Annotated in this window: 47 protein-coding genes and 3 pseudogenes (2 of these 50 running past the window's edge); 34 read left to right on the top strand and 16 right to left on the bottom strand. The window is 60.6% G+C overall.

Annotated elements, in window-relative coordinates; translation table 11 throughout:
- A protein-coding gene (locus LJY18_RS18670) for a PilZ domain-containing protein (RefSeq protein WP_238043372.1) crosses the window boundary here: on the bottom strand, nucleotides 1–288 show its 5' portion. 12 nt of this gene lie to the left of the window's left edge; 288 of the gene's 300 nt are visible here — the first part of the coding sequence; the start codon lies at nucleotides 286–288; the stop codon falls past the left edge of the window.
- A gap of 216 nt (nucleotides 289–504) precedes the next feature.
- Between LJY18_RS18670 and rssB the strand changes: the two genes are divergently transcribed.
- Both rssB and rssC read left to right on the top strand, forming a co-directional pair.
- Nucleotides 505–1,689 carry a two-component system response regulator RssB gene (gene rssB / locus LJY18_RS18665; RefSeq protein WP_238043371.1) on the top strand — a complete coding sequence of 395 codons (1,185 nt, stop codon included), beginning with the start codon at nucleotides 505–507 and terminating at the stop codon, nucleotides 1,687–1,689.
- A gap of 8 nt (nucleotides 1,690–1,697) precedes the next feature.
- Nucleotides 1,698–2,180, top strand: a complete 483-nt coding sequence (rssC, locus tag LJY18_RS18660) for an anti-sigma factor antagonist RssC (RefSeq protein ID WP_238043421.1) — start codon at nucleotides 1,698–1,700, stop codon at nucleotides 2,178–2,180.
- A 61-nt stretch (nucleotides 2,181–2,241) separates the two neighbouring features.
- On the opposite strand, the gene tal is transcribed toward rssC, so the two are convergent.
- On the bottom strand, nucleotides 2,242–3,168 hold the full coding sequence (gene tal / locus LJY18_RS18655; protein ID WP_238043370.1) for a transaldolase: 927 nt from the start codon (nucleotides 3,166–3,168) through the stop codon (nucleotides 2,242–2,244).
- 41 nt (nucleotides 3,169–3,209) lie between these two features.
- Nucleotides 3,210–4,220, bottom strand: coding sequence for a tRNA dihydrouridine(20/20a) synthase DusA (dusA, locus tag LJY18_RS18650; RefSeq protein ID WP_238043369.1), 1,011 nt, complete (start codon nucleotides 4,218–4,220; stop codon nucleotides 3,210–3,212).
- Nucleotides 4,221–4,320: 100 nt separating this feature from the next.
- On the opposite strand from dusA, the pseudogene LJY18_RS18645 reads away from it, so the two are divergent.
- From LJY18_RS18645 to LJY18_RS18595, 11 genes and pseudogenes are all read left to right on the top strand, one after another.
- A pseudogene (locus tag LJY18_RS18645) lies at nucleotides 4,321–4,559 on the top strand (site-specific integrase); the annotation flags it as partial.
- 355 nt (nucleotides 4,560–4,914) lie between these two features.
- Complete coding sequence (locus LJY18_RS18640) at nucleotides 4,915–6,294, top strand: L-serine ammonia-lyase (protein WP_238043368.1); 1,380 nt, start codon at nucleotides 4,915–4,917, stop codon at nucleotides 6,292–6,294.
- Between the two features lie 78 nt (nucleotides 6,295–6,372).
- On the top strand, nucleotides 6,373–7,380 hold the full coding sequence (locus LJY18_RS18635) for a GlxA family transcriptional regulator (protein WP_238043367.1): 1,008 nt from the start codon (nucleotides 6,373–6,375) through the stop codon (nucleotides 7,378–7,380).
- Nucleotides 7,381–8,153: 773 nt separating this feature from the next.
- Nucleotides 8,154–9,281, top strand: coding sequence for an extracellular solute-binding protein (locus LJY18_RS18630; RefSeq protein WP_238043366.1), 1,128 nt, complete (start codon nucleotides 8,154–8,156; stop codon nucleotides 9,279–9,281).
- 68 nt (nucleotides 9,282–9,349) lie between these two features.
- A complete protein-coding gene (locus LJY18_RS18625; RefSeq protein WP_269137880.1) occupies nucleotides 9,350–10,234 on the top strand; it encodes an ABC transporter permease in 885 nt (294 codons plus the stop codon).
- Nucleotides 10,231–11,028, top strand: coding sequence for an ABC transporter permease (locus LJY18_RS18620; RefSeq protein WP_238043363.1), 798 nt, complete (start codon nucleotides 10,231–10,233; stop codon nucleotides 11,026–11,028). Before LJY18_RS18625 ends, LJY18_RS18620 begins: the two co-directional genes overlap by 4 nt.
- Nucleotides 11,029–11,068: 40 nt before the next feature.
- A complete protein-coding gene (locus tag LJY18_RS18615; protein WP_238043361.1) occupies nucleotides 11,069–12,157 on the top strand; it encodes an ABC transporter ATP-binding protein in 1,089 nt (362 codons plus the stop codon).
- Nucleotides 12,158–12,783: 626 nt separating this feature from the next.
- A complete protein-coding gene (locus LJY18_RS18610) occupies nucleotides 12,784–13,995 on the top strand; it encodes a M24 family metallopeptidase (protein ID WP_238043359.1) in 1,212 nt (403 codons plus the stop codon).
- 327 nt (nucleotides 13,996–14,322) lie between these two features.
- Nucleotides 14,323–15,108: a creatininase gene (locus LJY18_RS18605; protein WP_238043357.1), complete on the top strand. Its 786-nt coding sequence runs from the start codon at nucleotides 14,323–14,325 to the stop codon at nucleotides 15,106–15,108.
- A 139-nt stretch (nucleotides 15,109–15,247) separates the two neighbouring features.
- A complete protein-coding gene (locus tag LJY18_RS18600) occupies nucleotides 15,248–16,834 on the top strand; it encodes a BCCT family transporter (protein WP_238043355.1) in 1,587 nt (528 codons plus the stop codon).
- Between the two features lie 214 nt (nucleotides 16,835–17,048).
- On the top strand, nucleotides 17,049–18,503 hold the full coding sequence (locus LJY18_RS18595) for a sodium:solute symporter family protein (protein ID WP_238043354.1): 1,455 nt from the start codon (nucleotides 17,049–17,051) through the stop codon (nucleotides 18,501–18,503).
- A 185-nt stretch (nucleotides 18,504–18,688) separates the two neighbouring features.
- Here the strand turns inward: LJY18_RS18595 and LJY18_RS18590 are convergent, their stop codons facing one another.
- Nucleotides 18,689–19,654: a GlxA family transcriptional regulator gene (locus tag LJY18_RS18590; RefSeq protein WP_238043419.1), complete on the bottom strand. Its 966-nt coding sequence runs from the start codon at nucleotides 19,652–19,654 to the stop codon at nucleotides 18,689–18,691.
- A 524-nt stretch (nucleotides 19,655–20,178) separates the two neighbouring features.
- On the opposite strand from LJY18_RS18590, the gene glyA reads away from it, so the two are divergent.
- From glyA to purU, 6 genes are all read left to right on the top strand, one after another.
- The gene (glyA, locus tag LJY18_RS18585) at nucleotides 20,179–21,432 is read left to right on the top strand and encodes a serine hydroxymethyltransferase (RefSeq protein WP_238043352.1); all 1,254 of its coding nucleotides are present in this window, start codon (nucleotides 20,179–20,181) and stop codon (nucleotides 21,430–21,432) included.
- A 146-nt stretch (nucleotides 21,433–21,578) separates the two neighbouring features.
- Entirely contained in the window at nucleotides 21,579–22,829 is a 1,251-nt protein-coding gene (locus tag LJY18_RS18580; RefSeq protein ID WP_238043350.1) for a sarcosine oxidase subunit beta family protein, read from the top strand.
- Nucleotides 22,830–22,844: 15 nt separating this feature from the next.
- Complete coding sequence (locus LJY18_RS18575) at nucleotides 22,845–23,174, top strand: sarcosine oxidase subunit delta (RefSeq protein ID WP_238043348.1); 330 nt, start codon at nucleotides 22,845–22,847, stop codon at nucleotides 23,172–23,174.
- A complete protein-coding gene (locus LJY18_RS18570) occupies nucleotides 23,171–26,188 on the top strand; it encodes a sarcosine oxidase subunit alpha (protein WP_238043346.1) in 3,018 nt (1,005 codons plus the stop codon). The genes LJY18_RS18575 and LJY18_RS18570 overlap by 4 nt, the downstream gene beginning before the upstream one ends.
- Nucleotides 26,189–26,274: 86 nt before the next feature.
- Entirely contained in the window at nucleotides 26,275–26,904 is a 630-nt protein-coding gene (locus LJY18_RS18565) for a sarcosine oxidase subunit gamma (protein WP_238043344.1), read from the top strand.
- A 119-nt stretch (nucleotides 26,905–27,023) separates the two neighbouring features.
- The gene (purU, locus tag LJY18_RS18560; protein ID WP_238043342.1) at nucleotides 27,024–27,881 is read left to right on the top strand and encodes a formyltetrahydrofolate deformylase; all 858 of its coding nucleotides are present in this window, start codon (nucleotides 27,024–27,026) and stop codon (nucleotides 27,879–27,881) included.
- Between the two features lie 258 nt (nucleotides 27,882–28,139).
- On the opposite strand, the gene LJY18_RS18555 is transcribed toward purU, so the two are convergent.
- The 5 genes and pseudogenes from LJY18_RS18555 to LJY18_RS18535 all read right to left on the bottom strand — a co-directional run bounded on the left by LJY18_RS18555 (nucleotide 28,140) and on the right by LJY18_RS18535 (nucleotide 32,407).
- Entirely contained in the window at nucleotides 28,140–28,430 is a 291-nt protein-coding gene (locus LJY18_RS18555) for a hypothetical protein (RefSeq protein WP_238043341.1), read from the bottom strand.
- Between the two features lie 17 nt (nucleotides 28,431–28,447).
- On the bottom strand, nucleotides 28,448–29,668 hold the full coding sequence (locus LJY18_RS18550; protein ID WP_238043340.1) for a PucR family transcriptional regulator: 1,221 nt from the start codon (nucleotides 29,666–29,668) through the stop codon (nucleotides 28,448–28,450).
- Complete coding sequence (codB, locus tag LJY18_RS18545; RefSeq protein WP_238043339.1) at nucleotides 29,665–30,933, bottom strand: cytosine permease; 1,269 nt, start codon at nucleotides 30,931–30,933, stop codon at nucleotides 29,665–29,667. The genes LJY18_RS18550 and codB overlap by 4 nt, the downstream gene beginning before the upstream one ends.
- Before the next feature lie 290 nt (nucleotides 30,934–31,223).
- Nucleotides 31,224–31,378: pseudogene (locus LJY18_RS18540) on the bottom strand (IS3 family transposase); the annotation flags it as partial.
- Between the two features lie 138 nt (nucleotides 31,379–31,516).
- Nucleotides 31,517–32,407 carry a LysR substrate-binding domain-containing protein gene (locus tag LJY18_RS18535; RefSeq protein ID WP_238043338.1) on the bottom strand — a complete coding sequence of 297 codons (891 nt, stop codon included), beginning with the start codon at nucleotides 32,405–32,407 and terminating at the stop codon, nucleotides 31,517–31,519.
- Between the two features lie 79 nt (nucleotides 32,408–32,486).
- On the opposite strand from LJY18_RS18535, the gene LJY18_RS18530 reads away from it, so the two are divergent.
- From LJY18_RS18530 to nahK, 8 genes are all read left to right on the top strand, one after another.
- A complete protein-coding gene (locus LJY18_RS18530; protein WP_238043417.1) occupies nucleotides 32,487–33,695 on the top strand; it encodes a M20 aminoacylase family protein in 1,209 nt (402 codons plus the stop codon).
- A 58-nt stretch (nucleotides 33,696–33,753) separates the two neighbouring features.
- Nucleotides 33,754–35,121, top strand: a complete 1,368-nt coding sequence (locus tag LJY18_RS18525) for an MFS transporter (protein ID WP_238043336.1) — start codon at nucleotides 33,754–33,756, stop codon at nucleotides 35,119–35,121.
- Nucleotides 35,122–35,351: 230 nt separating this feature from the next.
- A complete protein-coding gene (locus LJY18_RS18520) occupies nucleotides 35,352–36,602 on the top strand; it encodes an OprD family porin (protein WP_238043415.1) in 1,251 nt (416 codons plus the stop codon).
- 772 nt (nucleotides 36,603–37,374) lie between these two features.
- Complete coding sequence (gene pqqF / locus LJY18_RS18515) at nucleotides 37,375–39,918, top strand: pyrroloquinoline quinone biosynthesis protein PqqF (protein ID WP_238043334.1); 2,544 nt, start codon at nucleotides 37,375–37,377, stop codon at nucleotides 39,916–39,918.
- A 269-nt stretch (nucleotides 39,919–40,187) separates the two neighbouring features.
- On the top strand, nucleotides 40,188–41,369 hold the full coding sequence (locus LJY18_RS18510; RefSeq protein WP_238043332.1) for a porin: 1,182 nt from the start codon (nucleotides 40,188–40,190) through the stop codon (nucleotides 41,367–41,369).
- 232 nt (nucleotides 41,370–41,601) lie between these two features.
- Entirely contained in the window at nucleotides 41,602–41,997 is a 396-nt protein-coding gene (locus tag LJY18_RS18505) for a hypothetical protein (RefSeq protein WP_238043330.1), read from the top strand.
- A gap of 117 nt (nucleotides 41,998–42,114) precedes the next feature.
- Nucleotides 42,115–43,269, top strand: a complete 1,155-nt coding sequence (gene nosP / locus LJY18_RS18500; protein WP_238043329.1) for a nitric oxide-sensing protein NosP — start codon at nucleotides 42,115–42,117, stop codon at nucleotides 43,267–43,269.
- Nucleotides 43,208–45,853 (top strand): hybrid sensor histidine kinase/response regulator NahK/ErcS', encoded by a 2,646-nt coding sequence (gene nahK, locus LJY18_RS18495; RefSeq protein WP_238043326.1) that lies wholly within the window; start codon nucleotides 43,208–43,210, stop codon nucleotides 45,851–45,853. The genes nosP and nahK overlap by 62 nt, the downstream gene beginning before the upstream one ends.
- A gap of 213 nt (nucleotides 45,854–46,066) precedes the next feature.
- On the opposite strand, the gene LJY18_RS18490 is transcribed toward nahK, so the two are convergent.
- The 7 genes from LJY18_RS18490 to LJY18_RS18460 form a co-directional block, all read right to left on the bottom strand.
- Complete coding sequence (locus LJY18_RS18490) at nucleotides 46,067–46,468, bottom strand: cupin domain-containing protein (protein WP_238043324.1); 402 nt, start codon at nucleotides 46,466–46,468, stop codon at nucleotides 46,067–46,069.
- Between the two features lie 97 nt (nucleotides 46,469–46,565).
- The gene (locus LJY18_RS18485; protein WP_238043322.1) at nucleotides 46,566–46,970 is read right to left on the bottom strand and encodes a RidA family protein; all 405 of its coding nucleotides are present in this window, start codon (nucleotides 46,968–46,970) and stop codon (nucleotides 46,566–46,568) included.
- 499 nt (nucleotides 46,971–47,469) lie between these two features.
- On the bottom strand, nucleotides 47,470–48,135 hold the full coding sequence (locus tag LJY18_RS18480; RefSeq protein ID WP_238043321.1) for a response regulator transcription factor: 666 nt from the start codon (nucleotides 48,133–48,135) through the stop codon (nucleotides 47,470–47,472).
- Nucleotides 48,136–48,730: 595 nt separating this feature from the next.
- On the bottom strand, nucleotides 48,731–49,522 hold the full coding sequence (locus tag LJY18_RS18475) for an ABC transporter permease (protein WP_238043319.1): 792 nt from the start codon (nucleotides 49,520–49,522) through the stop codon (nucleotides 48,731–48,733).
- Between the two features lie 40 nt (nucleotides 49,523–49,562).
- Nucleotides 49,563–50,291 (bottom strand): ABC transporter ATP-binding protein, encoded by a 729-nt coding sequence (locus tag LJY18_RS18470; RefSeq protein ID WP_238043318.1) that lies wholly within the window; start codon nucleotides 50,289–50,291, stop codon nucleotides 49,563–49,565.
- Nucleotides 50,288–51,253: a YVTN family beta-propeller repeat protein gene (locus tag LJY18_RS18465; RefSeq protein WP_238043317.1), complete on the bottom strand. Its 966-nt coding sequence runs from the start codon at nucleotides 51,251–51,253 to the stop codon at nucleotides 50,288–50,290. Before LJY18_RS18465 ends, LJY18_RS18470 begins: the two co-directional genes overlap by 4 nt.
- Before the next feature lie 19 nt (nucleotides 51,254–51,272).
- The gene (locus LJY18_RS18460) at nucleotides 51,273–52,460 is read right to left on the bottom strand and encodes an ABC transporter substrate-binding protein (RefSeq protein WP_238043315.1); all 1,188 of its coding nucleotides are present in this window, start codon (nucleotides 52,458–52,460) and stop codon (nucleotides 51,273–51,275) included.
- Between the two features lie 157 nt (nucleotides 52,461–52,617).
- Between LJY18_RS18460 and LJY18_RS18455 the strand changes: the two genes are divergently transcribed.
- The 7 genes and pseudogenes from LJY18_RS18455 to LJY18_RS18430 all read left to right on the top strand — a co-directional run.
- Entirely contained in the window at nucleotides 52,618–53,061 is a 444-nt protein-coding gene (locus LJY18_RS18455; protein WP_238043313.1) for a copper-binding protein, read from the top strand.
- 387 nt (nucleotides 53,062–53,448) lie between these two features.
- Entirely contained in the window at nucleotides 53,449–53,868 is a 420-nt protein-coding gene (gene pedF / locus LJY18_RS18450; RefSeq protein ID WP_238043311.1) for a cytochrome c-550 PedF, read from the top strand.
- Between the two features lie 5 nt (nucleotides 53,869–53,873).
- Nucleotides 53,874–54,776, top strand: a complete 903-nt coding sequence (locus tag LJY18_RS18445) for a substrate-binding periplasmic protein (protein WP_238043309.1) — start codon at nucleotides 53,874–53,876, stop codon at nucleotides 54,774–54,776.
- Between the two features lie 210 nt (nucleotides 54,777–54,986).
- A complete protein-coding gene (locus tag LJY18_RS18440; protein ID WP_238043308.1) occupies nucleotides 54,987–55,304 on the top strand; it encodes an EthD family reductase in 318 nt (105 codons plus the stop codon).
- 592 nt (nucleotides 55,305–55,896) lie between these two features.
- Nucleotides 55,897–56,508 carry an MliC family protein gene (locus LJY18_RS18435; RefSeq protein WP_238043306.1) on the top strand — a complete coding sequence of 204 codons (612 nt, stop codon included), beginning with the start codon at nucleotides 55,897–55,899 and terminating at the stop codon, nucleotides 56,506–56,508.
- Nucleotides 56,509–56,954: 446 nt separating this feature from the next.
- Nucleotides 56,955–57,227: pseudogene (locus tag LJY18_RS22790) on the top strand (PAS domain-containing protein); the annotation flags it as partial.
- A gap of 144 nt (nucleotides 57,228–57,371) precedes the next feature.
- On the top strand, nucleotides 57,372–57,671 hold the 5' portion of the coding sequence (locus LJY18_RS18430) for a methyl-accepting chemotaxis protein (protein WP_442964507.1). The gene runs 843 nt beyond the window's last position; only the first 300 of its 1,143 coding nucleotides appear in the window; the start codon lies at nucleotides 57,372–57,374; its stop codon lies beyond the right edge, outside the window.

Below are 57,671 nucleotides of genomic sequence, written 5' to 3'. Positions count from 1 at the left end.
CAAAATAGCCAGGCCCAGGGTCTGGCGGCCATTGTCCAGGTCGCTGACGCGTACAACCTCGGCTTCGGCAATCAGCCCTTTGAGTTGATTATGGTCGGAGGCGATATGCACCTTGATCTTGTCGCCCAGCTTCAGCGCACACTCGGCCTCTAGTTGCATGCCGGTACTCGACAAGTCGAGGCACAGTGCGGGAATTTCCTTTCCGGCATGCTGCAGGGTCACTGGTGCTTCCAGTCGCATGCGGATGTAATCGCGTTTTTCACTGTAATCGTGATTACTTTGGCTCATGGACGCTATCCTCTTTGTTGTAGGGTTCTCCTGCTGTCCTTATAACCTTCGCCGATTTGAGCTGTAAAGTCGCGTAGTGATGACTGGCGCATGCTTGAATCGAGGTGCGTATGGGAGTACCGTCAGCGCCTTGAGACTTACCGAGTACGCGCGCTCAGGCTGATGGCCTGGTGCATACGCCTAGCCTTGCCCCGGCGCAGTTTGCCTGGATACCCAATGCACAAAACCAGTGCCACGCTGCTGATTATCGATGACGACGAAGTGGTGCGCGCGAGTCTCGCAGCCTACTTGGAAGACAGTGGCTTCGTCGTTCTGCAAGCCTCTAATGGCCTGGAAGGCTTCGACATATTCCAGCGCGAGCAGCCGGATGTGGTGATCTGCGATCTGCGCATGCCGCAGGTCGATGGCCTAGAGCTGATTCGCCGGATCAACCAACTGCAGGTAGAAACCCCGGTTATCGTCGTGTCGGGCGCCGGTGTGATGAGTGACGCGGTCGAAGCCTTGCGCCTGGGCGCCGCCGATTACCTGATCAAACCCCTGGAAGACCTCGCGGTGCTCGAACATTCGGTGCGCCGTGCGCTGGATCGTGCGCATCTGCGTCTGGAGAACCAGCGTTATCGGGAGCAACTGGAAGCCGCCAACCGCGAGCTGCAAGCCAGCCTGCATCTGTTGCAGGAGGACCAGAACGCCGGTCGGCAGGTACAGATGAACATGCTGCCGGTCACGCCCTGGAAAGCCGATGGCCTGCAATTCGCCCACCAGATCATTCCGTCGCTCTACCTCTCCGGGGATTTCGTCGACTATTTCCGCGTCGATGAACGCCGCATCGCCTTTTACCTCGCGGATGTGTCCGGACATGGCGCGTCATCGGCATTCGTCACTGTACTGCTGAAGTTCATGACCACTCGTTTGCTCTATGAGTTGCGGCGCAATGGTCGTTTCCCCGAGTTCAAGCCTTCGGAAGTCCTCGCTCATATCAATCGCGGCTTGATCAATTGCAAGCTGGGCAAGCACGTGACCATGCTCGGTGGGGTCATCGATGAGCAGCAGGGTCAACTGACTTACAGCATCGGTGGTCATCTACCGCTGCCGGTGCTGTACAGCGAAGGCGAAGCGCATTACCTGACGGGTCGTGGTTTACCGGTTGGCTTGTTCGATGAAGCCGAATACAGCGACCATGTGCTGAAGTTGCCCGAATCGTTCAGCCTGACGCTGCTGTCCGACGGTATTCTCGACCTGCTGCCAGGCGATACCCTGCAGGAAAAAGAGCTCGCGCTGCCCCGTTTGGTCAACTCGGCAGGTGGAACCCTGGATGGGTTGCGTCAAGTGTTGGGGCTGGCCAATCTGGCGGATATGCCGGATGATATTGCCTTGCTGGTGTTAAGCAGGAACCTTGCATGAATCCTGGGATAAGCCCCGGTAGAATCCAGTTCGCCGAACAAAACGGTACCTTCGTACTGAAGTTTGTAGGTGAAGTGCGCCTGACCCTTTGCTCGGCGCTGGATTCCACCATTGAAAAGATTTTTACCGCGCTGAATTTCTCCGCCATCGTCATCGACCTGACCGAGACTCGCAGCATCGACAGCACCACCCTGGGCTTGCTGGCCAAGCTGTCGATTCTCTCGCGGCAGAAGATTGGTCTGCTGCCAACCGTGGTGACCACCCACCCCGACATCACCCGGCTGTTGCAGTCGATGGGCTTCGATCAGGTGTTCAACATCGTCGATACGCCGATTCCCTGTCCGGAGTGCCTGGACGATCTGCCATCGCAGGATCAATCGGAAGAGGTGGTGCGGGCCAAGGTGCTGGAAGCTCACCGCATTTTGATGGATCTGAATGACTCCAATCGTGCCGCTTTCCACGATCTGGTCAGCGCGCTAGAGCATTACTGATAGATCACGCTGTTTTCACAGGTGCGGGGCGTTCGATGAAAATCGGCGCCCCGCATTGCATTCAGGCGATATCGGCGAGCAGCTTTTCCAGCTTTTCCTGATCGCGAGCGAATTGACGAATGCCTTCGGCAAGCTTTTCCGTGGCCATCGGATCCTCGTTCATCGCCCAGCGGAACTGGCTTTGTTCGAGGCTTTGACGCGCTTCGGCGGGCTGGCCGCTGCTCAGCTTGCGCTCGAGCGGTGACTGGTCATCGGCCAGTTGCTGCAACAGTTCCGGGCTGATGGTCAGGCGGTCGCAACCGGCCAACTGCTCGATCTGGCCAATGTTACGGAAGCTGGCGCCCATCACTACGGTCGCATAGCCGTTGGCCTTGTAGTAGTTGTAGATGCGCGTCACCGACTGCACGCCGGGATCCTCTGCACCGACGAAATCACGGCCTTCGGCCTTCTTGTACCAGTCGTAGATCCTGCCCACGAAGGGTGAGATCAGAAACACGCCGGCGTCGGCGCAGGCCTGGGCTTGGGCGAAGGAGAACAGCAGCGTGAGGTTGCACTGGATACCGGCTTTTTCCAGTTGTTCGGCGGCGCGGATACCCTCCCAGGTCGAGGCGATCTTGATCAGTACCCGCTCGCGGCCAATGCCCGCCTGGTCATACAGGTCGATCAGACGTTCGGCGCGACGCAAGGTGGCCTGAGTATCGAAGGACAGGCGCGCATCGACTTCAGTGGAAATACGCCCCGGGATGATCTTGAGGATTTCCTGGCCGACCGTCACGCCGAAGCGGTCGCAGGCCAGGCCCAGGTCACCCTGACTGGCGTTGACTGCATTTTTCAGCAGCTGAGCGTAGCGCGGCATGGCGGCGGCTTTGAGCAGCAGTGACGGGTTGGTGGTGGCGTCGACCGGTTGCATGCGGGCGATGGCATCGAGGTCGCCAGTATCGGCGACCACTGTGGTGAACTGTTTGAGTTGATCCAGCTTGGAAGTCATGGCACTGCCTTGTCGTTACTGATGGCATGACCTTACCCGAGTCAGCGCCCTTGCAGCAATTGCGCCGCCTGGTCGAACAGCGCCAGGGGCTCGGCGGTCTTGTGAATATCCACCGACAATAGCTGGCGGAAGCGCCGGGCGCCGTTGAAGCCCTGGGCCAGACCGAGCATGTGCCGGGTGATGTGGTGCATGCTGCCGCCCTCAGCCAGGTGCTCGGCGATATAGCCGCGCATCGATTGCATCGCCTCGAAGCGGCTGAGTACTGGTGCCGTCGAGCCGAATAGCTGTTGATCGACCTGTGCCAGCAGATAGGGATTGTGATACGCCTCGCGGCCAAGCATGACGCCATCGAAGGTCTGCAGGTGGGTCTGGCATTCCTCCAAGGTCTTGATGCCGCCGTTGAGGATGATCTGCAGATCCGGGAAGTCGCGTTTGACCTGCGCCGCCAGGTCGTAGCGCAGCGGCGGCACTTCGCGGTTTTCCTTGGGCGAGAGCCCGGAAAGAATGGCAATGCGCGCATGCACGGTAAAGCTCTGGCAACCGGCTTCGCGCACCTGACCGATGAAGTCGCACAGTTCGGTGTAGCTGTCGCGGCCGTCGATGCCGATACGGTGCTTGACCGTCACTGGAATGCTCACCGCATCACCCATCGCCTTGACGCACTCGGCGACCAGCGCCGGGTGGGCCATCAGGCAGGCGCCGATCATGTTGTTCTGCACCCGGTCGCTGGGGCAGCCGACATTCAGGTTGACCTCGTCGTAGCCCGCCGCTTCAGCCAACTTGGCGCAGGCCGCCAGCTCGGCCGGCACGCTACCGCCGAGCTGCAGTGCCAGCGGGTATTCCGCTACGCTGTGGCGCAGAAAACGCGCGCTATCGCCATGCAGCAGGGCGCCTGTGGTGACCATCTCGGTATACAACAGCGCATGCCGCGAGAGTTGACGCAGGAAAAAGCGGCAATGGCGATCCGTCCAATCCATCATCGGGGCAACAGAAAACCTCCTAGATACGGGGTGCACTGTTATAGCTAGGTTTTCCGGGCTTATAGCGAACATTTACTGCGCTCTCATTTACTACGGTTTTCCACGTTTTTGCTTATTTCTGCTACAGCGTTGCTGCAATGTAGCAACACAAAGCGGCCATGTAGCAAAACCTATGGACACAGTCATTACCTGCAAGCGTAAGAACGGCTCTACGGCGTATACAGTGCAGATCCGCATCGTACAAAAGGGCGCAATAGTTTATCAGGAAAGCCAAACCTTCGACCGCAAGGTGTCGGCCTAGGCATGGATCAAAAAACGCGAGTCCGACCTGTCCTCGCCGGGCGCTATCGAGAAGGCAAATCGCAAGGCGTTACGGTCAAGGAGATGATTGACCTATATTTGGCTGAGTACGTTTAGGAGCTGTATGTAGTGGCTTCTGTCTCTGGCCAGAGGGATTGGAACTCATTATTAAGGACCCCGTGATTGAGGCCCAGAAAAGGCTACGGAGATCGCCGTAGACCTCTACCCATGAGCTTGTCGTGCTCTGTTTACGCCTTCTGATGCTGTGCGTCGAGTAGGCTGCAAGGTCGTTTAAGTGGACGCCTCGGGCCGCTTTCTGGCTTTTCTCGATGGGTACCAGTTTTCAATGAGCAGTGTCTTTGAGCACTTTCAGGTCGAAGTTAGACAATTTTAGCTGGTGTCGTCGGCAGACAATTCTCCTCAGCAAGCGCCCAACTCCTGCGCTTAGTCAGATGAGGAGGCCGTAGTGGCTATCAGTGTGTTCGACTTGTTCAAGATCGGTATCGGCCCCTCCAGCTCGCATACCGTCGGCCCCATGCGCGCCGCGGCGCTGTTCACTGGCGCGCTGCGTGAGCGGCACCAGCTTGAGCGTGTGCAACGCGTGGAAGTGCGCCTGTATGGCTCGTTGTCGGCCACCGGCATCGGTCATGGCAGCGACACCGCGGTGATCATGGGCCTGATGGGTGACTGGCCGGATCAGATCGACCCGGCGCACATCGCGCCGCGCATTGAGGCCCTGCACCGCACCGGCACCTTGCAGCTGGATGGGCGCTTGTCGATTGCCTTCGACTGGCAGCGCGACATGTTGCTGCTCGAGGAAAACTTGCCCTATCACCCGAATGCCATGACCCTGACGGCCTACGCGGCCGACGGCAGCGAGCTGAGTAGCGGCACCTATTATTCGGTCGGTGGCGGTTTCGTGGTCGATGCCGAACAGGCGGCCACCGGCCAGCTGGACCAGGATCACACCCAGTTACCTTACGACTTCTCCAGCGGCGACGAGTTGATGCGCCTGTGCAAGGAGCATGGGCTGCGGGTGTCCGAATTGATGATGGCCAACGAGAAGGCCTGGCACAGCGAGGCGGAGATCCGCAGCGGTCTGATGCGCCTGTGGCAAGCCATGCGCGACTGTGTCGAGCAGGGTCTCAAGCACGAGGGCATCCTGCCCGGCGGGCTCAACGTCAAGCGCCGCGCCGCCAAGCTGCACCGCAGCCTGCAGGAAATGAGCAAGCCCAACGTGATCGGCTCGACCCTCAGTGGCATGGAATGGGTCAACCTGTTCGCCCTGGCGGTCAACGAGGAGAACGCCGCCGGCGGGCGCATGGTCACCGCGCCGACCAACGGCGCGGCCGGCATCATCCCGGCGGTGCTGCACTACTACGTGCGCTTCAGCCCGGCGATCAGCGAAGCCGATGTGGTCGATTACCTGTTGGCCGCAGCGGCGGTCGGCATTCTGTGCAAGAAGAACGCCTCGATCTCCGGCGCCGAAGTCGGTTGCCAGGGCGAGGTCGGCTCGGCCTGCGCCATGGCCGCGGCCGGTTTGGCGGAGATTCTCGGAGCCACGCCGGAGCAGCTGGAAAACGCCGCCGAGATCGGTCTGGAGCACAACCTCGGACTGACCTGCGATCCGGTTGGCGGGCTGGTTCAGGTGCCGTGCATCGAGCGCAATGCGATCGCCGCGGTGAAGGCGATCAATGCCGCACAGATGGCCTTGCGCGGCGACGGCCAGCACTTCATCTCGCTCGACCGAGTGATCCGCACCATGCGCGACACCGGCGCCGATATGCATGACAAGTACAAGGAAACCTCGCGCGGTGGCCTGGCCGTCAGTGCGATCGAGTGTTGAGTCGAGCCATTCAGTCCCGTCCTAATCGTACCAATAGATATCCCGCTGCCGGATCATTGCCGGCTAGTAGAGGTGAGCATGTCCAGTTTCGAAGCGTTGAAACAGCCAGCAGAGGTTACTTTGGAAGCGATTGGCTTCTTGCTTGCCGACAATTTCAGTTTGATTGCTCTGGCTAGTGTGTTGGAGCCTTTGCGGCGGGCCAATCAGTTTTCTGGGCGTAACCTCTATCGTTGGAAAACCCTGACTGCGGACGGTCGTCCAGTGCGTGCGAGTAACGGTATGTTGGTATCCCCGGATGGCGTCGCCAATGTCGAATTGAAATTAGATGCCTTGATTATTTGTGGCGGTGATGCGTGCGCGAGCGCTTGTAGTCCAGAACAAATTCGCCTGTTACAGAATCAGGCTGCGCGTGGCGTGCATCTGGGAGCATTGGGATCCGGCAGCTGGTTATTGGCTAATGCAGGGCTTCTGAACGGCTATGAGTGCTCGACGAACTGGGAGCTAAAGGTCGACATGGGCGAGGCTTTTCCCAAGGTATTGCTTAGTTCGCAGCAGTTTGCTCTCGATCGTGACCGCTACACCGCAGCGAGTAGCGGAGCAGGGCTGGATATGATGCTGCAACTTATTGGCCGCAGTCACGGTCCGGCTTTAGTGGGTGCAATCAGTGAGACGTTGGTTCTTGAGCAAGCCCGGAGCGGGCCGACGCCAGGGCATGCATCATTCCGGCACATGCTGGACAGTCCCCCACCGAAGTTGCAGGAAGTTATAACGCTGATGGAGGCTAATCTTCAGGAACCCATCGAACTGGATCAGCTGGCTAGCTTTATTGAGTTGTCGAGACGACAGCTTGAGCGGCTGTTTTGCCAGTACTTACGCTGCTCGCCGTCGCGCTACTACTTGAAGTTGCGCCTAATTCTGGCTCGGCAGATGCTCAAGCAGACGGCTTTGCCGATAGTTGATGTCGCCTCGGGCTGCGGTTTTGTCACCGCGTCGCATTTTTCCAAGTGCTACCACGAGCACTTTGGCGTTGCGCCGAGCCACGAGCGCCGGAGCAAGTCCCAGCGCTGTCGTCTGGCCACGCACTGATCCTGCATTCTCTCTGCAACATTTTCAGGCCCGTACATGCCAGCCGCATGTGCGGGCTTTTTTTGGTGCGCCAGGCACGGCCCTTTCTGACTTACTGTTGTGGTGAGCTGGATGACTTGGAGGTGAAAGTCCTCTAGGGCTGGCAAAAAGGACGTTCAGGCGTTTTGGGTGGCGGTTTTGTGGTCGCGTATGACCATCTTCGGGTCGGAATTGTACAAAAGTTGAGTGCCTGCATCTGTTCGAATGACTTCAGCCACCTGCCAAAACAGTGTGCCGAGTCACGATAAAACTATATGAATTCTCGCCATGCCCATGTCCAACATGTTTCGGATGCAGAGCGGCCAGAAAATCAATTCGACTTTCTCGGCCCAGGGATACGCCACTCTCCAGGTCAAGCTGTGCGCCCACGGGGCGGCAGAAACTATTGATGCGGTGATCTTTACCTCTCACCTCGATACCACCTATTGCAGCGATTTCCGTAATGCTTCTACGACTACGGCCGCGCGAACGGTGCCCCCAAGCTGTCCTGAGGAAAACACTATCCGTATGTGGGGATGATGCGTGTTGCGTTCCGTTGAGTCGATCCGACTCAGTGCATGAGGTTGCAGCTGGCCTGCACCACGGCATTCGAACTTTGGGCGGTAAATAGGGGCTGTTCAGTTTCATTTGCACGTCGCACCAGCGTCTAAGCTTCAAGTCACGGCGTGATGGAGAAAGCAAGTGGCAGAGCTAGAAGGACAGAAGCACCTGTCCATCATCGAGGAGAGACAATAATGAATAATCGCATCGATCTTTCACGACGGACATTTCTGAAAACCACCGGAATCCTGGCGGGTAGCGCCGCCCTGGCTGGCGTCTTACCCTTGAGAGGCTTTGCCGCAACTGAAAAAGAGCTGGTCATCCTGGCGTGGGCCGGGCACGCCGAGCAGGATATCGTCGGCGACTTCGAACGCCAGTTCGGGGTCACGGTAAAGGCCAAGTACTATACGGGCGGCGACAACATGCTGGGACTGATTTCACAGTCCCCCCCCGGCACCTTTGACTTAATCCTATCCGACGCCGAATACGTGCAGCAGCTCAACGCCGGCGGCTACATCGAGCGGCTCGACCCCGCCGACTACCCTTTCGACGACTTCTTCCCCGAATTTCAGAAATTTCCCGGGCACTGGCAGGACGGCGAGCTGTACTCAGTACTGATCCGTTTTGGCTTTCTTGGCATCGCCTACAACACCCAGCTGGTTCCCGAGGCCAAGGTGCATAGCTATGACGTGTTCTGGGACGAGAGCCTCAAGGGCAAGGTCGGGCATTTCGACTGGCACCTGCCGAACCTGGGGCAGATCAGCCTGCTCAATGGCAATTCGCGTCCGTACGATATCGATGATGCGCATTGGAAAGCCGTCCAGGAGAAAATCATGACTCTGCGTCCGCAGATCGGTGGTTTCTTCGATTACGGCGGAACCTTCTCCTCGCTGAAGAACGGTCAGATCCATGCGATGTGCGGCATCGGCGACTGGATTACCGGGGTGTTGCAGCGTTCCGGCGCGCCAGTTAAGACCGTGGTGCCGGAGGAGGGTGGGTTGCAGTGGACTGAGTCCTATTGCATCGCCAAGAACGCGCACAGCCCCGAGCTGGCGAAGAAGTTCATCCAGTACATCACCGCGCCGGAAGGCCAGGTCAAGACGGCGAAAATGGCCGCTTACCCTGCATTGATTCCGAGCAAGAAGGGCTGGGAGCTGCTGAGTAAGGTCGATCCCGCCGAAGCCCAGCGCCAGAACATGGTGATCGGCCAACGCAACGTCATGGATGATATCCGCGATGGCCGCATCAAGTACCGCGAACTCCCTGTTCAGCAGAGTCTGGAGGAGTGGAATGACTTCTGGTCGGAATACAAGAGTGCCTGAGCATAAGCAGCGGGGTGGTCGTAGTGGCTTCACGCAAGAGAGATGACCCGCCGCGGATCGACGCCGGCATGAGCGGCGCGAAGCCGCATGTGCCGGCCCGTGTCGACAGGAAATCCTTCCGCCTGCCTTGGTACGGCCTCTGCTTCTCAATGCCGATCCTGGTCTGGCAGCTGATTTTCTTCGTCTTTCCCCTGGCATTCCTGGTGGCGATCAGCTTCTGGATTGTGCGCAATTATCGGATGGTGCCGACGTTCGAGTGGTTGAACTGGAGTTACATGCTCAGCCGCGGATTCTTCTGGGACGCCTATCTACACACGCTGGCAATGGCTGCGGGAGCAACGGTGCTGGTGAGCCTGGTGGCCTTCCCGTGCGCCTACACGATCGCCTTCAAGTTCCGCGAATCGGTCAAACAGCTGATCGTGTTGATGCTGATCACCCCGTTTTTCACCAGCTATCTGGTGCGTACCTACTCATGGCAGGTGTTTCTGAGCGACAACGGTATCCTCAATGCCGCCATCGGCCAGCTCGGGCTGGGGCCGTTGCCGATGCTCAACTCCACGTTCGGCACCTATGTCGGCTACTTCACGCTATGCCTGCCACTGGTTGTGCTGCTGCAGCTGTTCAGTCTGATGTACATCGACCGCTCGTTGATCGAGGCGGCCCACAATCTCGGTTGCGGCCGCGTGCGCACGGTGTTCCAAGTGGTAGTACCTTCGGCGCGGATCGGTATCGTCGTCGCGGCGCTGTTCTGCTTCATCCTGACCTTCGGTGACTTCGTCAGCCCACTCTACCTGGGCGGTGGCCAGCCGCCGACCTTGAGCACGCTGATTACTGACACCACCAAGTCGGGACAGCAATGGCCACGCGCGGCGGTGATCGCAACGATGATGATTGTGACGCTGCTGATCACGGCCTTCGCTTCGATCGGCTTCGCCTACCGGAGACGCGCATGAACGAGAATCGTCTGATCAATCTGTTGCTGCGCAGTTACGTAGTGCTGGTGTTCATCTTCATCTTCACCCCGATTGCCGGCAGTTTTGTGTTTTCGTTCAACGTCGACCGTTTCCCGTCCTTGCCGTTGGGTGGTTTCAGCCTGCGCTGGTACGAGGCTATCGCCGCCGACTCCGCGGTGTGGGAGGCATTCAGAAACAGCCTGATGGTGGGCATGGTGGTGTCGCTGGTGTCAACCCTGCTGGGCTTTACGGCGGCCTATACCGATTTCCGCTATCACTTCTTCGGCAAGTCCATCTACATGGCGCTGGCGCTGCTTCCGCCGACCATTCCGGTGGTGATCATGGGGCTGGCGATGCTCGCGTTCCTGTCGCGGATCGGGCTTTCCGGCGATCTGCATTCGGTGATGATCAGCCATATCGTGATGTGCACGCCGTTCGCGATGGCGGTTATCCGCATGCGCTTGGCACAGATGGATCCGAATATTGAGGCGGCAGCGTGGAATCTCGGCGCGAGCCAATGGAATGCTATGCGCTATGTGATCATGCCATTCGCGGCGCCTAGTGTTTTCGCTGCGCTGTTGGTGACCATGGCCGTTTCCTTCGACGAGTTCGCCGTTGCCTGGTTCGTCTCGGGGCTCAACGAGACGGTGCCGGTGCGCATCCTCAACACGCTGCAAGGGCAGGTGAGCCCGACCATCAACGCGATCGGCACTATCGTCTTCATCACCACCATGACCTTGGTGATCGTTGCCCAGTTGTTACTGATGCGACGGCAGAAGCCGACGGGCACCTGACAGCCTCCCGCCATACACCCGAATCCGAAGGATTTCAGCCATGACTCAAGCGCTGGTGGTTTTTGACAACGTGGTCAAGCATTTTGGCAGTTTCCAAGCCGTCGAATGCATGAATCTCGAGATCTACAAGGGCGAGTTTGTTGCGATCATGGGCTCGAGCGGCTGCGGCAAGACGACGACGCTTCGTATGCTCGCCGGCCTAGAGAAGCCGAGCAAAGGCGAGATACGGCTTAACGGCGTGCGGATCAACGACCTCTATTCCTGGGAGCGTGAGACCCCGCTGGTCTGGCAGAATCTGGCGCTGTTCCCGTTCCTCAACGTGATCGAGAATGTCGAGTTCGGTCTGAAAATGCGCGGTATGGCTAAGGCCGAACGGCGTAAGAAGGCGTTGCATTGGCTTGAGCGGCTAGACTTGGAGGAGTTCGCCGAGCGCGACATTAGCCAGCTTTCAGGCGGCCAAAAGCAACGCGTGGCGCTGGCCCGTTCGCTGGTTACCGAGCCACCTATCCTGCTCCTCGACGAGCCGTTGAGTGCGCTGGATGCCAACTTGAGCATACGCATGCAAAGCGTGCTGACCGGGCTGCAGAAGGATCTTGGCATCACCTTCGTCTACGTTACCCACAGTCAGTCCGAAGCCTTCGCCATGGCTGATCGCGTGGTGATCATGAGCCGGGGCCGAGTCGAGCAAATTGGCTCGCCGCAGGAGGTCTTCCGCGAGCCGCACAACCGCTTCGTCGCCGAGTTCGTCGGCGGTAAGAACATCCTCACCGGAAGCGTCACGGGTTTCGACGATGCGGGCCTGGTTAATTTCAGCTCGGAGCACGGCGAGTTTCAGGCGCGGCTGCCGGACGACAAGACGGTCGCCCCTGGCGATCAGATCACTGTTTGCCTGAGCGCCGAACATGTAGACCTCTGCGCAAAGCCGAGCCGACCCAACCGACTGGCTTGTATCGTGGTGGGTGAGGAGTTCATCGGCTCTATGGTCAACATCCATCTCGAGGCCGAGGGTGGGCTCGAGCTGCAGGTGCAGAAAATGCATGCCGATTACGACCAGCTTGGCATGCGCAGTGGGCAGCAGCTCTTTGCCGAGTGGGAGGGCGAGAGTGCGCTGATCCTGCGGGGTGAATGAGCATTACAGGCTACGCAGACCAAAGTCCCTGCCAGAAACTAAGGCTCACTCCAGGAACCTTTCCTCGTGATCTCAGCACGACCTCAGGCTAAACCGAAAGGGGGGCGGGTGGCAGCTAGGTGCCGCGCGTTCCCTTTTTTAAGGCATAGGGGCTAATAGCGTGCTCATCTCTGTTTGGCGCTGGCGACGGCTTCCGTCGCGCAGTTTGTTTGGCCCAGTAGGCTTGTAACTCATCTTTTTATCGACCTAGTCGCTACCCCATCTTGAGTTGTTACATTGTGAATGAGACACGTCCACTGCATGCGCCATCATCCACGGCAGCGGCGTTGAGCCGTGTGTTGCCTTCTTATTAGTCCGCGGGATCGTTGCTATGCCTTTCCTGGCGCGTGCTTCGCACGATTTTGTTGCGCCTCGCTGGCGGCCTCGTGGGTCTTGCGTATAGGCGTGCCGTCGGCACTGGTAGCCAGATCGCCGAGGCGATCTTGCCGGCAGACTGAGGGAGCGGGAATGACCAATTACAGGTCGGAAACGTGCAAAAACTGCACGATGGCATCTGTTGCAATGCTTCCCAACGGCACTGCTAAGTGGATGTGCCGAGTCACTGAAAAACAACAAGGGTTCTCGCCATGCAAATGCCCCAGACGCTCCGGATTCAAAACGGCCAGAAAGTAAAATCTACCTTCTCTGCGCAGGAATACGCCACTCGCCAAGCCAAGCTGCGCGCCCACATGGCGGCAGAAAACATCGATGCGGCGATCTTCACCTCGTATCATAATGTCAATTATTACACTGACTTCGTGTACTGCTCGTTCGGTCGTCCCTATGCCGCGGTGGTGACCCAAGACGCGGTCGTGACCATCTCTGCCAACATCGACGGTGGTCAGCCGTGGCGCCGTACCGTGGGCACTGACAACATCGTCTACTCTGACTGGCAGCGCGATAATTTCTTCGTCGCCATCCAGCAGGCGCTGCCGAAGGCCGGCCGTATCGGCATCGAGTTCGATCACCTGAACTTGCAGAACCGCGACAAGCTGGCTGCGCGCTATCCGTCCGCCGAGCTGGTCGACGTCGCCGCTCCTTGCATGAAGATGCGCCTGGTCAAGTCCGCTGAAGAGCACACGATCATTCGTCACGGCGCACGTATTGCCGACATCGGCGGCGCTGCGGTAATTGAGGCGTTGCGTGACCAGGTACCGGAATACGAAGTCGCCTTGCACGCCACTCAGGCGATGGTCCGTGAAATCGCTCGCACCTTCCCAGAAGGCGAGCTGATGGACACCTGGACCTGGTTCCAGTCCGGGATCAACACCGACGGCGCGCACAACCCGGTGACCAGCCGCAAGGTGAACAAGGGCGACATCCTCAGCCTGAACTGCTTCCCGATGATCGCCGGCTACTACACCGCGCTGGAACGCACCCTGTTCCTCGACCATTGCTCCGACGAGCACCTGCGTCTGTGGGAAGTCAACGTCGAAGTGCACGAAGCCGGTCTCAAGCTGATCAAGCCGGGCATGCGCTGCAGCGATATCGCGCGCGAGCTGAACGAGATCTTCCTCAAACACGACCTGCTGCAGTACCGCACCTTCGGCTACGGCCACTCGTTCGGCACCCTGAGCCACTATTACGGTCGCGAGGCCGGCCTAGAACTGCGTGAAGACATCGACACAGTTCTTGAGCCAGGCATGGTGGTTTCCATCGAGCCGATGATCATGTTGCCTGAAGGTCTGCCGGGCGCAGGTGGTTACCGCGAGCACGACATTCTGATCGTCAACGAGCAGGGTTCGGAGAACATCACCAAGTTCCCGTACGGCCCGGAGCACAACATCATCCGCAAGTAATGCCAGAATGCAGCGCAGAGGGGGAAACCACCGCTGCGCTGCTGCCATTGTCTCGTACCTAGGCCATCAGGCCAGGAGGCAACAGCGTGAATACACATGGCAATTTGTTTCGGTGGATATTCGCTTCCAGTCCTTGGGGCGTATGCGCTTTGGCATGCCGGCGGTGTTGTTCGTCAATGATATCTACTTGGCATACCATCCTGCCGGAAGAGGCTATTGCACTCCTTCAGTTTCCTCCGCACCTTGGTCAGAGACCTGATCTCTTTGGAGGGCAGATGGCGCAGCAACGATCTAGCACATTGGCGGATTCGTTAGAGGACAGCAACAATGAATAAAAGTGTCTTTGTAGGCGAGCTCACATGGAAGGAGTACGAAGCCTCGATTGCCGGTGGTGAGCGGGTGTTGTTCCTGCCGGTCGGCGCGCTTGAACAGCACGGCCATCACATGTGCATGGACGTGGATGTGCTATTGCCCACGGCTGTAAGCCAGCGGGTGGCTCAGCGAATTGATGCGCTAGTGTTGCCAGCCTTGCACTATGGTTACAAGTCGCAGCAAAAATCCGGTGGGGGCAACCACTTCCCCGGTACTACAAGTCTGGACGGGGCCACACTGACCCACAGTATTCAGGACATCATTCGTGAGTTGGCACGTCATGGTGTGCGCCGCCTGGTGCTGATGAACGGGCACTACGAGAACTCGATGTTCATCGTCGAGGGTATCGATCTGGCATTGCGCGAGCTGCGCTATGCAGGCATCAACGACTTCCGGGTAGTGGTGCTTTCCTACTGGGACTTCATCAAAGATCCACAAGTGATCGCACAACTCTACCCGGACGGTTTTCTCGGCTGGGATATCGAGCATGGGGGGGTATTCGAGACCTCGCTTATGTTGGCGCTCTACCCTGAGCGAGTCGATATGGAGCGGGTTGTCGATCACCCGCCAGCAAGCTTTCCACCCTATGACGTTTTCCCCATCATTCCCGAACGCACTCCGGCTCCCGGTACCTTGTCTTCCGCTGTTGGCGCCAGCCGCGAGAAAGGCGAGTTGATTCTTCGAGTCTGCGTGGAGGGTATTGCGAGTGCTGTCGAGGAAGTGTTCAACGCTCCCTCCTAAGCACTTGACTGTGTGATGCAGTGTTTTGCCGAGTGATTCTGACAAATATAAGAATGATCGAGAGGCTAACAATATGAGTACGGAACAAAGTGCGGTGCCTGCCGCGTCAATTCTCGCAGGGGGGCCACACGATGTTTGTGTGGCTATTTCCCAGAGTACATGGCTAAAGGGCCTGAACCCGACGGTAACCCTGGGCTCGCTGCTGGTGATCGCCGGTGTGATGCTGGGTCTACTGATGTTTCAGGAGCAAGCCGCTGAGTTGTTCGACCGAGTGCGCAGTGGTATCACCTATGCGTTCAGCTGGTATTACGTGCTGATCGCCGCGCTGTTTCTATTATTCAATGGCTGGTTGGCCTTTAGTCGCTTCGGTCGCATTCGCCTGGGGCGCCAGGATGAACGACCCGAGTTCGGTTACTTTTCCTGGTTCGCCATGGTGTTTTCCGCAGGCCAGGGTATCGGCCTGATCTTCTGGAGTATCGCAGAGCCGATGTTCCATATGCAGGGCAACCCCTTCAGCGCCACCAGCATGAGCGCCGAAGCGGCGGAAAGCGCGATGCGCATCACCTTCTTCCACTGGGGCCTGCATGCCTGGTCGATCTACTGCATCGTCGCCCTGGCGTTGGCTTATGCTGCCTTTCGCAAGGGCCTTCCGCTAACTATCCGCTCTACCTTACGTCCTCTGTTTGGTCGCGCCATGGATGGCCCATGGGGGCATGCGGTGGATATTTTGGCGATCCTGGCGACCATCTTTGGCGTGGCCACTTCGCTGGGTTTGGGTGCGCAGCAGATCAATGCCGGTCTGAGTCGCCTGCTCGGCTTGGAAAGCTCTGTGCTGGTGCAGCTGGGGTTGATCGCAGTGATTACTGCGGTCGCCGTGTTCTCTGCGGTGTCCGGGGTCAATCGCGGAGTAAAGAAACTCAGCGAGCTGAATATCATTCTGACCATCGCCCTGATCCTGTTCTTCTTCATCTGGGGGCCGAGCCGCTACATCATCATGTCGCTGGTCGATGCCACGGGCGATTATCTCGCGCACGTCATCGAGATGAGTTTCTGGACGGACGCTAGCAAGCAGGACCCAGCCGCCTGGGAGGGTTGGAAATCCAGCTGGCAAGGCTGGTGGACGGTGTTCTATTGGGGCTGGTGGCTGTCGTGGGCGCCCTTTGTCGGCGTGTTTATCGCACGAGTATCCCGTGGTCGCACCATTCGTGAGTTCATTCTGGGCGTAATCCTGGTGCCCACAGTGTTGACCTTCATCTGGATCGCGGCCTTTGGTGGCACCGCCGTGAGTCATGAGTTGTTCGGCGATGCGGGCATTTCCGCGGCTGTGACCAAGGATGTCGCCAGCGCCTTCTTCGTGACGGTTGACTCCATGTCCCTCGGCGGCCTTGGCACTGTGGCGTTATGGTTGGGCACCCTGCTGGTGGCCACCTACTTCATCACCTCGGCCGATTCCGCGACCTTAGTACTCACCACCATCATGTCCCATGGCGCTATCCACCCAGCCAAGCGTCACCGGGTGTTTTGGGGTGGGATGCAGGGCGTAGTCGCTGGTGTGCTGCTGGTTGTCGGTGGTGCAGCATCCTTGGCCACCCTGCAGACGGCGGCTATTGCGAGTGCATTGCCATTTTCTTTCATCATGCTGCTGATGTGCCTGAGCTTGATCAAGGCGCTGCACGCAGAAGCTCCGGTGGAGCTGGGCGCTTTACGGTCAGAGGCACCGACTTAAGTTTGAAGTACCGCCGGCCGCCAGCTTGGGCGGCCGGCCCATCCTCAGTCACCCGTCAAAAAACTCCTACAAGAACAATTTAAGAGGCTTATTTCATGACCTCCTGGGTACTCACGCTCTTCGTTTCACTCAACCTCGCCATGCTCCTGACTGCGGCCGGAACCTATCTGTGCCGTTCCGCCAAAGAAAAAGCCGGACAGGCGGAGTAAGCGCCATGGACTTTTATGAAATCTTCAACTGGGGCCTGCTGATCCTTGCCTTCGGGGTGATGATCGGGATCGGCTTCCTTTCTTCACGCAAAGTCAAAGACAGTGATGAAGGTGGCTTTTTGCTCGCCGGGCGCAGTCTCGGCGCCTTCGTCGGGGCCAGTACCATCGTCGCCACCGGCTTCAGTGGCTGGGGCTTCATGGGTTCGCCGGCGGTGGCTTACGAGTTCGGCGCCATTGAGGTGTTGGGCAACTTCTTCTTCGCCCCGGCGATGATGATCGCGGTGCTGTTTTTCGCCAACCACATGCAGAAGCGCGCACTGACCATGGGCAGCAACACCATCCCCGAGTACATAGGTCAGATTCATGGCGGTGGTAACGGCGGGCGTCTGCTGCAGGGCGTGGCGGCGCTGATGACCATCATCCTGCTGATGGTGTTCCTGGTCAGCCAGATCAAGGCAGTCGGCATTCTCGGCGCGTCCTGGTTGAATATCGGGATGACCAGCAGCGCCTGGTTAATGATCTCGGTGATCATCCTCTACACCATGCTCGGCGGCCTGGCCGCAGTGGCCTGGACCGATACTGTGATGGTCTGCGGCATGGCATTGGCAGCGATCGTGATCATGATCCAGATGTTCACCAGCGTCGATCTGGGGCTGTGGCAGAGCAACCTCAATAGCATCGACACGAACTTGCTCAACCCGACCACCGCAGCGCCCTATGGCAACAGCAAGAGTTCGGTATTCCTAGTGCTGCCTTATGCCTTCCTGTTCGCCGCGGTGCTGCCATATATGGCGATTCGCTTCCTGGCGTTTAAACCCAAGGTGAAGATGCACAAGGTCGGTGTGTATGTGGCAATTCTTGGAGGGCTGCTCAGTCTGATCCCGATCGTCGGCCTGTACATGCGCGCCTTCGGCCCGCAATTGACCGACCCGGACAATGCCATGCCGATGTATCTGCAGACCTTTATGCATCCAGCGCTGCAAGGCCTGATCACCCTGTTCATTATCTTCGCCATGAAGTCCACCGCCAACTCGATGCTGCACACAGTGGCCTCGGCGACTTCGCATGACCTGCGACTGGCGTTGAACAAGCATGCCAAAGTGGACTCATCGCACGCGCTGACCATCAACCGCATCGCGGTAGTGGCGTTAGGTCTGTTGGGCCTGCTGATGATGATGTATGCGCCGCCGTTCATGTTGTCTTGGTTGGGCATTCTCGGCTCCGGCACTCTCCTGGCGGCGATGATCGGCCCGGTGTTCATCTCGACCTTTTGGCAGGGCAACGTGACCGGCGCCCTGGTAGCGATGTTGGTGGGGTTCTTTACCAGCGGTGGACTGCTGTTGACCACCGATATCGGCTGGGTCGAAGGGCCGCTGATTGGCTGCCTGGCGTCGTCCTTCTGCTATGTGACCGTGTCTGTGTTCACGCGCGCTCGAATGCCAACCGTTCAATGCGACTAATCAGTCTGAGTGGATAAGCAGAGCCACGGACTCGAGAGAGTCCGTGGCTCTTTGCTGTGAGAATTGCCGTCCGGTGCCAAGCAGCAAGTTCGGCAATGCAACGTGATGGTCGAGCAGGTAGCACAGCAGGATCAGTTGCTGGAGCGTTTCAGCCTGTGACCTTGATGTATGGGGCTGGCGCGCCCTCAGCTCAGGGCGCTCTGCTTGCGCTCACCGCGTGGCGAGTGACCAAAGAGCCGGCTGTAACACTTGGAGAAGTGGGCTGGCGAGGCGAAGCCGCACGACAGGGCTATGTCGCGTACCTGCGCCTCGCTACGCAGAAGCAAATCGCGAGCGCGGTTCAGGCGCAGTTCCAGATAGTACTGGCCTGGCTTGCGCTCTAGATATTTGTGAAACAGTCGCTCCAGCTGGCGTACCGACATCTCGTTGAGTTGGGCGAGTTCTTCCAGCTCCAGCGGCTCCTCCAGGTTGGCCTCCATGATCGCGACTATCTGGCTCAGCTTCGGCTGGGCGTTGCCGAGTTTCTGCCGCAAAGGCACGCGCTGTTGTTCGCGAGAGCCGCGCATGCGGTCGCAAAGCAGCAGCTCGGCTGCGTGGGTGGCGATCTCCACGCCGTCCGGTTCGCGCGCGATCAGTTGCAAAGTCATGTCCATGGAGGCGGTGCCGCCGGAGCAGGTGTAGCGGTCGCGGTCCAGCTCGAACAGCTGATTGGAGATGATGATCCCGGGGAACTTATCCTTGAGCTGCTCGATGTCTTCCCAGTGGATGGTGCAGCGGTAGCCCTTGAGCAGATCCGCGCTGGCCAGCAGGTGACTGCCGGTGCAGATACCGCCCAGTGGCACATGGTGCTCGGACAGCTTGCGTAGCCAGTTGAGCAGATTGCGGTCGTTCTTCGCCGGAATCGGGTTGGAACCGACCACGAACAACGCGTCAAGCTCGGGGGCGTCGCTGATCGAGTGATCCGGTACCACACACATGCCGTTGCTGGCGCGCACTGGCTCATGGTCCGCGGCGATCAACAGGGTTCGATAGAGGGTGCGTTTAGCAGCCAGGTTGGCCATGCGCAGTGTCTCGATCGCGCAGGCGAAGCCGATCGTGGTGAAGTTGGGGCTCAGCAGGAAACCAAAGGTTTTCACTCGCTGGGCCGGCATCGCGGCAGGCTGGTTCTCGGCCGTTGCCAACGGGGGCGATGCGTGTGCCATTTGTTTCTTCTCCTCCACTGCAGCCGCTCACGATTGCTGGCAGGCCATGGGCCGGCAGCCGGGGCAACGGTGCGATTGATTGTTGTTGGACATTCGCAGGAACACCTGCACTGGCTGCATCTTACACCCATTGCAGAGTGCTTTGATCGGGCCGGGGGGGCATTGTCGGCTGCTGTGGCGCAGGCGCAAAGCGGATGGCCTGCCTCAGCGGCAACGACCGGGTTCGTTCCGCTGATCTCCTCTTTCGTCGACAGCCGCGGCGGCTTACCAGTTTGAACACTTTCACGTCGGAAATGAGCAAACGGCACCCAGGTGCATTTCGCACAATCTGCTGCAACAGGCATTACCTATCCCGCCTCCAGCCGAAGCGCCAAGCAATGCGCCAGGTGATGGCTTCCTAACGGGAGTGTGGTTGGAGGCATGTCCTGATCAATAACAATAGGCGACTCAATATCGTCGCAGGGAGATTCGAGATGTTCAGCAAACAAGACCAAATCCAGGGCTACGACGACGAACTGCTGGCGGCGATGGACGCCGAAGAAGCCCGTCAGGAGCATCACATCGAGCTGATCGCCTCGGAAAACTACACCAGCAAGCGGGTCATGCAAGCGCAGGGCAGCGGCCTGACCAACAAGTACGCCGAAGGCTATCCGGGCAAGCGCTACTACGGCGGCTGCGAGCACGTGGATGTGGTCGAGCAACTGGCCATCGATCGCGCCAAGCAGCTGTTCGGCGCCGACTTCGCCAACGTCCAGCCGCACTCCGGCTCTTCCGCCAACAGCGCGGTATACCTAGCGCTGATCAATGCCGGCGACACCATCCTCGGCATGAGCCTGGCCCACGGCGGCCACCTGACCCACGGCTCCAAGGTCAGCTCTTCCGGCAAGCTGTACAACGCGGTGCAGTACGGCATCGACACCACCACCGGCCTGATCGATTACGACGAAGTCGAGCGCCTGGCCGTCGAGTGCCAGCCGAAGATGATCGTCGCCGGCTTCTCCGCCTACTCCAAGACCCTGGATTTCCCGCGCTTTCGCGCCATCGCCGACAAGGTCGGCGCCCTGCTGTTCGTCGACATGGCCCACGTCGCCGGCCTGGTCGCCGCCGGTCTGTACCCGAACCCGATTCCGTTCGCCGACGTGGTCACCACCACCACCCACAAGACCCTGCGCGGTCCGCGTGGCGGCCTGATCCTGGCCAAGGCCAACCCGGACATCGAGAAGAAGCTCAACGCCGCGGTGTTCCCCGGTGCCCAGGGCGGCCCGCTGATGCATGTGATCGCCGGCAAGGCAGTGTGCTTCAAGGAAGCCATGGAGCCTGGCTTCAAGGAGTATCAAGCGCAGGTGATCAAGAATGCCCAGGCGATGGCCAAGGTGTTCATCGATCGCGGTTTCGACGTGGTCTCCGGTGGCACCGACAACCACCTGTTCCTGGTCAGCCTGATCCGTCAGGGCCTGACCGGCAAAGACGCCGACGCCGCCCTCGGGCGTGCCGGCATCACCGTGAACAAGAACTCCGTACCGAATGACCCGCAGTCGCCGTTCGTCACCTCGGGCCTGCGCATCGGCACCCCGGCCATCACCACCCGCGGCTTCAAGGAGGAGCAGAGCATCGAGTTGGCCGGCTGGATCTGCGACATCCTCGATCATCTCGGCGATGCCGCTGTCGAGGCGCAGGTAGCCCGACTGGCGGCTGGGCTGTGTGCCGACTATCCGGTGTATCGCTGAGTATCCAGAAGGCTCGTAGGGTGGGGTGGGCGGCGATCCGCTTCAGCCCACCGCTGCCGGTAACGCCGGGGATGGGCCAAGGCCCTCCCTACAAGGCTGAACAGGCAATCCACGGTTAAGTTTTTACGTATCAGGAGTACCCACTGATGCAACGTTATTCCGGCTTCGGCCTGCTCAAGCACTCCTTAAGCCACCACGAAAACTGGCAGCGCATGTGGCGCACGCCGACACCCAAACCGGCCTATGACGTGATCATCGTCGGCGGCGGCGGCCACGGTCTGGCCACGGCCTACTACCTGGCCAAGGAATTCGGCGTGCGCAACGTCGCGGTCATCGAAAAAGGCTGGCTCGGTGGCGGCAACACCGCGCGCAACACCACCATCGTCCGTTCCAACTACCTGTGGGACGAGTCGGCGCATCTCTACGAGCACGCCATGAAGCTGTGGGAAGGCCTGTCCCAGGACCTCAACTACAACGTGATGTTTTCCCAGCGCGGCGTGTTCAACCTCGGTCACAGTCTGCAAGACATGCGCGACATCGAGCGACGGGTCGGTGCCAACCGCCTCAACGGTATCGATGGCGAGGTGCTGAATGCCAAGCAGGTCGAGGAACTGATCCCCTTCATGGATTGCAGCAAGAACACCCGTTACCCGGTGATGGGCGCCTCCCTGCAACGGCGCGGCGGCGTGGCCCGTCACGATGCCGTGGCCTGGGGCTATGCCCGCGCCGCCGACGCCCTGGGCGTCGACCTGATCCAGCAGACCGAAGTGACCGGCTTCCGCAAGGAAAACGGCGTGGTCATCGGCGTGGAAACCAACAAGGGCTTCATCGGCGGCAAGCGCGTTGGCGTGGTCACCGCCGGTAACTCCGGACACATGGCCAAGCTCGCCGGCTTCCGGATGCCGATCGAGTCGCACCCGCTGCAGGCGCTGGTGTCCGAGCCGATCAAGCCGATCATCGACAGCGTGATCATGTCCAACGCGGTACACGGCTATATCAGCCAGTCGGACAAGGGTGACCTGGTCATCGGTGCCGGTATCGACGGTTACGTCGGTTACGGCCAGCGCGGTTCCTACCCGACCATCGAACACACCCTGCAGGCCATCGTCGAGCTGTTCCCGGTGCTGTCGCGCGTGCGCATGAACCGGCAGTGGGGCGGCATTGTCGACACCACGCCGGACGCCTGCCCGATCATCAGCAAGACCCCGGTGAAGAACCTGTTCTTCAACTGCGGTTGGGGTACCGGCGGCTTCAAGGCCACCCCCGGCTCGGGCCATGTGTTCGCTGCCAGCCTGGCCAAAGGTGAAATGCACGAACTGGCCAAACCCTTCGCCATGGACCGTTTCTACAACGGCGCCTTGATCGACGAGCACGGCGCTGCCGGCGTCGCCCACTAACAGGAGAAATCCGACATGCTGAACATCTTCTGTCCCCATTGTGGCGAGTTACGCTCCGAAGAGGAATTCCACTCGGCCGGCCAGGCGCACATCCCGCGCCCGCTGGATCCGGCTGCCTGCACCGATGCTGAGTGGGGCGACTACCTGTTCTTCCGTGACAACCCGCGCGGTATCCACCACGAGCTGTGGATTCACGCGGCCGGTTGCCGGCAGTACTTCAACGCCACGCGCGACACCATCAGCTACGAAATTTTCGAAACCTACAAGATTGGCGAAAAGCCGAGCGTGACCGCTAAGCCAACCAGTGCGAAGCAGCCCAGCCGCGCGGCAGGAGAAAAGGCATGAGTCAGATCAATCGCCTGAGCAAGGGTGGCCGGATCAACCGCAACCAACCTTTGACCTTCACCTTCAACGGTGAGAGCTATCAGGGCTTTCATGGCGACACCCTGGCCGCCGCGTTGCTGGCCAACGGCGTCGACATCGTCGGCCGCAGCTTCAAGTACTCGCGTCCGCGCGGCATCGTCGCCGCCGGCGCCGAAGAGCCAAATGCGGTGCTGCAGATCGGCGCCAGCGAAGCGACCCAGATCCCCAACGTGCGCGCCACCCAGCAGGCCCTGTACAGCGGCCTGGTGGCCAACAGCGTGAATGGCTGGCCGAGCGTCAACACTGACCTGATGGGCATTCTCGGCAAGGTCGGCGGCGGCATGATGCCGCCGGGGTTCTATTACAAGACCTTCATGTACCCGCAGAACCTCTGGCTGACCTACGAGAAGTACATCCGTAAGGCCGCCGGCCTCGGCCGCTCGCCGAAGGAAAACGACCCGGACAGCTACGACTACCTGAACCAGCACTGCGACGTGCTGGTGGTCGGTGGCGGTGCCGCCGGTCTGGCCGCCGCATTGGCTGCCGGCCGTAGCGGTGCGCGGGTGATCCTGGCCGACGAGCAGGAAGAGTTCGGTGGTCATCTGCTCGACAGCCGCGAAAGCCTCGACGGCAAACCGGCCGCCGACTGGGTGGCCAAGGCCATCGCCGAACTGCAGAAGATGCCGGAAGTGACCCTGTTGCCGCGCTCGACCGTGCACGGGTATCACGATCACAACTTCCTCACCATCCATGAGCGCCGCACCGATCACCTCGGTGATGCCGCGCCGATGGGCGAGGTGCGTCAGCGCCTGCACCGCGTGCGCGCCAAGCGCGTGGTCCTGGCCGCCGGCGCCCACGAACGTCCGTTGGTCTATGGCAACAACGATGTACCCGGCAACATGCTGGCCGGCGCGGTGTCCACCTACGTGCGCCGTTACGGCGTGGCCCCCGGCAAGCAGTTGGTGCTGTCGACCACCAACGATTACGCCTACCGCGTAGCGCTGGACTGTCTGGAAGCCGGGATCAAGGTGGTCGCTATCGCCGATGCGCGCGCCAACCCCAAGGGTGCCTGGGTCGAGGAAGCACGGGCCAAGGGCCTGCGCGTCCTGACCAGCAGTGCGGTGATCGAAGTGCGTGGCAGCAAGCGCGTCAGCGCGGCGCGGGTGGCACGGATCGCTCCGCAAGCGCACAAGGTCATCAGCTCTGGCGACTGGTTTGAATGCGATCTGGTCGCCAGCTCCGGCGGTTACAGCCCGGTGGTGCACCTGGCCTCGCACTTGGGCGGCAAGCCGACCTGGCGTGAAGACATCCTCGGTTTTGTGCCGGGTGAAGGTTTCCAGGCGCGCGTCTGCGCCGGTGCCATGAACGGCGTGTTCGCCCTCGGCGATGTGCTGGCCGACGGCTTCGAAGCCGGCGCCAAGGCCGCCACCGAGGCGGGCTTCAAGCCAGTCGCGGGCGAACTGCCGAAAGTCTTCGGTCGTCACGAAGAGCCGGGCATCGCGCTGTTCCAGGTGCCGCACGAAAAGCCGACCGCACGGGCGCCGAAGCAATTCGTCGACCAGCAGAACGACGTCACCGCGGCCGGTATCGAACTGGCCACCCGCGAGGGCTTCGAGTCGGTCGAGCACGTCAAGCGCTACACCGCGCTGGGCTTCGGTACCGATCAGGGCAAGCTGGGCAACATCAACGGTCTGGCCATCGCCGCGCGTTCGCTGGGCATCAGCATCCCGCAGATGGGCACCACCATGTTCCGTCCGAACTACACCCCGGTGACCTTCGGCGCCGTGGCCGGCCGCAACTGCGGTGCGTTGTTCGACCCGGTGCGCTACACCGCCCTGCACAGCTGGCACCTGAAAAATGGCGCCGAGTTCGAGGACGTCGGTCAGTGGAAGCGCCCCTGGTACTTCCCCAAGGCCGGTGAGGATATGCACGCCGCCGTCGGCCGCGAGTGCAAGGCGGTACGCGACAGCGTCGGCCTGCTCGATGCCTCGACCCTGGGAAAGATCGATATCCAGGGCCCGGATGCCCGCGAGTTCCTCAACCGCGTGTACACCAACGCCTGGACCAAGCTGGACGTGGGCAAGGCCCGTTACGGCCTGATGTGCAAGGAAGACGGCATGGTCTTCGACGACGGCGTGACGGCCTGTATGGCCGATAACCACTTCATCATGACCACCACCACCGGCGGCGCCGCGCGCGTGATGCAGTGGCTGGAAATCTACCACCAGACCGAGTGGCCGGACCTCAAGGTGTACTTCACCTCGGTGACCGACCACTGGGCGACCATGACCCTGTCCGGACCCAACAGCCGCAAGCTGCTGGCCGAGGTCACCGACATCGACCTGGACAAGGACGCCTTCCCGTTCATGACCTGGAAGGAAGGCGAGGTCGGCGGCGTGCCGGCGCGGGTATTCCGCATCTCCTTTACCGGCGAGCTGTCGTACGAAGTCAACGTGCAGGCCGACTACGCCATGGGCGTGCTGGAAAAGATCGTCGAGGCAGGCAAGAAGTACAACCTGACCCCGTATGGCACCGAAACCATGCACGTGCTGCGGGCCGAGAAGGGCTTCATCATCGTCGGTCAGGAGACCGATGGTTCGGTGACCCCGGACGACCTCAACATGGGCTGGTGTGTGGGTCGCACCAAGCCGTTCTCCTGGATCGGCTGGCGTGGGATGAACCGCGAAGACTGCGTCAAGGAAAACCGCAAGCAGCTGGTTGGCCTCAAGCCGGTCAAGACCAGCGCGGTGCTGCCAGAAGGCGCGCAACTGGTGTTCGACGCCAAACAGGCGATTCCGATGAGCATGGTCGGCCACGTGACCTCCAGCTACTACAGCACCAGCATGGGCTACAGCTTTGCCCTGGCCCTGGTCAAGGGCGGCTTGAAGCGCATGGGCGAGAAGGTTTTCGCGCCGCTGGCAGATGGCACGATGATCGAGGCCGAGATCGTCAGTTCGGTGTTCTTCGACCCGAAAGGCGAGCAGCAGAACGTCTGAGACCACGACCGCTCGCCAGGCCCCAGCAGGCTGGAGCCTGGCGAGCAACGAATTAGCGCTGACGTACCTACGACAGGCGGAACAACATGAGCACAGTAAACGTTTACAAACAGCGCCCCGATGCGGCGCGCGCCGAGTCCCCGCTGTTTCACGCCGGTTTGCATGAGCTGGTGGGCAAGGGCAAGAGCACCGCGGGCGTCGTCCTGCGCGAGAGAAAACTGCTGGGTCACCTGACCCTGCGCGGCGATGGCCATGACGCGGCCTTTGCCAGCGCCGTACACAAGGCCACCGGCCTGGAACTGCCCGGCGCACTGGGCTTGGTGGTCAAGGGCGAAACCTCGCTGCAATGGATGGGCCCGGACGAGTGGCTGCTGATCGTGCCGAGCGGCGACGAGTTCACCGCCGAACAGAGCCTGCGCGAAGCGCTGGCCGGCCAGCACATCCAGGTGGTCAACGTCAGCGGTGGGCAGACCATTCTCGAGCTGACCGGGCCGAAAGCCCGCGAGCTGCTGATGAAGTCGTCGATCTATGACGTGCATCCCCGCAACTTCCCGGTCGGCAAGGCGGTCGGCACTACCTTCGCCAAGACCCAGCTGGTGATTCGCCGCACCGGCGAAGAGACCTGGGAGCTATTGGTGCGCCGTAGTTTCTCCGACTACATCTGGCTGTGGCTGCAAGACGCCAGCGCCGAATTCGGCCTGGCGATCAAGGCCTGACAGCAGTAGCAATCCTGTGGGAGGGGCAGGGCGGCGATCCGCTTTAGCCGCGACTGTTTTCGCGGCTAAAGCCCCTCCCACGGACGCCCGCACTGGCAACGATTACCGGGAGCCTGACCATGAGCCGTACCCCCGATACCTGGATCCTCACCGCCCACTGCCCGAGCGTGCTCGGCACCGTGGATGCGGTGACGCGCTTTCTGTTCGAGCAGAGCTGTTACGTCACCGAGCACCATTCGTTCGATGACCGCCTGTCTTCGCGCTTCTTCATTCGTGTCGAATTCCGCCAGCCGGAGGGCTTCGACGAGCAGGCCTTCCGCGCCGGTCTGGTCGAGCGTCTCGAACCCTTCGGCATGCACACCGAGCTGACCCCGCCGGGCTATCGAGCCAAGGTGGTGCTGATGGTGAGCAAGGCCGATCACTGTCTGAACGACCTGCTCTATCGCCAGCGCATCGGCCACCTGGCCATGGACGTGGTGGCGGTGGTGTCCAACCATCCCGATCTGGAACCGCTGGCACGCTGGCACGGGATTCCCTATCACCATTTCCCCCTCGACCCGAACGACAAGCCGGCGCAGGAGCGCAAGGTGATGCAGGTGATCGAGGACACCGGCGCCGAGCTGGTGGTACTCGCCCGCTACATGCAGGTGCTCTCGCCGGAACTGTGCCGCAAGCTGGATGGCTGGGCGATCAACATCCACCACTCGCTGCTACCCGGTTTCAAGGGCGCCAAGCCCTACCACCAGGCGTATGAGAAGGGCGTCAAGCTGGTCGGCGCCACCGCCCACTACATCAACAACGACCTCGACGAGGGGCCGATCGTCGCCCAGGGCGTGGAGTCGGTGGACCACGCCCACTACCCCGAAGACCTGGTTGCCAAGGGACGCGACATCGAATGCATGACCCTGGCCAAGGCGATTGGCTATCACCTTGAGCGGCGTGTATTTCTGAATGATCACCGAACAGTAATTTTGTAAAAAGTTAAAGTAAAAATTCGACCACAACATTACCTGCTAGTTTGTCGATCTACGGGTAAGTACCCAGGAAAATGGCGAAGGAGCTGTGCAGAGCACGCTGTTCACCTCTCTGCGACCCGGTCTGATACCGGTTCTGGTGATAGTCGGGATCATCTCAGGTGCGATGATTTCACCTGAGGCCGGCTTCTTCGCCGCGCCGCAGATTGGGGGAGTCGTCTACAAGAGCCTGAAGTAGTCCGACAAGCCGGGCTTCCTGTTTTAAGTTTCGAAAAGTACGGCGATGGCCACTAGCTTGGTGGCCCCGGCGACGTTGCTGGGGTGGGGACTTTCGCTCCAGGAAGTCCCGTACATGCTCGCCGAGTCCATTCGTAAAGTGAGCGACTCGATGAATGGGGCCGTGACCATATTCTCTGCGACATCCAGGTCACCTGGAATCAGCTGCGAGGTGTTCGGGCCTTGCTCCTCCTCGATGGCCCTTATGAGCTGTTGTTGCAGTGCGATGCGGAACAGTCCACTGCGACCACGCAGACAGGCTTTGCCGAAATTCAAGAAAAACTGCTGGGCAGTTAGCAGGAAAACAGGCGGCGGATCATCAGCGCAACTGCGATGTCGAGACGCACATTGGGATCGTTCAGGCTCCTTGTGGTGAGCGCTTCGAAGCGCTGCAGGCGGTAGCTCAGGGTATTGCGGTGCACGCCCAGACGCTGAGCGGCCAGCGCCAGGTTGCCGTTTTCGTGGGTCCACGCTTCCAGGGTCGGCACTAGCACCGGTTCGTGGCGCATGTCGTCGCGGATTGCCGCGCCGAGTACGTCGGCCACGAACTGGTCGAGCAAGTGGCGATCGCGGATCGCGCCGAGAAGGCGCAGCACGCCCAGTTCGGTGAAGCAGCACAGCCCCAGACGCTCAGGGATGGTCTGGGCCGCCAGCAGCGCCTCACGCGCCTCGCTGAGTCCTGTGGCAAAGCGCTCCGGACGGTGTTCCCCGGTACTCAGACCGAGAAACAGGCGTAGCGGTGCCAAATCCTTATTGGTTGCGTCCAGAAACCGTACCAGCCACTGTCGATTTCGGGCCGCGGCCTTGCTGTCCGCACATGGCACCAGGGCGATCCAGCACTCGCCCTGGGGCACCAAGGGCAGCTCTGCACCCAGCTCGCTCAAGGCCTGTTGAAGGCTGATCTGTAAACGCTGACGGTGGGCCTGCAGCTGTTGCTCGGCATCCGCGGCGGACTGGCCGGCGAACAGTGCCTCGCTGCCTTCCAGCTTGAACAGCATAATCTGCTGCGCTTTGGCCAGCGACAACTGCACGGCGTCGGCACGCTGGTGCAGCAAGTCGAGGGAGTGGTAGTCGCCTTCGAGCAGTTGCTCCAGTACATGCTGGCGCGAGCGACCGAGGATTTTCGCCTGCACCAGGGCCGTGCCGATGGCGTGCGTGACCATCACTATTTTCAGCGTGTAGGGCTGTTCCAGCAGCGGCAGTCCTAACCGGTTGGCTGCGGCTATCACCGAATCGGGGATGACATGGATGTAATTCCCTCCGGTGAGAATCACCAGGCCTGCGCACAGGCGCTCGTGGGCTTCCTGCACCAGTTGCAGCAGGTTAGCCTCGTCGCGCGGGTGGTTGATGCCGGTGACGAACACCAGCTCGCCGCCCAGAACCCACTCGGTGATGGATTCGTTTTCCGCCACGTATGACCAGCTAATCTGGTTATGTAACCAAGCCGATCCGGCACGGATCGTCAGGCTCTCCAAGCTGGGGAGGGCGAGCACGTCGGCGACGCTAAGGCTCATGCGCTGGGCGCCGCGATGCGCTGCGCTTGTGTCACGCGTCGGATTTCGTACAGGGCGATGTAGCCTAAGAAGGCAGCGGCAATACCGACGATTGGTGCGACCCAGGGTGAGAAGTAGGCACAAGCCACACCGATGGCGTAGGCGCTCAGCCCCAGCACGTTGAACTTCGGCAACCGGGCTTCGGCGAGCTTCGGGTAGCGGCCCTTATGGGCATGGAAAAAGTCGGCCATGATCACCCCGCCCAGCGGCGGAATCATCGAGCCCAGCAGGATCAGGAAGGGGATGAGCATCTCGTACATGCCGCCGATGGCCAGCAAGGTGCCGATTGCCGCGCCGCAGAGGGTGATTATCCTGCGACGGTCGGTGCGCACCAGATTGCAGCCAGCGGCGGCGAAGTTGTAGATGGTGTTGTCCTGGGTGGTCCAGATGTTCAGGAACAGCAGCACCACCGCGGCCATCGACAGCCCCTGCAGAACCAGCACTTCAACGACGTCCGGCTGCTGGTAGATGATCGCGCCATAGGCGCCGGTGACGATCATCAGGCCGTTGCCGATGAAGAAGCCGAACAGGCTGGAGAGCACCGCTACCCGGCCACTTTTGGCGAAGCGAGTCCAGTTGGTTGCTTGGATGGCGCCACTGACGAAGGTGCCGAAGATCATGGTGATGGCCATGTTCAGGCTCATACTTTCCTTCGGTTGCACGGCAAGCAGATTGTCCAGCCCGCCAATGTCGCGGGTGGCGATCCACAGCGAAATGCCCAGCAGGATCAGCATCGCAGGCACGGAGACGCGCGACAGGATATCCATGCCCTTGTAGCCGACATAGGCGGTCAGGCAGAAGCCGAAGCCGAACAGCACCATCAGCGGGATGGTCCAGTCTTCCGGCAGGCCGAGCAGCTTTACCAACACGATGGCTATCGTCGCGGTACCCCAGGCGTACCAGCCGATTTGGGTGAAGCCGAGCAGGACGTCGGACAGCTTGCTTCCCAGCTCCCCGAAGCAAAAACGCCCCATCAGTACGGAATTAAGGCCGCTGCGACAGGCGATGAAGCCGAGCACTGCTGCATACAGGCCCAGCAGGCAATTTCCTAGCACCGCTGCCCAGATCATGGTCTTGAAGTCGAACGCCAAGCCGATCTTGCCACCGGCGAACATGGTGGCGGTGAAGAAGGTGAAGCCAAACAGCAGGATGGAGGTAGACAACAGACCCTGGCGCGCGCTGGCTGGCACTTCGCTGAGGGGGAAGTCACTGTCTTTCTGAGTCATGACCGATGCTCCGGATAGGTGGGTATACGGAGTCTTTAGCGAAGGCCATGCCAAGTCCGGAATATAGCGTTTTGCATCAATCATATTGTGCAACCTGCACAATAATTTGACCGTTAATCACCATGTTTGTCAGCTATTTTTTGTCACTTTAGCTAATTTGCTTAGAGGTGGGGCAGGAAGGAAGCCGTTTGCACTTTTTCGGTAAGCCGGGCGCTGGCCGTCACAACAGGGGGGATTGACTACTTCTTCTGCTCGGGCGTGAGTGCCTTGATCTTTGGAGTTACACCCTAACGCTCCTTCTGGAGCTACTTAACCCTGCGGAGCAAGGTTGCACCCACCACCTCCAGCGAACGGTAAGCTTCTATATGGCTGCAGCCTTGTTCCAAAATAAGGGCCGCACCCTAACGTTCTAACTCGGCGAAAACGTACGTCGCTGTGTATTCATTAGACAAATCACTAACGGTAAGGACGCTCACGTGAGTTGGTGAGTTGGTGAGTCGGGATCAGTAGACCACCAGAGTGTGGGCTGTCTCCTGTGATCAGCTAGATTGGCGTCGCTAGGGAGGGCGACTCTGTACATGTGTCATCTCCGAAGGCGACGGGTGAACAGCCCAGCCAGCATTTTTGCTGATGTTCCTAGGGGAACGCCTCGCAAGCTCAGGATTCCGAGTGACATAGGTGGCGGCAGGGGACTGACGGAGAGTTGCTGCAGTCCAGCGCCAAATAAGGAATCGCTAAGCAAGGCTGTGGGTCCGAAGCCTATGTAGTCAGTACGGCGCATCAGTTCCAGCATCAGTGTGAGCGAAGCACAGCACATAACGTTTTTTGGCGCGTCTATGTCGTTGGCTGCTAACCATTTCACCAGGTGGTTGCCCATGCTCCCGTCGCTGAGGTTCAGCACCCAACTAGCGTCTTTGAGCTCTGCCCATGTTCGAGCGCTAGCCAACGGGTGATCGAGGCGGCCGGTGGGAGCCGCGTGGACGTCGGCCAGCGGTTCGAAACTCACCTCATACGGTAGATCGCCAGGGTTGGCCAGCGCTACCGCGAAGTCGAGCCGACCTTCTAGCAGGCCAGGTAGGGCTTGTGTCAGCAACCCTTCCTCGAGAGTCAGGGCGGCATCCGGCTGAATGCGGCGGAATTCAGTCAGGATCGGGGGGAGGATTGTCGCCGCCACCAACGGGGTCAAGGCGATCGCTACCCGCGCCCCGGCGCCGCCACGTAATAGACGAATTTCCTCTCGCGCCTTTTCAAGTGTTGAGTGTGCCAGGCGTGCCCGCACTAATAGTGCGTGGCCCGCGGGCGTGAAATGAATGCCCTTGTAGCTGCGTGTTAGCAGCTCTGCGCCAACATCATCTTCAAGCTCTCGCAAGGCTTTAGTTAGCGCGCTCTGGCTCAGGTTCATCGCGCGCGCAGCCGCTCGAATAGAGCCGGACTCGGCGACTTGGATGAGGGCTTTGAGTTGGTGATCCTTCATGGAGGGGTGATTCCTTTTAGTTGTCACCATGGAAAAAATACTGCCTTCCATAAAGCACTGCAAATTCTATTATCGAGCCATGAATACATTCGATCTCTACCTACCCAACGAAGCTGCGATGAAGTCATGGCGGCGCACGATTCATCAGCATCCTGAGCTCGGCTTCAGCGAGTTTGCGACAAGCCGGCTTGTGGCTGAATGCTTGGCGCAATGGGGTTACGAGGTGCATTGCGATATTGCGGTTACCGGTGTCGTAGGGACCCTGTGCTGGGGCGAGGGCGGGCCTCGGCTCGGCATACGTGCTGATATGGACGCGCTGCCGATTCAGGAGCTGACAGGCCTGCCATGGGCGAGCCTTACTCCAGGCCAAATGCATGCCTGTGGTCATGACGGTCACACCACGATGCTATTGGGCGCTGCGGAAGTATTCGCTCGCATGCACCGGGAAGGGCGCCTGCCAGGTAGCGGTACGTTGAACCTGATTTTTCAGCCCGCTGAAGAACTGGGTGGCGGAGGCGGGGCACGACGCATGCTCGATGAGGGATTGCTCGAGCGCTTCCCATGCGATGCGGTCTTCGCGATGCACAACTACCCGGGTGTCCCGACTGGCCATTTCCGCTTTCGTGCGGGAGCCTTTATGGCCTCGTCCGATAGGGTAGTAATACGTTTCAACGGTAAGGGCGGGCACGGTGCATTGCCGCACCTCGCCGTGGATCCGATGCTGCCCGCGGCAGCGACCGTACTCGCCCTGCAAACCATTGTCGGGCGCAATATTGACCCGAACGACGCTGCGGTCATCAGCGTGGGACGCATCGAGGCGGGAAAAACCTACAACGTGATCCCTGAAATGGCCGAGATGGAGTTGAGCGTGCGCGCTCTGCGACCGGAGGTGCGCGATTTGCTTGAGACGCGTATTCGCACTCTAGTTGAAGGGCAGGCGGCAGCCTTCGGCGTCGCCTGCGAAGTCCATTACGAGCGCGGTTATCCAGTCCTAGTCAACAGCGTTAGCGAAACGCACCTCGCGGCTGAGGTCGCGCGCGAACTGGTCGGCGATGCACGGGTCGTTGGTGATGCCCCACCGTTAAGCGGTAGCGAAGATTTCGCCTTTATCTTGCAGCAGGTACCAGGTTGTTACCTGCTCATCGGTAACGGCGACAACGGTTTCGGCGGTGGCGAGCACCTGGGACCTTGCAGTGTGCACAACCCCCATTACGACTTCAATGATGCCTGTTTGGTACCTGGCGCAGCCTTCTGGGTGGCGCTTGGTAAGCGGTTCTTCGGCGAATGAATCGCTTTGATCACTCAGATTAATAACAACAAGTAAGATCTATTGTGGAGATGGCAGCATGAGCAGACAACACGCAGCGCCCCTCAAGAGCCAGATTGTCGCGGCCGTGATCGGTAATGCACTGGAATGGTATGACTTCATCGTCTTTGGCTTTCTCGCCGTGGTGATTTCACGCCTGTTCTTTCCTTCCGACAGCGAATACAGTTCGTTACTCATGGCAACGGCGACATTTGGCGTCGGCTTCTTCATGCGCCCAGTCGGCGGTGTTCTGCTCGGTATTTACGCTGACCGCAGGGGGCGTAAGGCCGCACTGCAGCTGATTATCGGCATGATGACCGTATCCATCGCGCTGATTGCATTCGCCCCGCCTTACGCCGCGATTGGTGTTGCCGCGCCACTGCTCATAGTGCTTGCACGCCTGCTGCAGGGGTTCGCTACCGGCGGCGAATTCGCCAGCGCCACCTCCTTTCTGATCGAGAGTGCTCCGCCCAATCGCCGTGGACTCTATGGCTCATGGCAGATGTTCGGTCAGGGTTTAGCGGTATTCTGTGGCGCTGCCATCACTGCACTGGTTACGCGTGGACTAACACCGGAGGCGCTTGACGCCTGGGGCTGGCGCATTCCCTTCATGATAGGTCTCATCATCGGTCCAGTCGGGTTGTGGATGCGCCGTCATTTGTCGGAAACCAGTGCCTTTCTGGAGGCTCGCCAAGCACCAAAGGAAAAACAATCGCTCGCTCGTATGCTGCGTAATCACCTGCGCGAGGTGATCATCGTTATGGCGCTCACGGTATGTGGCACCGTTGGCTTCTACGTAATTCTTGTCTACATGCCGACCTTCGCGAGTCAGCAATTGAATTTGCCGCTGACCGAAGCCTTTACCGCCCAGGTTATTGCCGTCGCGCTGATGACACTCTTGATGCCGGTATTCGGGGCTCTGTCTGACCGCGTTGGCCGGAGGGTACTGATCATAGCCGCGACCGCCGGACTCCTTGTCGCCCTTTATCCGTTGTTCAGCTGGGTTCATGCGGCGCCGTCATTCGCTCGACTAATGACGATGCAAGTGGTGTTGTGCACACTGCTCGCCGTGTACTTCGGACCAATATCAGCCGTGATGGCGGAGCAATTCCCCGTTGGCGTCCGCTCTACGGGGCTCGCGCTCGCTTACAACCTCGCAGTGATGATTTTCGGCGGTTTTGCCCAGTTCATCGTGACCTGGCTGATTCACACTACAGGCCTTGCCATTGCGCCGGTGTTCTACGTGATGTTTGCCGCGGCCCTTGGCCTAGTTGCAGCCTTTTTCCTGATTGATCGCACGCACGAGGCACACCTTGCGGTCGTCGATAATGGCGACCCCGTCAAACTGGGGGTGCAGTCGACCCATACCGACGTGCCCCTCAGCCGTGAGACCACTCAAGGCCTGTAGGCGTAGGCCTTCGACTATCCGGTGGCGGAAACTGTCTAGTGAGACCTCGACGGGGCTGAAGGCAGTGAGCTGCCATCGTTAGCCTGAATGGATCCTAAGACCCTCCGCTGCCGAACTGTCGTGGCTCCACTACTCATGCAGTCCATAAGCTCTATGGCTGTAATCGATGCAGCGGGGGCAGCCCCCGCGCGAAGCATTGTCCCTTATTGAAAATGTTGAGAATAAAAACAATGAACCACATCCAAGTGATTGGTCCGCGCCTGATCGCAAGCCTGTTAGCAACCCCATTTCTTTTGATGGCTTCTGTGGTCGTGGCCGGCGTCATCGACGATAGCAAGGCCAGCCTGGAGCTTCGAAACTACTACCTGAACCGCGATTTCCGCCAGGAGTCGGCGCGCCAGGCAAAAGCTGCTGAATGGGGCCAGGGCTTCATCGCCCGGCTCGAGTCGGGCTACACCGAAGGCTCGGTAGGCGTCGGGCTCGACGCCATCGGCGAGCTTGGGATCAAGCTGGATTCCAGTCGCGATCGCCGTGGCACGGGCCTGTTGCCGTTCAGTCCCACCAGCAAAGAACCGGTGGACGACTATAGCGAGCTGGGCTTGACCGCGAAACTGCGCGCGTCGAAGAGCGTGCTACGTCTAGGCACCTTGCAACCATGGCTGCCGATTGCCATCTACAACGACACCCGCCTGCTCCCTTCGACTTTCCAGGGTGGCATGTTCACTTTCCAGGAGGTGGAGGGTCTGACTGTCGACGCTGGCCGCCTGACCCGCAGCAATCTGCGCGACTCTTCAGGGCGCGACGAGATCGGCTTAGGCAGTACCTCTAGCGACGCCTTTGACTTTGTCGGGGGTAGCTACGCGATCAATCCGCAGCTCGCCATCAGTTACTACTATGGTCAGCTCGACGAGATCTACCGCCAGCAATTTATCGGTCTGGTGCATAACCAATCACTGCCCAGCGGTTTCAGCCTGCGCAGCGATATCCGTTACTTCGAGAGTCGCGGCGATGGCAGTCAGCGTGCGGGTGAGATCGACAACCGCAATCTCAATGGCATATTCAGTATCAGCCATGGCGGCCACAAGGTCAGCGCGGCCTGGCAAACCCTATCCGGCAATAGTGCCTTTCCCTACCTCAACGGCGGGGCGGCCTACGTCGTCAACCTGGTGACCCTGAATGACTTCACCCGCGCCGAGGAGGACTCCTGGCAACTACGATATGACTATGACTTCATCGCCCAGGGTATTCCCGGACTGACATTCATGACCCGTTATGTCGATGGCCGCAATGCCAGGACCGCGACGACTAGCAGAGGCCAGGAGTGGGAGCGCGATACCGATCTGGCCTACGTCGTGCAGAGTGGTAGCCTGAAGGGGTTGAGTCTGCGCTGGAGGAACGTGAGTTTCAGGTCTGGTAATGGACTCGCAACGGATATAGATGAGAATCGCCTGATTCTGGGTTACACCTTAGCGCTCTGGTGAGCCTCACAGCTTGCCGGAACTAATAGCGAGCTGGCAGTTATTTTGGGGGATAAAAGCGCACCCACTGCTCTACTCCCGGTCTACAGCACACGGCGTTTAAGGTATGAATGGCGATGATTAGGCTGCGCCGAAAGCGCGATGTCTTCACGCCTAATTCCCTTGATCCGATTAGGACAAAATTCTACTTCTGACGAGCACTGATTTCAGGGGGGATTACCCTACGATCTCTGCTCGTGGGCTACCAGCGCACCGTAAGGAAGTGCATCTTCAAATGACTTGGCATCTTTCCTGATTGGACGCACTACGACTTGGCGTGTGCAAATGGGCATTTATGGGGTGTCAGAAGTTGAGCAGAAATTGTGCATGACTGAATCAGAGGGCAGTGATAACAGTATGCTTGCGCCACTCCATCATCGGCGCCACGGAGAAGCGGCGGCAGACAGGCGGGTGGTCTTGGCGCAGAGGTTCGAGGTGATCTTGGGACATCTTGGGTGGTCTTGTTTCAGCGGGCTCGGGAGGTTCGCGTTATTAGTGTTCAGCAGGCAGCCAAGGCGCCGCACCGATAACGGGGTGGCAAATTTATCAGGTATGTCGGCTGGGCGAGCAGGGCATGCTGGGCGGCTTTATTGGCTGATCGGCCATATCGCCGTGGGTTTGTCAGCCCATTCGCTTGGACTTTGTACGGTTACCGCTACTTCCAAAGCACTATTGCCCTTCAGTTAGCGAGTGTTTGATGCTGGAGTGCCGAAACCTGCCAGAGTCGAGTCTAGCTATGCCTGCCGTCTGCACCTTGCCGTCGCTCACTGTTGCCCAGCCGGAATGTCGGCAGTTGGCCAGCGGGCTGCAGGTGGCCATGCTCAGCCTGCCGGGTGCAGCCAAGGCGGCGATCAGCGTGCGGGTTGCGGTGGGCAGCCATGATGAGCCGGCGGATTACCCAGGCATGGCACATTTTCTCGAGCACCTGCTGTTTCTCGGCAGCAGTGGTTATGCCGTCGAACAGAGTCTGATGGCGTTCGTGCAGGCCTGCGGCGGGCAGGTCAATGCCTCGACCCAGGCGCGTCACACCGATTATTTCTGCGAGGTGCCGGCCGATCGGCTCGACGAGGCCTTGGCTCGCTTGCTCGATATGCTGGTCCATCCGCTGCTGGATGAGGCGGCGCAGTTGCGCGAGCGCGAGGTGGTGCATGCCGAGTTCCTCGCCCGCGGCCAGGACCCCGAGACCCTGGTGGCGGTGGCGCTGGGTCAAGCGTTGCCGAGCGGGCACCGCTTCGCGGCTTTTCAGGCCGGCAACCGTCACACCCTGGCCGTCGAGCAGGCCGCATTTCAGCAGGCGCTGCGGGCGTTTCACCGGCGCTTCTACCAGGCCGGACAACTGTCGCTGATGGTGGTTGGCCCGCAGGCATCCGCTGAGTTGGATAAGCTGGTCCAGCGTCACGGCGCGGCGTTGCCGGGGCGAGGCCACCAGCGGCAGTCGTCCCCGGCAGCGTTGTTACCGCTGAGCGTGCAGCAGTTGCGCATGACCCTGCCTGGCGGTGCACCCTCCCTGCAGTTGGGCTTCGCGCTTGAGTGGTCAGCGCCAGGTGCGGACGCCGCCCTGGATTTTCTGCAGACCTGGCTGCGCTCTGAGGCGCCGGGCGGTTTGCTCGCCTGCCTGCGCGAGGCGCAGCTGTGCCAAGGGCTGCAGGTTCGGCTGGTGTACCGCTACGCCGACCAGGCCATGTTGCTGCTGAGCTTTGCTGGCGTCGATGAGGCGGGCGCAACCGAGGCAACGATTGTGGCCGCCGTGCTGGGCTGGTTGGGGTTCTTTGCTGCTGCCGGTCAGCACGAGACTTTGTACGAACGCTATCGCGCAATTCAGGGCCAGCGCCTGCACAGCTTGCAGGCACTGGCCCTGGCGCGTCACTGGCAGGATTGTCTGGCGGCTGACTGGAGTCCGGGCGCTGGCCTGAGTGGGGCGGGGCAGGCCGCCGTGGCGGGGCTGCTGGAACAGATGCAGGACGCCCGGCGTCTGCTGCGATTGTTCGGCAGTACCCGGCCAGCGCCCAGTTGGCCGGCGCCTGGCTTTGCCTTGCAGATGGAGGCGACGCCGCCAGTGAGCGCAGCGCCTTGCACCTGGGCGTGGCAGTTGCCGCCGGCCAATCCATTTCTCTTTGCTGCAGCCGCCGCAACACCAGCCCTAGGCATAACGGCCCGGGTGCGTTGGGTGCCAGCGCTCGCCACGGGGGAGGGGGTGCAAGCCACGCTCTATTGGCGCTGCTGGCTGGCCGAGCGGGTCGACGCTGGCGAATTGCAGGCGCTGTTACGGATGGCTCTGCGAACCCTCGCAGTCGAGGCGGCAGAGGTCGGGGTCGTACTGCAATTGTCCGCTGAGGACGATGGCTGGCAACTGTCGCTGCAAGGGACTGCCGGCTTGTTGCCTGTGGTCGTGCCACCGGTGCTGGCAGCGCTGCTTGATCCTGCGCCCGGCGCCTGGCGACAAGGGCCGCGCGAGGCCCGGCAGGCTGCCATTCAGGCGCAAGCCGAGATGCCTTTCAGGCAGCTGCTCGCACGCTTGCCCGAGTTGTTCGCAGCGCCCAGGCGCGAGTGCGCCGGGTTGACCGCGCAACGCCTGCATGAGTGCTACCGGCAGGCGCGGTTTGACGGTCTGGGCGTGGGAATGGATCCTACCGGCCAAGCCGAGATCGAACGAGTGTTCCGCTCGGTCGCGCCGCTGAACACGCCAGAACCGCCGGCAATGGGCCCCGCTGGGCGTTACTGGCAAGACGCCGCGATCGACTGCAGCGAGGCGGCGTTGCTGCTGTTCTGCCCGTTGCCGACCCTGGATGCAGAGACCGAGGCCGCTTGGCGATTGCTCGCGCAGTGCTGTCAGGGCGCGTTTTACCGGCGTCTGCGCAGCGAATTGCAACTGGGCTATGCGGTGTATTGCGGATTCCGTCAGGTGCAGGCACATCGCGGCATTTTGTTTGCCGTGCAGTCGCCGCATGCCTCGGCGGAGCAAATCCTTGAGCATATCGAGGCTTTTCTCCAGTCCCAGGGCGAGCGCCTGGGCGCCTTGGATGATCAGGCACTGGCGCTGATCGTCGCCGAGCTGCGTCGACAGGCGCCCAGTAGCCCGCAGGATCTGGCCGAGCAGTACTGGCAAGCGCACCTGGCCGGTTTGCCAGCGGCACACGAGACCGCCGTATTGCAGGCCCTGGCCATGCTCGAACGGCCGCAGTTGCTGGCCGCGCATCGTCAGCTGAGCCAGGTCCAGGGCAGTTGGCGAGTGCTGGCCACTGCCGTCAAGCCGGCGGCGGGCTGGTCATCACCCGGCTGATCGACTGCGCCGCTTCTTCCTTCTCTTAGCCACTCTCAGGTCTATCGTCGATCAGGCGAACAGGTCCGCGTGCGCTCGGCGTAAAGGCCTACGACCTTTGGCGTGCTCCGGGGTATGGCCGGGTCTTACGTCTAATTGTGCGCGCCGCTGAGTCCGGCCAAAGCAGCAGTTATCCAGCGCTATAGCAGCGTATGGCCGGGCGCCATGCTTTTCGATAATCGCCTCCGACACGACTGACCTTGCGGTCATTCCCACAAGCGGAGAGCGTTATGCACAACAAGAAGATCGCCAATACCCGATTCCTGCCCCTGGCTCTGACTGCCGCCGTAGCCCTGGCAACAGCCCAGCAAGCGGCCGCGGAAATCGTCCTGTATGACCAGGACGGCACCACCTTTTCTACCGACGGTTACGTCAACGCCTTCTATGTGAACAGCGATGTCGATCGCGAGGGCGAACAGTTCGACCGCCGCCAGGCACGGGTGAAGATGGGCTTCCTGCCCAACTGGATCGGCTTCAATTTCGGCAAGCAGATCGACGACCTCAAGGTCAGTGGCCGCTCTTCGTTCTGGGTGACGATCAACGACAGTGAATCCAATGGCACTGCCACCGCCATCGACGTCCGCCAGTTCTACGGTACCGTCACCAGCCCTGAGTGGGGCGAAGTGCTGGTGGGTAAGGACTTCGGTCTGTTCTCGCGTTCGAACATCTTCCGCGACGAGATGCTGGCCGGCTATGGCAACGTCAGCGATACCCTGGGTCTGGTTGATGGCGGCGGCGTATCGTTCGGCAATATTGGCACCGGTTACCCGTACCCGTTCCCGACCGCACAGATCACCTACCGCAACAACGGTCTGGCCGAAGGTCTGAATCTTGCCGTTGGCATCATGGATCCGGTGGACACCAGTGACGATGGCGCCGGCAAGTCCTATCAGGATCAGCCGCGCTTCGAGTCCGAAATCAGCTACCAGTTCGATCTTGGCGGCGCGACCATCTATTCCTGGCTCAATGGGGCCTACCAGTCCTCGGAAAGCACCGACAACAGCGTCGACACCGTGACTTCACAGGGCGTCGGCTATGGCGTTCAGGCCAAGATGGGCGGTGTTTCCCTGACTGCTTCGGGCTTCCAGGCTGAAGGCATGAACCCCTTCTTCACCAACAACGCCGGTGAGCCGACCCTGCGTGAAATCGATAGCGACGGCTACTTGCTTCAGGGCTCCTACACCTTCGGCAAGAACCGCGTGGCGCTGTCCTATGGCAAGACCGAGGACGACGGCAACGGGCTGGGTACTGCGGCAGACTACGAAACCCGTGGCGTCGCCTACTTCCGCACCATCAACGACAACCTCAAGCTGGTTGCCGAATACAACCAGTACCAGATCGATGCCGCGACCGGCAGTGGTCTGAATGAAGACACCGACACCTTCGCCGTCGGTGCCGTGCTGAACTGGTAATTCGTGCGGTGAAACAACCGGACAGGGCAAGCCTGTCCGGTTTTTATTTGTAGGCGCCAGTGGGTTGTCTGGGGTCTGGTGCCCTTGATGGAGGTGTAAATGCTGATCGATAGCCTGGATTTGTTGCCGATTCTGCTTCCGGTAACCGCTTTGTTCCTCGCCCTGCCGATTGTGCTGATGCGCTGCCTCTGAGTGCAGCGTACTTACCCAAGGCTCATGAAAGGATGCCCCGATGCTAGGGATATGGAGTGATTCGGCGGCTGATTACCTGCTGATCCTGACCGTCGCGACCACGCTGGTCTTTGCTTTACCGATCTTTCTCGTTCCGCTGACCTGGGCCCGGTTGATGGGGTGGCAGATACCCACGCAGACTGACCTGACGGTGTATTTTGGCCGCTGTCTGGGTGCATTTATCCTGATCCTCGAAGCCGTGATGCTGCGCGCCGCCCTGACGGGTGAAGCCATTCACATGGTTTTTGAACTGCTCGCCGCCACGGCGCTGATGATGATCGTGGTGCACGTCTATGGCGCCTTGCGGCATATCCAGCCGCTCAGCGAGACGCTGGAAATCGCCTTCTACGCCGGATTAATGTTGCTGACCCTGCTGTTCTGGCCATTGTCCGCCTGATGCTGTGGTGTACCGCTACTTAGGGAGTAGGCCGGCGCGACTCAAGTGGCATGGGGCATAAGCGGAGAGCTTCGTAGAATCATCCCATGACAGCTGGGTTTTTTATTGGGGCAAGCTATGCAGCAGGAACGGACCGAAGGCGTCGTCACCGCGACCTCGAGTGCCACGGATGTGGAGTTGGTGGCACAGGAACTGGCACGCCAGCTGATTCACCCGCACTTGGGCTTCGTGCTGTTCTTCTGTTCGGCGGAATACGATCTGGAAAGCCTCGGTGAGGCCCTGGATCAGTACTTCGGCGGCATCAACCTGATCGGCTGTACCAGCGCCGGGGAAATCACCCCCCAGGGCTACGGCCGCGGCTGCGTCAGTGCGGTGGGTTTCGATCACCGCAGCTTCTCGATCTCCAGTGCATTGATCGACGAAATGGAGCGTTTCAGCCTGATCGACGCCCAGCAGTTGGTCGAACGCCTGGCCAAGGATTGCCGCAACAACGAGCTGGCTTCGATCAAGGGCCACAGCTTCGCCCTGACCCTGCTCGATGGTTTGTCCAGCCGCGAGGAGGTGGTGCTCGGCGCACTCAGTGCGGCATTCGGCAGCATCCCGCATTTCGGCGGCTCGGCCGGCGACGACAACCACCTGACCCACACCCATGTCTACTACGGCGGCCAGTTCCATACCGGCGCGGCGGTGGTGGTGCTGTTCAATACCTGGCTGGATTTCGAGGTGTTCAGCACCCATCACATCGAACCCTGCGCCGAGAAACTGGTGGTGACCCGGGCCGACAGCACCAGCCGGCGCGTGTTCGAACTGAACGCGGCACCGGCTGCGCAGGAATACGCCGAGTTGATCGGCGTGCCGCTGGAGGCCCTCGATCACCGGGTGTTCGCCGCCAATCCCCTGGCCGTGCGGATCAGCGACCAGTACTACGTGCGCTCGATCCAGCGGGTCAATGACGACCTCAGTTTGAGTTTCTATTGTGCGGTGGAGAACGGCATCGTCCTTACCGCCATGCGTCCCGGGCCACTATTGCCCAACCTGGAAAGCCTGTTCGACGGTCTGCGCGAGCGCCTCGGCCCCTTGCTGCTGACCATCGGCTGCGATTGTTTTCTGCGGCGCCTGGAGATCGAGGACGACGGCGGGGTCGAGCCAGTCTCGGCCTTCCTGCGTAGCCAGCAAGTCATAGGGTTCAATACCTACGGGGAGCAGTTCAATGGTATGCACATCAACCAAACCTTCACCGGAGTCGCCATTGGCCGTCCCGGTCGAGGCTGATGTCGCCGAGCTGCAAGCCCGTTGCGCGGCGCTGGAAAGGGATAACCACAAGCTCAAGCGGATCAACAGCGCGCTGATCGAGCGGGTCGAGTCGGTCCACTCGCGCGGTGACGACGCCTATGCGGCCTTCCAGCACTCGGTGGTGCTCGCCGAACAGGTGCGCGAGCGCACCGATGCCTTGAACCAGGCCATGGCCGAGCTGAAGTCCAGCAACCAGTTGCTCAGCGATGCGCGGCTGCGTGCGGAAACCGCTCACCAGCACCTGATCGATGCCATCGAGAGCATCTCCGATGGCTTCGTGCTGTTCGACAGCGAGCAACGCATCGTGTTGTTCAACAGCCGCTTCAAATCATTATGGGCGCACAGCCGCGCGCGCATCGGTGCCGGTACCCGCTTGGCGGAGATCAAGCGCCTGAGCAAGAGTACCGGCCTGGTGGTCGAGGAGCAGCGCGGCAATCGCGACGAGCACATGCTCTACCGCCTGCGCGATGGCCGCTGGGTGCAGGTCAGCGAACGGCCGACCCGCGAGGGCGGCCTGGTGATCCTCTACACCGACATCACCGAGGTCAAGCTCAACGAGACCCTGCGCCGCGAACAGGCCCTGGCGCAGAAGTCGCGGCTGCTGCAGCGCGCGGTCGACAACCTGTCGCAGGGCATGGCCATGGTCAATGCCGAGGGCCATCTGGAGCTGTGGAACCACCGCTTCCTCGACCTCTGCGGGCTGGCGCCGATCAACGCGCACCGGCCCTTCGCCGAGGTAATGGCCGACAGCGAGTTGCAACTGCTGACCCCCGCCAGTCGCGATGCCAACGGCAAGTCCATCGAGGAGCTGGAGCTGCGCCTGTACGACGGCCGCATGCTCGAGGTACGCACCCATCCGCTGCCCACCGGCGGCTTCGTCAACACCTTCACCGACATCACCGAGCGCTATCGGCATGCCGAAGCCCTGAGCGAAAGCGAACGCTGGATCCGCCTGATCACCGACCACGTGCCGGCGCTGATCGCCTACCTCAACGCCGATCTGGTCTACGACTTCACCAACAAGGTCTACGAGGAATGGTACTGCTGGCCCCGTGGCGCGATGCTCGGCCAGAGCCTGCGCGAGGTGCACAATGAAGAGCACTGCCGGCGCCTGGAGCCCTACATCGAGCGGGCCTTGTCCGGCGAGAGCGTGACCTTCGAGGTCGCGGAAACCAACCACCACGGCCAGGAACGCTTCATGTTGCGCTCCTATGTACCCAATCGTCAGGCCAGTGGCGAGGTGGTCGGCATCTTCGTGCTGATCCGTGACATTACCGAGCGCCGGCGCACCGCCGAGGCGTTGCATCAGGCCTACCAGCACCTGGAGCAGCGGGTCCGCGAACGCACCGCCGAACTCACCGACCTGAATGCCCAGCTACGCAGTGAAATCGACGAGCGTACGCAGATGGAAGCGCGCTTGCGCGAAGCCAAGGGCGAGGCCGAACAGGCCAACCTGTCGAAGACCAAATTCCTCGCCGCGGTCAGCCACGACCTGCTGCAACCCTTGAACGCCGCCCGGCTGTTTACCAGCGCGTTGCTGGAAAAACGCGAACTGGCCGACAGCGCGGCCCTGGTGCGCAACGTCAGCAATTCCCTGGAGGACGTGGAAAGCCTGCTCGGCACCCTGGTCGATATATCCAAGCTGGATGCTGGGGTGATCAAGCCGGATATCGCCCCCTTCGCGGTCAGCGAACTGCTGGAAAACCTCGCCGCCGAATACCACCAGATCGCCGGCAGCGAAGGCCTGCGCCTGGATTTCATTGCCAGCTCGGCGCTGGTGCGCAGCGACATCCAGTTGCTCGCGCGGATCCTGCGCAACCTGCTGAGCAACGCCATCCGCTACACCACCAGCGGGCGCATCCTGCTCGGTTGCCGGCGCCGCCGGCATAGCCTGTCGATCGAGGTCTGGGACACCGGCATCGGCATCGCCGAGGACAAGCTCGGCGAGATCTTCCAGGAGTTCAAGCGCGGCGACGTGACCCACCGCAAGCAGGATCGCGGCCTCGGCCTGGGCCTGGCCATCGTCGACAAGATCGCGCGCATGCTCGGCCACCGTATCCGCGTGTACTCGCACTTGGGCCAGGGCTCGATGTTCGCCATCGAAGTCCCGCTGACCACCCTCGCGCCCAAGGCTCGGGTGCGGCATGACACACCCGACCTGCTACTCGAGCGCCTCAGTGGTTCGCGCATCTGGGTGCTGGATAACGACGCGGCGATCTGCGCCGGCATGCGTACCCTACTGGAAGCCTGGGGCTGTCAGGTGGTCACCGCGCTGTGCGAAGAAGACCTGGCGCGCCAGGTCGACAACTACCACGCCGAGGCCGACCTGCTGATCGCCGACTACCATCTCGACGACGGCCACAACGGCGTCGATGCCGTGGCCCTGATCAACGCCAGGCGCAGCACGCCGTTACCGGCACTGATGATCACGGCCAACTACAGCAACGAGCTCAAGCAGCAGATGCGCGCCCTGGGCCACACCCTGATGCACAAGCCGGTACGGCCGATGAAGCTGAAGACCGCGATGAGCCACCTGCTGGAGCGGGGCGGGCAGGGGGGATAGGGGCAATCAACCAAGGGATTTCACGTGGTCGTGGTGAGCAGCGAGACTGTCGCAACAGGCGAGTCCTGCTGCGCAGCAAGGCCGATAACAATCTTTATCCGCGTGATCGATTGAGCGCTTGGCCCCCCGCTGCGTGAGCTGGGCTCTACCCCATTAACGCGGACACTTTCGAGTAAGCTCGCCTCGAACGAAGGGGCCGGCGGGCACTGGCGGCTAAGGTTGCGGGCGGACGAAGGGTTGCACCTTGTCCTGCTCGGCAGGATCGTTGCGGGCCACGACGGCGCGAGCGGCTTCTGTGTCGCTCAGGTTGATCGCCTCATGTGGAACACCCGCCGGGATGAAGAGAAACTCGCCCGCTTCGCTGACCACTTCGTTCTGCAGCGCGGAACCCCAGCGTGTAAGCACTCGTCCTTGCAGCACGTAGATGCCAGTCTCGTACCCCAGGTGAATATGTGGCTCAGAGCGAGCGCCAGGCGGTATGACGACGAGATGCATGGACAAGCCGGTTGCGTTTACCGTCTGGCCCGAGATGCCGACGAAGTACGGCAGACGCTGTAGCGTGTCGACTTCGGTGCTAGGGTGAACGCTCCGGACAGCAGGTTCCGATGTATTCATTGCAGCGAGCTCCAAGGTGTGGTTTTGGTGCCGCCTAACGCCTGAATTAAGCCGAGCCGCGAAGCGGCTTCGGCTTGAGGAATTGTTAGGCGTGACTCTATCCGGAAACAGGACGCCCACTAGATATCTTGGCCATTGCATCTATCTCTATCAGCGCCCCAAGAGGTAGGCGCGACACCTCCACGCAGGATCGAGCGGGGAAGTCCGATGGAAAGAATCTCGAATAGACTGCATTAATGGTGGAAAAATCATCCATGTTTGTTAGGAATACAGTAACTCGAAACACCTGATCGAGGCTGGATCCGCCAGACTGTAAAATGGCTTTAATGTTGCGTAATGCTTGATCAGCTTGAGCCGCGACATCCTTCCCTACCAACATTCCTGACGCTGGGTCCAGACCAACCTGTCCAGACGTGCAAATCCAACCGTCCATAATTACGCCTTGAGAGTAAGGGCCGACCGGAGTCGGTGCCTCGCAAACAGAAATGATCTTCTTGCTCATGCGAATCTCCGAAGCGAACTTCCAGCACCTAACAGTGATTAGACGGAATTCTTCGTTAATCCGATGGTAGTGGATTCCGCATAAGCACGCATCAGCGCGGAATCTCGGGTAGGGAAAATCTAGAAAGATCAGGATGTTACGTCAGCTGCAAGGGTTTCCCGTATTCGCTTGGCTTCCGTATTTTGCTCCAGCATTACTACTGTCCAAAAAGCCAGAGCGTCGGCATTGGCATACCGAGTTCAGTCTCCAGGCCCTGGCCATGCGAACAGGGGCGTACTGCGATATGGGGCTGACGCCTGGACTGCTTTTATCGCTGTCGTCATCTGACGGCGCTGCTGTGGCCGAAGCCCTTAGCTCGGGCTGCTTGCAATTTGTCCGGGCCTGCTTGGCGAGGATAGGAGGCAGCGCCCTGGCCGCGTATTGTCCAGGGCCGAGAGCGGCACATAAGTCGCCCCAGGCGCCTGCACTTTGCCTGTGTGGCGAATGGGCTGCGGCCTGTTCAGCGGCGCAGGTAGGCGGCGAAGTCGATGTCCCCGGCGGAGAGGATTGCCTGCACCCGGTTGTGCACATTGAGTTTGCGCAGGATGGCGGAGACGTGAGCCTTGACCGTGGTTTCGGCGATATCCAGGCTGTAGGCGATCTGTTTGTTCGACTCGCCTTTGGTCATGCGTTCCAGCACCAGCAGCTGTTTGCGGGTCAGGGCTTGCAGCAGCTCCTGGGGGAAGCCCTGGTGATCCGAGAAGGTGCGGTGGGAGTTGGTTTTTTGCGAGCGGATGATGTCCGGCGGCAGGTAGACGTTGCCGTTGAGGATTTGCTGGATGGCCTCGGTCATCTGCGCCCGCGGCGAGGACTTGGTGATGAAACCGACGGCACCATAGGTGATGGCCTGGAGCACGATCTGCTTGTCCTGCTCGGCGGAAACGATCACCACCGGAATGGTCGGCGCTTCGTTGCGCAGGTTGATCAAACCGTTCAGGCCGTGCATGCCGGGCATGTTCAGGTCGAGCAGGATCAGGTCGAGGTCGTCGTTTTCCAGGGTCATGGCCAGGGCGCTGTCGAGGTCAGCGGTTTCCATGATTTCGCATCCAGGAAAGCCGTCACTGATGACGTTGTGGATGGCCTCGCGAAACAGCGGATGGTCGTCGGCAATTAGAATCTTGTACATGGCCTTTCACCTCATTGTTTTGATTATGGTGTGGCTACAGCCGTAGGGAAATGCGTGCACGGTTATGGCGGGACGAGCGGTTGTACGCGGATCGGCGGCAGGCCAGCCTGCTGCCCGGCGTCGATGCAGTTGTGGTAGAGGTTGTTGTGACCCAGGGGGTGGGCACGCCTGACCGCCTTCCTGCCAGTCGGGGCGGCAGTTAAACACCAGCGGCCCGCCGTTGTCGCCATGTTCGACCTGGTCGGGAATGGGGCTGCGATAACGGCTGAGACGATAGCCGTCGGCAGTCAAGCGCGCAGTTTCCGCCTGGGCCGGGGTGGCCAGCAGCAGGCTTGCGATCAGTGAAGCGCCCGTGTACAGGGCTGGGCAGTGCTTCATCACCTTAAGTCTCGATTCTTTTTGTGTGTGTATTACAGAACAATACCCCTGCTTTGGGAATTCTACATTGGAGAGGAAAAGCAGTACCAAAGTAGTAGAAGGATGAGCGTAAGTGGCTGTTTTATCGAGGGGGCAGGCGGTCGGCGATGGTGTTCGCGCGGTTTGCTTGTGCCGGGCCGGCCGGACGGCGCGGCGCTTCAGTCGCGAGCCGACGCGCTTAGTTGGCCCGGCGCAGGGCGGCGTGTTGCGGGTTGAAGGTGAGGACCGCGAGCACGGCGAACAGCGCGGTCAGGCCCAGGCAGATCAGCAGGGCGCTGAGGCTCAGGCGCTGGTAGAGGGCGAAGCGCACCAGTTCGACCGCATGCGTGAAGGGATTGAGCGCACAGAGCCAGTACAGCCATTCGTTGGCTTCGCGCATCTTCCACAGCGGGTAGAGCGCCGACGAGAGAAAGAACAGCGGAAAGATCACGAAATTCATCACCCCGGCGAAGTTCTCCAGCTGGCGGATGCCGTTGGACAGCAGCAAGCCCAGTGCGCTGAGCAGCAGCGCCACCAGGAGCAGGGCGGGCAGGGCGCTGAGCAGGCCCCAGATGGGCGGCTGTACGCCATACAGCCAGGCGATGGCGAGGAAGGCGTAGACCTGCAGCAAGGAGATCAGGGCGATGGCCAGCAGTTTGCTGGCGAGCAGGAAGGCGCGCGGCAGCGGACTGGTCAGCAGCACACGCATGCTGCCCATCTCGCGGTCGTAAACCATCGACAGCGAGCCCTGCATGCCGTTGAACAGCAGGATCATGCAGGCCAGCCCCGGCACTATGTAGGTTTCGTAGGTGATGTAGGTGTCATAGGGGGCGATGATGGCGATGCCCAGGGCGGCACGAAAGCCGGCGGCGAACACCAGCAGCCACAGCAGTGGCCGCACCAGGGCGCTGAAGAAGCGCGAACGCTGCAGCACAAAGCGCAGCCATTCGCGCTGGACGATGCCTTGCAGGCAGTACCAGTAGGCATTCATGGTCGCGGCTCCTGGCAAGGGGGATGGGCGGGCGAAGCGTTCATGCGTGCACCTCGCTGCTGGTCAGGCGGGAGAAGGTGGCAGCCAGGCTGGCATCGTCGGCGCCGATCTGGCTGGCCAGGCCCTGGGCGACCAGGCGGCCGCGATTGAGGATCAGCAAATCGTCGCTCGCCTGCACTTCATCGAGCAGGTGGGTGGTCCACAGCACGGCCAGGCCTTCATCACGGCAGAGCTGGCGGACATGCTGGTTGAGCGCCAGGCGGCTGGCTGGGTCAAGGCCGGCGCTGGCCTCGTCAAGCAACAGCAGGCGCGGCCGGTGCAGCAGGGCGCGGGCGATTTCCACGCGGCGACGGTGGCCGCCGTTGAGGTCGCGGACCTTTTCATGACGCCGCTCGCCAAGCTGCTGGCGGGCCAGTTCCTCGTCGATTCGTGCGCGCGCCAATGGCTTGGCCAGGCCATGCAGGGCGGCGTGGTAGCGCAGGTTCTGCTCGACGCTCAGATCCAGGTCCAGGGTGCTCTGCTGGAACACCACGCCGAGTTGACGCAGGGCCTGACGCGGCTGCTGGCGAAGGCTACAGCCCATTACCTGGATATCGCCCTGCTGCAGATCGTAGAGCCGGGTGAGCAGGGCGATCAGGGTCGACTTGCCGGCGCCGTTGGGCCCCAGCAACGCTGCGAAGCTGCCGGGCGCGACGCTGAAGCCGATGCCCTGCAGGGCTTGGCGTGCTCCGTAGGCGAAGCCTAGCGCGCTAACCTCGAGGGCGTTCATGGGGTGACCACCACACCCCAGGGATAGCGGCCCACCTTGATCGACTTGGTCACCTTGAGGGTTTTCATGTCGATCACCGAGACGTCGCCGCTGACGCCATTGGTGGTCAGCAGTTGTTGCTGGTCCGGGGTGAAGGCCAGGTGCCAGACCCGCCGGCCGACCAGCAGGTAATCGAGCACTTCATAGGTCTTGGCGTCGACCACCGCCACATGGTTGGCCGGGCCCAGGGCGACGAAGGCCAGCTTGCCGTCAGCGCTCAGGCGCACCCCGACCGGCTGCACCTTGTCCGGGTGCACGCCCTTGATCTGGAAGTTCAGCACCTTCTGGACCTGCCGGCTGGCGACGTCGATCACGCTGACGGTGCCGCCGATTTCCGCCGAGGCCCACAGCTGCTTGCCGTCGGGGGCGAACTCGACATGCCGCGGACGCTGGTCGACCAGGGTGTTGTCGACCAGGGTGTGGCTGCTGGTGTCGATCCAGTGCAGCATGTTAGTGGTTTCGCTGGTGTTGACCGCCCACTTGCCATCGGGGCTGACTGCCATGCCTTCGGGCTCGACGCCGACGTCGATCTGCGCCAGCACTTGATCGCTGTGGCTGTCGACCACGGTGACCAGCGCATCGTCTTCGTTGGAGATGTACAGCCAGCGGTCATTGGGGTGCAGGGCGAACTGCTCGGGATCGGCGCCGGAGGGCAACTCCTTGATGATCTTGCGTGTGGCCAGGTCCATCACCTGGACCCGATCCGAATCGCTGGCGCAGATGTACAGCAGCTTGTTGTCGCTGGACAGCAGCAGGCCGCGCGGGCGCATGCCGACGTCCAGGGTGGCGCTGACCTGCATGCTGTCGAGGTCGATCACGCTGATGCTGTCGTCTTTCTCGTTGGACACATAGGCGGTGGCGGCGAGGCCCGAGGTGCTGGCCAGGGCCAGGCTGATGCTCGCGGCGAGCAAGGCGAAACGCATGGGATTATTCCTCTTGTTGTCAGTTGGCGGTCAGCTGGCAGCTGACCTCGGGTGCGTCGTAGCCGAGGCTATCCAGCTCGCTGGTAGGATGCAGAAAGCCCTCCTGCGGCGAGTTGCTGACCAGGGCGCGGGGATGCACCAGAGGGATGGGTTGGCGCAGCTGGCCGTTCCAGCTGCGGAAACTCAGCTTGCGGCCCTTGAAGCCGTCCAGTGGTAGTTGATCGCTCAGGGCCAGGGTGCGGATTGCACTGGCGTCGGCCTGGCCCAGTTTGCTCACCGCACTGGCGATGCTGCGCACGGCGATCCAGGCCGCGTAGTCGCGCTCGTTCATCCAGCGCTTGGCGTGGGCCTCGAAACGCTTCTGCAACTGCGCGGCGCCGTAGGTCTCCACCGTCTTGTGCCAGCCGGTGGGGGTCAGGCCCTGGGTGCCGGCCACCGGGCGCGGGTACCAGGTCTGGTAGGGCAGGTATTCGCCGAAGTCGCCGCGCTCGTCCGCGACCAGCACCACGTCGTATTCCTTGGTCTGGGTGAACAGTGGCATCTCGGCCTGGGCGCTGCGGCGCTGGTCGTTGTCGAAGCTCCAGGGCTTCTCCGCGACCAGGGTGTGGCCGAAGCGCTTGGCCGCACGGCGCAGGGCCGCCGCATAGGCCTGATCGTCCTCGGTGGGGCCGCTGATCAGCAGCCAGTGGGTCCATTTGCGCACGGTAAGAAACTGCGCCAGGGCGTCGGCCAGCATGGCCCGGCTCGGCAGGGTGTGCAGCACGTTAGGCAGGCACTCGCTCTGGCGCAGGCTGTCGTCGCGACTGCCGGCATTAATCAGCAGGCTGTCGGCGAGTGCCTGGCTGAGCTTACCCAGAGTGACCGCGGGGGCGTTGACCACGAACAGGCGTACGCCTTGGTCATGCAGCGCGCGGGCGGCCTCGAGCAGACTCTCGCTGTCGTCATGCTCGGCGACATCGAGGCTGTAGGCGTGCTTGAGAAAGCGTCCGGTGCTGTTGCTGTCGGCAATTGCCAGTTCGGCGCCGCGTAGGCCGGCGTCCGCAGGTTCGCCTATCACATTGGACAGCAGCGGCCCGGTTACCGGGGTGTAGGCCAGGTAGCCGATGTGCACCTGCAGCTCGGCTGCCGGGCTGTCGGCCTGGCTGGTGGTCGCATAACCGAGAGTGACGGCGGCACAGAGCAAGAGATGACGACTGATCTGGCGCATGGGCAACTCCTGAGTAGGTGTTGCCAGCATAGAAAGCGCAGCCCGCCGGGGGAATATGTCCAAAGTACCAGTCGGGCGCTACCAAGGTAGTAACTTCGCATGCAGCTAGGGGTTTTAGCATGGCCGCATCGACCCATAACAATAATAGGTGTTCGTCATGCGTATTCTCAAAGCGCTGTTTCTTCCCATGCTGCTGATTTGCAGCCTGATCGGCTTCGACACTATCTATGCCTATGCCGCCGGCGACCTGACCCGTCGCGGCATCGCGCTGGCGGATTTGCGCCTGGGCAGCGAAGAGAGTGACTACAGCATGTCCCAGGTCGAGTACCAGCTGGAAACCGGCAAGGCCTACCAGTTGAAAATCATCGCCAGTGGGCAGAAGGAGTACGCGTTCCAGGCGCCGGAATTCGCCACTTCGATCTTCCTCCGCAAGGTCGAAGCCGGTGGCGTGGAGATCAAGGCGATCACCCTCACCGAACTCGAGTTTGAGGATGCCGGTGAGGCGGAAATTTTCTTCGTGCCGATCAAACCCGGCAAATTCCGCTTCTTCGCCAAGGGGCTGGAAGGCAAGGGCATGCTCGGCTACTTCGTGGTCAAGTAAGGCCACCCACAACTATCCGGCTTCGGTATTCAGGTTCCCCACTCATGAGCGTTGGCGCTTTGCCGGCTGGCCGCGAGTTCAAGCGAGGGTGATCTCGCCGCGTTCTTCAGCCCATGCGGCTGGCCCGCGCCTGCAAACAGCAATGCCCTTGTCACGGTCGCGTGGTGCGTTACGCCGCGGTTAAGCCCGGCTGTTTGCCGCCCGATAGCCCTCGATACCAGCAGCCGTGCTGCGCATGTCCTGCCTGGATGCTGCCACAAGCTCTACTACCAAGGGACTAGCCACGAGCCACCAAAGCAGCATTCGGTGCACGCCCAGGTCTTTCTAAGATGGCTACAAGCAAGCTCAATCAAGCCTGTCCTGCGTGCATTCGAAGAGGTCTGGATCATGAAAATCAAACAAAAAACCGGTTTCGCCCTGCTGCTATTGGCTTTCTCGTCCACGCTTTTGGCGCATGGCAATGTGGTACCGCAAACTGTGGAGACCAATGGGCTGGATCCGCTGGGTGAAGAGTGGCTGGAGGAGAATCCGTATCGCGGCAACGAGCACGCTATCGAAATTGGCGCCTCGGCCTACAACCAGAACTGTGCGGCCTGCCACGGCCTGGAAGCCAAGTCCGGTGGCATCGCGCCGGATCTGCGTCTGCTCGAAATCGGCGCCATGGGTGATGAGTGGTTCAAGGAGCGGGTGATCAATGGTGCGGTGCGTGACGGTCGGGTGTATATGCCGAAGATGGCCGATTACCTGAGCCAGGAAGCGCTGTGGGCCGTGCGCAGCTACCTGGAGAGCGTGCACGTCGAGGAGTAATGGCCATGCGCCTGAATGTCCTGCTGTTGAGTGCGTTGTTCTGTACGTTGGGGTTGCTGGCCGCGCCAGTCCACGCCCAGGCGCCAGTACGCAGCTATGACTCGATCATCGAGTCCGGAGTGCTCAAGGTTGCCCTCTATGAGGATTTCCCGCCTTACAGCTTCCAGCAGGATGGTCAGCCGCGCGGCGTCGATTACGAGTTGGCCCAGGCCCTGGCCAAGGGCTTGGGGCTCAAGCTGGAGCTGATCTGGGCGCCGCCGGGGGAAAAGCTCGACGACGATCTGCGTGACTACATCTGGCGCGGGCATTACCTGCGTCCGGATGTGCTGGCCGACGTGATGCTGCGCGTACCTTACGATCGCGAATTTTCCACCATGAGCAACGAGTTCGGCGAGCTGGTCAACGAGCAGGTGGTGATGTTCGGTCCCTACCAGCGCGAGCGCTGGCAGCTCGCCTACGACCAGCGCCGGCTCAAGGCGGTGCCCAGCGTGGCGGTGTTCCAGCAACATCCGATTGGGGTCGAGGTCGACAGCGTGCCGTCCTTCTACCTGTCCTCGGTCTTCGACGGCATGCTCAGTGGTATGACCCATCACTTCCGCAATCCCCAGGCCGCCTTTGCCGGGATGAAGGCGGGAGAGGTCGATGCGGTAATGGCCCTGCGCGGCGAGATCGACTGGCAGGTCAAGCAGGCCGCAGACAGCCATCTGGCCCTGGCGGAGAACGCCTATCCCAAGATGGGCAAGCAGGTCTGGGATATCGGCATGGTGGTGCACGAAAGCAACCGGCAGCTGGCCTACGCCCTGGAGGAAAAGCTCGAGGAGTTGATCCTCGATGGCCGTGTGAAGACCCTCTACGAGCAGTCCGCCCTGCAATACGAATTGCCGGGGCTGTATCAGGACGTCGACTAGCGCGTTGCCCGGGTCGTGACGGGAGGTAAGGGGTGGCGCTTTCTGGCCGTTGGCGTTGTTCGCCCTGGCGAGGGTCGGATCGAACTGGGCGGTGTGACAACAACGGTAATAAGTTTAAGGCGGCGCCTTAGAGCACTTGGGTGCAATCTACGCCATTCTGTAGGCGCGGCCGCAGTCGCGAATGGGACTATCACCACAAGGACATCCAGCATGATCAAAGTCAGCGTGCTCTACCCCAACAATCCAGGCGTGCATTTCGACTTCGGCTACTACTGCAGCCAGCACATGGACATCGTGCGCAAGTGCCTGGGCGATGCCTGTAAGGCCATTGCCGTTGACCAGGGCCTGAGCAGCGCCGGGCCGAATACCCCGGCGCCTTTCGTCGCCATGAGCCACCTGTATTTCGACAGTGTGGAGAGCTTCCAGAAGAGCTTTGCCCCCCATGCAGAGCGGATCATGGCTGACCTGTCCAATTTCACTGACAGCCAGCCGATGATCCAGATCAGCGAGATCAAGCTGGCGCCCTGACGCCTGATGCGCCCTAGCTGCGGCGCCGAATGTGGTGCCTGTACCAGCCATGCTGGACTTCACCCTATCGGCGCGGGCCGACTTTGGCCATGGCCCGCAGCCTGGCAGAACGCCGGCGGCGTATGGCTGGCAAAATGCTTGTAAGGCAAATCTAGGCAGGATAACGGTTACAGTGTTGTCGATGCCGGGTTCAGCGTCAGCGCTCATGGCGTGCTGCTGAGCCAGCATCACCCCGATAACGCCCCAGGCAACAGGGACGGGGGCGACATCGTCGGCCATCACTACGGTTACCGGCAGCTCTGGGTGAGCGGCGGTGTGATCCTGCTGAGCACAGTGGGCTCTGATGGCCTCGGAACACCGAGTTGTCTGGTATATCAACGCCGACTATCCGATTGAGGTGCGCGCCCGACCCGGCGCGTGCTCCAGGGGCAATGGTAACGCTGCCGCTGTGGCGTGCACCGCCGCAATTGAAGGGGGCGGGCCGCTGCTGGTTGAATAGCCCGAGCGTTCTGCGGTCCTAAGCCCTGCATGGGACTGACGGCAATAGGAACCTGGCTGCAGCGCTGGCCCCTGCTACTGACAAGGAGGTTCCATGCCCCATTTCAAGACACCCATGGTATTGGTTCTTGCTGGCCTGCCTGCGCTGGCCTCTCAGCCCGCCGAACTCTCGTTCAGTTGTGCCCAGGTGCGCTCCGGCAGTATCGAGGAGATGATCTGCCAGACACCCGCCCTGGCCAAACTGGACCAGCAGCTGGCTGCGGTATACCGCCAGGCATCCGCCAAGGACAGCAACCAGCATCCGCCGGTGCTGAGGGCGGAGCAGCGGGGCTGGATCAAGGGGCGCGACGAGTGCTGGAAAGCGGATGACCGCAGCCAATGCGTGACCACTAGTTATCGCCTGCGGATTGCCGAACTGCAGGCCCGCTATGCACTGCTCACGGGCACTGGGCCGATGTTCTATGAGTGCGATGGCATACCCGCCAAGGAAGTGGTCGCCACCTACTACCCGAGCGAGCCGCCAACGGCCGTGGTCGAGTTCGGCGACAGTACTGCGCTGATGTACCAGCAGCCTTCCGCCAGTGGTAGCAAGTACCAGGGCCGCAACGAGTCGCTCCGGGAGCACCAGGGTGAAACCATCGTGATCTGGGGTTATGCAGCGCCGGAGATGAAGTGCAAGGTCAAGGCCGCCGTCCTTCGGCCTTAGACCTCAGCTGACCTGACCTGACCTGGCGTGAAGCGTGGCCGCATGCCGACCCCCGCACCTGTCGCGTTACGACGTGATCCGCAGCGTCAGTCACCAGTGTTCGCGCTACGATCGGGGTCAGTCGTAACGCATTGATCATTAAACTGACGGCGTTCGGCGCAGTTCGAATTATTCGCTCTACGGCTAGCGTCTAACGGGTGCTTTATTGTGCTGTGGTAGCTGTTTTGCTCCGCCTTTAAAAAACACATGGCGCTAATGTGTGACATTTATTTGCTCGGGGCTGGCTATTTCTAATTATTTTGTCGTACTGGAAGTGTCCTTGATGGTGTGAAATGTTTTCTTTTAAAGTTGGCTGGTATTTTTGTTTCCTACACTATTCATCGGCTCGATGAGTTCAGGTAGAGTGCGCGCCCCAATATTCGTACTCATGGAGATCCACCTTGCGCATGGACCGAAACTTTATAGGGGTGGAGCGGACATTTCCTGCCGAGCAGCGTCTGATTTCCACCACCGATGCAAGTGGAAACATAACTTATTGCAACGACGAGTTCGTAAAAATAAGCGGCTTTTCCCAGGGGGAGTTGATCGGGAGTCCGCATAACCTGGTCCGCCATCCCGATATGCCAGCCGCAGTGTTCGGAGTGATGTGGGGCTACCTGAAGGCAGGCAAGAGCTGGATGGGGGTGGTCAAGAATCGCTGCAAGAATGGCGATTATTACTGGGTCAGCGCCTATGTCACGCCGATTCTGGAAGGCGGTCGTCTCGTCGGTTACGAGTCGGTCAGGGTCAAACCCAGTCGCGAGCAGGTGGTGCGAGCAACGGCGCTTTATGGGCGTATCAAGGCAGGCAAACAAGCGGCGCCAATGGCGCATAAGTACTTCGCTGTGTTGGGGAGTTTGGCGCCAACAGTGCTTGCGGCCGGGATGGCGGTTGGTGCAGCTAATTTATTATCCGATGCGGCATCCCAAGTAATAACTGTTGGGCTGTTTATCGCCGTTGGGCTGTGGTCGCATGCGCGCCTAGGCAGCCAGGTGAATAATATCCTTAAAAATGCATCTCATACGTTTGCCGACCCGATTAGTGCCCTTGCTTACAGCGATGCACGGGGTACTTCGGCGCAATTGGAAATGGTTTTGATCAGTGAGCAAGCGCGTCTCAAAACA

This window comes from Pseudomonas sp. MMS21 TM103 (genome assembly GCF_022132145.1).
In the GTDB taxonomy this organism is placed as follows: domain Bacteria; phylum Pseudomonadota; class Gammaproteobacteria; order Pseudomonadales; family Pseudomonadaceae; genus Aquipseudomonas.
This window is presented reverse-complemented; position numbering and strand designations above follow the sequence as displayed.

Coding starts and splice junctions, on each gene's coding strand:
- LJY18_RS18565 (WP_238043344.1), top strand. CDS start 26,275: ATGAGCACAGTAAACGTTTACAAACAGCGCCCCGATGCGGCGCGCGCC.
- LJY18_RS18445 (WP_238043309.1), top strand. CDS start 53,874: ATGCGCCTGAATGTCCTGCTGTTGAGTGCGTTGTTCTGTACGTTGGGG.
- nosP (WP_238043329.1), top strand. CDS start 42,115: ATGCAGCAGGAACGGACCGAAGGCGTCGTCACCGCGACCTCGAGTGCC.
- LJY18_RS18595 (WP_238043354.1), top strand. CDS start 17,049: ATGGACTTTTATGAAATCTTCAACTGGGGCCTGCTGATCCTTGCCTTC.
- LJY18_RS18525 (WP_238043336.1), top strand. CDS start 33,754: ATGAGCAGACAACACGCAGCGCCCCTCAAGAGCCAGATTGTCGCGGCC.
- LJY18_RS18570 (WP_238043346.1), top strand. CDS start 23,171: ATGAGTCAGATCAATCGCCTGAGCAAGGGTGGCCGGATCAACCGCAAC.
- LJY18_RS18520 (WP_238043415.1), top strand. CDS start 35,352: ATGAACCACATCCAAGTGATTGGTCCGCGCCTGATCGCAAGCCTGTTA.
- LJY18_RS18480 (WP_238043321.1), bottom strand. CDS start 48,135: ATGTACAAGATTCTAATTGCCGACGACCATCCGCTGTTTCGCGAGGCC.
- LJY18_RS18590 (WP_238043419.1), bottom strand. CDS start 19,654: ATGCCGGCCCAGCGAGTGAAAACCTTTGGTTTCCTGCTGAGCCCCAAC.
- pqqF (WP_238043334.1), top strand. CDS start 37,375: ATGCCTGCCGTCTGCACCTTGCCGTCGCTCACTGTTGCCCAGCCGGAA.
- LJY18_RS18435 (WP_238043306.1), top strand. CDS start 55,897: ATGCCCCATTTCAAGACACCCATGGTATTGGTTCTTGCTGGCCTGCCT.
- LJY18_RS18475 (WP_238043319.1), bottom strand. CDS start 49,522: ATGAATGCCTACTGGTACTGCCTGCAAGGCATCGTCCAGCGCGAATGG.
- codB (WP_238043339.1), bottom strand. CDS start 30,933: ATGACTCAGAAAGACAGTGACTTCCCCCTCAGCGAAGTGCCAGCCAGC.
- LJY18_RS18485 (WP_238043322.1), bottom strand. CDS start 46,970: ATGAGCAAGAAGATCATTTCTGTTTGCGAGGCACCGACTCCGGTCGGC.
- pedF (WP_238043311.1), top strand. CDS start 53,449: ATGAAAATCAAACAAAAAACCGGTTTCGCCCTGCTGCTATTGGCTTTC.
- LJY18_RS18455 (WP_238043313.1), top strand. CDS start 52,618: ATGCGTATTCTCAAAGCGCTGTTTCTTCCCATGCTGCTGATTTGCAGC.
- nahK (WP_238043326.1), top strand. CDS start 43,208: ATGGTATGCACATCAACCAAACCTTCACCGGAGTCGCCATTGGCCGTC.
- LJY18_RS18620 (WP_238043363.1), top strand. CDS start 10,231: ATGAACGAGAATCGTCTGATCAATCTGTTGCTGCGCAGTTACGTAGTG.
- LJY18_RS18610 (WP_238043359.1), top strand. CDS start 12,784: ATGCAAATGCCCCAGACGCTCCGGATTCAAAACGGCCAGAAAGTAAAA.
- LJY18_RS18535 (WP_238043338.1), bottom strand. CDS start 32,407: ATGAAGGATCACCAACTCAAAGCCCTCATCCAAGTCGCCGAGTCCGGC.
- LJY18_RS18615 (WP_238043361.1), top strand. CDS start 11,069: ATGACTCAAGCGCTGGTGGTTTTTGACAACGTGGTCAAGCATTTTGGC.
- LJY18_RS18625 (WP_269137880.1), top strand. CDS start 9,350: ATGAGCGGCGCGAAGCCGCATGTGCCGGCCCGTGTCGACAGGAAATCC.
- LJY18_RS18490 (WP_238043324.1), bottom strand. CDS start 46,468: ATGAATACATCGGAACCTGCTGTCCGGAGCGTTCACCCTAGCACCGAA.
- tal (WP_238043370.1), bottom strand. CDS start 3,168: ATGACTTCCAAGCTGGATCAACTCAAACAGTTCACCACAGTGGTCGCC.
- purU (WP_238043342.1), top strand. CDS start 27,024: ATGAGCCGTACCCCCGATACCTGGATCCTCACCGCCCACTGCCCGAGC.
- LJY18_RS18465 (WP_238043317.1), bottom strand. CDS start 51,253: ATGCGTTTCGCCTTGCTCGCCGCGAGCATCAGCCTGGCCCTGGCCAGC.
- LJY18_RS18605 (WP_238043357.1), top strand. CDS start 14,323: ATGAATAAAAGTGTCTTTGTAGGCGAGCTCACATGGAAGGAGTACGAA.
- dusA (WP_238043369.1), bottom strand. CDS start 4,220: ATGTTCGCTATAAGCCCGGAAAACCTAGCTATAACAGTGCACCCCGTA.
- glyA (WP_238043352.1), top strand. CDS start 20,179: ATGTTCAGCAAACAAGACCAAATCCAGGGCTACGACGACGAACTGCTG.
- rssB (WP_238043371.1), top strand. CDS start 505: ATGCACAAAACCAGTGCCACGCTGCTGATTATCGATGACGACGAAGTG.
- LJY18_RS18575 (WP_238043348.1), top strand. CDS start 22,845: ATGCTGAACATCTTCTGTCCCCATTGTGGCGAGTTACGCTCCGAAGAG.
- LJY18_RS18530 (WP_238043417.1), top strand. CDS start 32,487: ATGAATACATTCGATCTCTACCTACCCAACGAAGCTGCGATGAAGTCA.
- LJY18_RS18580 (WP_238043350.1), top strand. CDS start 21,579: ATGCAACGTTATTCCGGCTTCGGCCTGCTCAAGCACTCCTTAAGCCAC.
- LJY18_RS18505 (WP_238043330.1), top strand. CDS start 41,602: ATGCTAGGGATATGGAGTGATTCGGCGGCTGATTACCTGCTGATCCTG.
- LJY18_RS18440 (WP_238043308.1), top strand. CDS start 54,987: ATGATCAAAGTCAGCGTGCTCTACCCCAACAATCCAGGCGTGCATTTC.
- LJY18_RS18460 (WP_238043315.1), bottom strand. CDS start 52,460: ATGCGCCAGATCAGTCGTCATCTCTTGCTCTGTGCCGCCGTCACTCTC.
- LJY18_RS18635 (WP_238043367.1), top strand. CDS start 6,373: ATGTCCAGTTTCGAAGCGTTGAAACAGCCAGCAGAGGTTACTTTGGAA.
- LJY18_RS18550 (WP_238043340.1), bottom strand. CDS start 29,668: ATGAGCCTTAGCGTCGCCGACGTGCTCGCCCTCCCCAGCTTGGAGAGC.
- LJY18_RS18510 (WP_238043332.1), top strand. CDS start 40,188: ATGCACAACAAGAAGATCGCCAATACCCGATTCCTGCCCCTGGCTCTG.
- LJY18_RS18630 (WP_238043366.1), top strand. CDS start 8,154: ATGAATAATCGCATCGATCTTTCACGACGGACATTTCTGAAAACCACC.
- LJY18_RS18470 (WP_238043318.1), bottom strand. CDS start 50,291: ATGAACGCCCTCGAGGTTAGCGCGCTAGGCTTCGCCTACGGAGCACGC.